At 48.0% G+C, this 57,671-nt stretch carries 58 protein-coding genes (1 of these 58 running past the window's edge); 54 read left to right on the forward strand and 4 right to left on the reverse strand.

Annotated features, from left to right (window positions below; genetic code table 11):
• Positions 1-165 precede the first annotated feature (165 nt).
• Both CBE68_RS08525 and fliS read right to left on the reverse strand, forming a co-directional pair.
• The gene (locus tag CBE68_RS08525) at positions 166-519 is read right to left on the reverse strand and encodes a hypothetical protein (protein WP_087505663.1); all 354 of its coding nucleotides are present in this window, start codon (positions 517-519) and stop codon (positions 166-168) included.
• Positions 509-901: a flagellar export chaperone FliS gene (gene fliS / locus CBE68_RS08530; protein WP_087505664.1), complete on the reverse strand. Its 393-nt coding sequence runs from the start codon at positions 899-901 to the stop codon at positions 509-511. The genes CBE68_RS08525 and fliS overlap by 11 nt, the downstream gene beginning before the upstream one ends.
• Before the next feature lie 314 nt (positions 902-1,215).
• Here fliS and CBE68_RS08535 point away from each other — a divergent pair, with 314 nt between their 5' ends.
• The 43 genes from CBE68_RS08535 (at position 1,216) to CBE68_RS08745 (ending at position 42,536) form a co-directional block, all read left to right on the forward strand.
• Positions 1,216-2,670 (forward strand): sigma-54 dependent transcriptional regulator, encoded by a 1,455-nt coding sequence (locus tag CBE68_RS08535; protein ID WP_371870485.1) that lies wholly within the window; start codon positions 1,216-1,218, stop codon positions 2,668-2,670.
• Between the two features lie 134 nt (positions 2,671-2,804).
• Positions 2,805-3,893, forward strand: coding sequence for a sensor histidine kinase (locus tag CBE68_RS08540; protein WP_087505666.1), 1,089 nt, complete (start codon positions 2,805-2,807; stop codon positions 3,891-3,893).
• Between the two features lies 1 nt (position 3,894).
• A complete protein-coding gene (locus tag CBE68_RS08545; protein ID WP_087505667.1) occupies positions 3,895-5,271 on the forward strand; it encodes a sigma-54-dependent transcriptional regulator in 1,377 nt (458 codons plus the stop codon).
• 125 nt (positions 5,272-5,396) lie between these two features.
• Positions 5,397-5,726, forward strand: a complete 330-nt coding sequence (gene fliE / locus CBE68_RS08550; RefSeq protein WP_087505668.1) for a flagellar hook-basal body complex protein FliE — start codon at positions 5,397-5,399, stop codon at positions 5,724-5,726.
• 17 nt (positions 5,727-5,743) lie between these two features.
• Entirely contained in the window at positions 5,744-7,456 is a 1,713-nt protein-coding gene (fliF, locus tag CBE68_RS08555) for a flagellar basal-body MS-ring/collar protein FliF (RefSeq protein ID WP_087505669.1), read from the forward strand.
• Between the two features lie 69 nt (positions 7,457-7,525).
• On the forward strand, positions 7,526-8,515 hold the full coding sequence (gene fliG, locus CBE68_RS08560; RefSeq protein WP_371870486.1) for a flagellar motor switch protein FliG: 990 nt from the start codon (positions 7,526-7,528) through the stop codon (positions 8,513-8,515).
• 55 nt (positions 8,516-8,570) lie between these two features.
• Positions 8,571-9,473: a flagellar assembly protein FliH gene (locus tag CBE68_RS08565; RefSeq protein WP_158100547.1), complete on the forward strand. Its 903-nt coding sequence runs from the start codon at positions 8,571-8,573 to the stop codon at positions 9,471-9,473.
• Positions 9,451-10,794: a flagellar protein export ATPase FliI gene (gene fliI / locus CBE68_RS08570; RefSeq protein ID WP_087505672.1), complete on the forward strand. Its 1,344-nt coding sequence runs from the start codon at positions 9,451-9,453 to the stop codon at positions 10,792-10,794. Before CBE68_RS08565 ends, fliI begins: the two co-directional genes overlap by 23 nt.
• On the forward strand, positions 10,794-11,240 hold the full coding sequence (fliJ, locus tag CBE68_RS08575) for a flagellar export protein FliJ (RefSeq protein WP_087505673.1): 447 nt from the start codon (positions 10,794-10,796) through the stop codon (positions 11,238-11,240). The genes fliI and fliJ overlap by 1 nt, the downstream gene beginning before the upstream one ends.
• A 140-nt stretch (positions 11,241-11,380) precedes the next feature.
• Positions 11,381-13,696 carry a flagellar hook-length control protein FliK gene (locus CBE68_RS08580; RefSeq protein ID WP_087505674.1) on the forward strand — a complete coding sequence of 772 codons (2,316 nt, stop codon included), beginning with the start codon at positions 11,381-11,383 and terminating at the stop codon, positions 13,694-13,696.
• Positions 13,697-13,754: 58 nt separating this feature from the next.
• A complete protein-coding gene (fliL, locus tag CBE68_RS08585) occupies positions 13,755-14,261 on the forward strand; it encodes a flagellar basal body-associated protein FliL (protein ID WP_087505675.1) in 507 nt (168 codons plus the stop codon).
• Positions 14,262-14,270: 9 nt separating this feature from the next.
• Complete coding sequence (gene fliM, locus CBE68_RS08590; RefSeq protein WP_087505676.1) at positions 14,271-15,341, forward strand: flagellar motor switch protein FliM; 1,071 nt, start codon at positions 14,271-14,273, stop codon at positions 15,339-15,341.
• Complete coding sequence (fliN, locus tag CBE68_RS08595) at positions 15,338-15,760, forward strand: flagellar motor switch protein FliN (RefSeq protein ID WP_087505677.1); 423 nt, start codon at positions 15,338-15,340, stop codon at positions 15,758-15,760. Before fliM ends, fliN begins: the two co-directional genes overlap by 4 nt.
• Before the next feature lie 51 nt (positions 15,761-15,811).
• Complete coding sequence (gene fliO, locus CBE68_RS08600) at positions 15,812-16,150, forward strand: flagellar biosynthetic protein FliO (protein WP_143824517.1); 339 nt, start codon at positions 15,812-15,814, stop codon at positions 16,148-16,150.
• Positions 16,132-16,950: a flagellar type III secretion system pore protein FliP gene (gene fliP, locus CBE68_RS08605; protein ID WP_087505679.1), complete on the forward strand. Its 819-nt coding sequence runs from the start codon at positions 16,132-16,134 to the stop codon at positions 16,948-16,950. The genes fliO and fliP overlap by 19 nt, the downstream gene beginning before the upstream one ends.
• Before the next feature lie 17 nt (positions 16,951-16,967).
• Positions 16,968-17,237 (forward strand): flagellar biosynthesis protein FliQ, encoded by a 270-nt coding sequence (gene fliQ, locus CBE68_RS08610; RefSeq protein WP_087505680.1) that lies wholly within the window; start codon positions 16,968-16,970, stop codon positions 17,235-17,237.
• Positions 17,237-18,016 carry a flagellar biosynthetic protein FliR gene (gene fliR / locus CBE68_RS08615; RefSeq protein ID WP_087505681.1) on the forward strand — a complete coding sequence of 260 codons (780 nt, stop codon included), beginning with the start codon at positions 17,237-17,239 and terminating at the stop codon, positions 18,014-18,016. The genes fliQ and fliR overlap by 1 nt, the downstream gene beginning before the upstream one ends.
• Positions 18,017-18,026: 10 nt before the next feature.
• Positions 18,027-19,208 (forward strand): flagellar biosynthesis protein FlhB, encoded by a 1,182-nt coding sequence (flhB, locus tag CBE68_RS08620; RefSeq protein ID WP_087505682.1) that lies wholly within the window; start codon positions 18,027-18,029, stop codon positions 19,206-19,208.
• Between the two features lie 119 nt (positions 19,209-19,327).
• Positions 19,328-21,427, forward strand: coding sequence for a flagellar biosynthesis protein FlhA (gene flhA / locus CBE68_RS08625; protein WP_087505683.1), 2,100 nt, complete (start codon positions 19,328-19,330; stop codon positions 21,425-21,427).
• Positions 21,428-21,457: 30 nt separating this feature from the next.
• Entirely contained in the window at positions 21,458-22,861 is a 1,404-nt protein-coding gene (gene flhF, locus CBE68_RS08630) for a flagellar biosynthesis protein FlhF (RefSeq protein ID WP_087505684.1), read from the forward strand.
• Positions 22,862-22,870: 9 nt separating this feature from the next.
• Positions 22,871-23,749, forward strand: coding sequence for a MinD/ParA family protein (locus CBE68_RS08635; RefSeq protein ID WP_194407158.1), 879 nt, complete (start codon positions 22,871-22,873; stop codon positions 23,747-23,749).
• Positions 23,742-24,458, forward strand: a complete 717-nt coding sequence (locus CBE68_RS08640; protein ID WP_087505686.1) for an RNA polymerase sigma factor FliA — start codon at positions 23,742-23,744, stop codon at positions 24,456-24,458. The genes CBE68_RS08635 and CBE68_RS08640 overlap by 8 nt, the downstream gene beginning before the upstream one ends.
• Positions 24,459-24,498: 40 nt before the next feature.
• Positions 24,499-24,882, forward strand: a complete 384-nt coding sequence (cheY, locus tag CBE68_RS08645; RefSeq protein ID WP_087505687.1) for a chemotaxis response regulator CheY — start codon at positions 24,499-24,501, stop codon at positions 24,880-24,882.
• Between the two features lie 29 nt (positions 24,883-24,911).
• Positions 24,912-25,700: a protein phosphatase CheZ gene (locus CBE68_RS08650; RefSeq protein WP_087505688.1), complete on the forward strand. Its 789-nt coding sequence runs from the start codon at positions 24,912-24,914 to the stop codon at positions 25,698-25,700.
• A gap of 14 nt (positions 25,701-25,714) precedes the next feature.
• Positions 25,715-27,958, forward strand: a complete 2,244-nt coding sequence (locus CBE68_RS08655; RefSeq protein ID WP_087505689.1) for a chemotaxis protein CheA — start codon at positions 25,715-25,717, stop codon at positions 27,956-27,958.
• A 16-nt stretch (positions 27,959-27,974) separates the two neighbouring features.
• A complete protein-coding gene (locus tag CBE68_RS08660; protein ID WP_087505690.1) occupies positions 27,975-29,159 on the forward strand; it encodes a protein-glutamate methylesterase/protein-glutamine glutaminase in 1,185 nt (394 codons plus the stop codon).
• Positions 29,152-29,895 carry a flagellar motor protein gene (locus tag CBE68_RS08665; protein WP_087505691.1) on the forward strand — a complete coding sequence of 248 codons (744 nt, stop codon included), beginning with the start codon at positions 29,152-29,154 and terminating at the stop codon, positions 29,893-29,895. The genes CBE68_RS08660 and CBE68_RS08665 overlap by 8 nt, the downstream gene beginning before the upstream one ends.
• 2 nt (positions 29,896-29,897) lie before the next feature.
• Positions 29,898-30,854: an OmpA family protein gene (locus CBE68_RS08670; protein ID WP_087505692.1), complete on the forward strand. Its 957-nt coding sequence runs from the start codon at positions 29,898-29,900 to the stop codon at positions 30,852-30,854.
• A complete protein-coding gene (locus tag CBE68_RS08675; RefSeq protein WP_087505693.1) occupies positions 30,851-31,645 on the forward strand; it encodes a ParA family protein in 795 nt (264 codons plus the stop codon). The genes CBE68_RS08670 and CBE68_RS08675 overlap by 4 nt, the downstream gene beginning before the upstream one ends.
• Positions 31,646-32,434 (forward strand): chemotaxis protein CheW, encoded by a 789-nt coding sequence (locus CBE68_RS08680; RefSeq protein WP_087505694.1) that lies wholly within the window; start codon positions 31,646-31,648, stop codon positions 32,432-32,434. It begins immediately after the preceding gene.
• A gap of 4 nt (positions 32,435-32,438) precedes the next feature.
• Positions 32,439-32,930, forward strand: a complete 492-nt coding sequence (locus CBE68_RS08685) for a chemotaxis protein CheW (RefSeq protein WP_087505695.1) — start codon at positions 32,439-32,441, stop codon at positions 32,928-32,930.
• Between the two features lie 6 nt (positions 32,931-32,936).
• Complete coding sequence (locus CBE68_RS08690; RefSeq protein WP_087505696.1) at positions 32,937-33,377, forward strand: DUF2802 domain-containing protein; 441 nt, start codon at positions 32,937-32,939, stop codon at positions 33,375-33,377.
• A 155-nt stretch (positions 33,378-33,532) separates the two neighbouring features.
• Complete coding sequence (ccmA, locus tag CBE68_RS08695) at positions 33,533-34,162, forward strand: cytochrome c biogenesis heme-transporting ATPase CcmA (RefSeq protein ID WP_087505697.1); 630 nt, start codon at positions 33,533-33,535, stop codon at positions 34,160-34,162.
• Positions 34,159-34,824 carry a heme exporter protein CcmB gene (gene ccmB, locus CBE68_RS08700; protein WP_087505698.1) on the forward strand — a complete coding sequence of 222 codons (666 nt, stop codon included), beginning with the start codon at positions 34,159-34,161 and terminating at the stop codon, positions 34,822-34,824. The genes ccmA and ccmB overlap by 4 nt, the downstream gene beginning before the upstream one ends.
• A 3-nt stretch (positions 34,825-34,827) precedes the next feature.
• Entirely contained in the window at positions 34,828-35,568 is a 741-nt protein-coding gene (locus CBE68_RS08705) for a heme ABC transporter permease (protein WP_087505699.1), read from the forward strand.
• Between the two features lie 32 nt (positions 35,569-35,600).
• The gene (gene ccmD / locus CBE68_RS08710; protein WP_229744715.1) at positions 35,601-35,774 is read left to right on the forward strand and encodes a heme exporter protein CcmD; all 174 of its coding nucleotides are present in this window, start codon (positions 35,601-35,603) and stop codon (positions 35,772-35,774) included.
• Complete coding sequence (ccmE, locus tag CBE68_RS08715) at positions 35,771-36,262, forward strand: cytochrome c maturation protein CcmE (RefSeq protein WP_087505701.1); 492 nt, start codon at positions 35,771-35,773, stop codon at positions 36,260-36,262. The genes ccmD and ccmE overlap by 4 nt, the downstream gene beginning before the upstream one ends.
• A complete protein-coding gene (locus CBE68_RS08720) occupies positions 36,262-38,238 on the forward strand; it encodes a heme lyase CcmF/NrfE family subunit (protein WP_087505702.1) in 1,977 nt (658 codons plus the stop codon). Before ccmE ends, CBE68_RS08720 begins: the two co-directional genes overlap by 1 nt.
• Positions 38,235-38,765, forward strand: a complete 531-nt coding sequence (locus CBE68_RS08725) for a DsbE family thiol:disulfide interchange protein (protein WP_087505703.1) — start codon at positions 38,235-38,237, stop codon at positions 38,763-38,765. Before CBE68_RS08720 ends, CBE68_RS08725 begins: the two co-directional genes overlap by 4 nt.
• 2 nt (positions 38,766-38,767) lie before the next feature.
• Positions 38,768-39,247 carry a cytochrome c-type biogenesis protein gene (locus tag CBE68_RS08730; protein ID WP_087505704.1) on the forward strand — a complete coding sequence of 160 codons (480 nt, stop codon included), beginning with the start codon at positions 38,768-38,770 and terminating at the stop codon, positions 39,245-39,247.
• Positions 39,244-40,533, forward strand: a complete 1,290-nt coding sequence (gene ccmI / locus CBE68_RS08735; RefSeq protein ID WP_087505705.1) for a c-type cytochrome biogenesis protein CcmI — start codon at positions 39,244-39,246, stop codon at positions 40,531-40,533. The genes CBE68_RS08730 and ccmI overlap by 4 nt, the downstream gene beginning before the upstream one ends.
• A gap of 24 nt (positions 40,534-40,557) precedes the next feature.
• On the forward strand, positions 40,558-41,361 hold the full coding sequence (locus CBE68_RS08740; RefSeq protein ID WP_087505706.1) for an MlaA family lipoprotein: 804 nt from the start codon (positions 40,558-40,560) through the stop codon (positions 41,359-41,361).
• Between the two features lie 26 nt (positions 41,362-41,387).
• Entirely contained in the window at positions 41,388-42,536 is a 1,149-nt protein-coding gene (locus CBE68_RS08745) for a response regulator (protein WP_087505707.1), read from the forward strand.
• 7 nt (positions 42,537-42,543) lie between these two features.
• Here the strand turns inward: CBE68_RS08745 and CBE68_RS08750 are convergent, their stop codons facing one another.
• On the reverse strand, positions 42,544-42,861 hold the full coding sequence (locus CBE68_RS08750; protein WP_087505708.1) for a DUF6170 family protein: 318 nt from the start codon (positions 42,859-42,861) through the stop codon (positions 42,544-42,546).
• A gap of 97 nt (positions 42,862-42,958) precedes the next feature.
• Positions 42,959-44,380 carry a peptide MFS transporter gene (locus CBE68_RS08755; protein ID WP_087505709.1) on the reverse strand — a complete coding sequence of 474 codons (1,422 nt, stop codon included), beginning with the start codon at positions 44,378-44,380 and terminating at the stop codon, positions 42,959-42,961.
• 497 nt (positions 44,381-44,877) lie between these two features.
• Here CBE68_RS08755 and CBE68_RS08760 point away from each other — a divergent pair, with 497 nt between their 5' ends.
• The 11 genes from CBE68_RS08760 to CBE68_RS08810 all read left to right on the forward strand — a co-directional run.
• The gene (locus CBE68_RS08760) at positions 44,878-45,990 is read left to right on the forward strand and encodes a hypothetical protein (protein WP_087505710.1); all 1,113 of its coding nucleotides are present in this window, start codon (positions 44,878-44,880) and stop codon (positions 45,988-45,990) included.
• A gap of 76 nt (positions 45,991-46,066) precedes the next feature.
• A complete protein-coding gene (locus tag CBE68_RS08765; protein ID WP_143824519.1) occupies positions 46,067-46,483 on the forward strand; it encodes a hypothetical protein in 417 nt (138 codons plus the stop codon).
• A gap of 10 nt (positions 46,484-46,493) precedes the next feature.
• Positions 46,494-48,329 (forward strand): polysaccharide biosynthesis/export family protein, encoded by a 1,836-nt coding sequence (locus tag CBE68_RS08770; protein WP_087505712.1) that lies wholly within the window; start codon positions 46,494-46,496, stop codon positions 48,327-48,329.
• Between the two features lie 3 nt (positions 48,330-48,332).
• Positions 48,333-49,121: an ABC transporter permease gene (locus CBE68_RS08775; protein WP_087505713.1), complete on the forward strand. Its 789-nt coding sequence runs from the start codon at positions 48,333-48,335 to the stop codon at positions 49,119-49,121.
• The gene (locus tag CBE68_RS08780; RefSeq protein ID WP_087505714.1) at positions 49,118-49,774 is read left to right on the forward strand and encodes an ABC transporter ATP-binding protein; all 657 of its coding nucleotides are present in this window, start codon (positions 49,118-49,120) and stop codon (positions 49,772-49,774) included. Before CBE68_RS08775 ends, CBE68_RS08780 begins: the two co-directional genes overlap by 4 nt.
• On the forward strand, positions 49,771-51,234 hold the full coding sequence (locus CBE68_RS08785) for a hypothetical protein (RefSeq protein ID WP_087505715.1): 1,464 nt from the start codon (positions 49,771-49,773) through the stop codon (positions 51,232-51,234). The genes CBE68_RS08780 and CBE68_RS08785 overlap by 4 nt, the downstream gene beginning before the upstream one ends.
• Before the next feature lie 56 nt (positions 51,235-51,290).
• On the forward strand, positions 51,291-52,175 hold the full coding sequence (gene rfbA, locus CBE68_RS08790) for a glucose-1-phosphate thymidylyltransferase RfbA (RefSeq protein ID WP_087505716.1): 885 nt from the start codon (positions 51,291-51,293) through the stop codon (positions 52,173-52,175).
• Between the two features lie 14 nt (positions 52,176-52,189).
• Positions 52,190-52,741: a dTDP-4-dehydrorhamnose 3,5-epimerase gene (gene rfbC, locus CBE68_RS08795; RefSeq protein ID WP_087505717.1), complete on the forward strand. Its 552-nt coding sequence runs from the start codon at positions 52,190-52,192 to the stop codon at positions 52,739-52,741.
• A 103-nt stretch (positions 52,742-52,844) separates the two neighbouring features.
• Positions 52,845-53,726 carry a dTDP-4-dehydrorhamnose reductase gene (gene rfbD / locus CBE68_RS08800; RefSeq protein ID WP_087505718.1) on the forward strand — a complete coding sequence of 294 codons (882 nt, stop codon included), beginning with the start codon at positions 52,845-52,847 and terminating at the stop codon, positions 53,724-53,726.
• Positions 53,727-53,742: 16 nt separating this feature from the next.
• Positions 53,743-54,828, forward strand: a complete 1,086-nt coding sequence (gene rfbB / locus CBE68_RS08805; protein WP_087505800.1) for a dTDP-glucose 4,6-dehydratase — start codon at positions 53,743-53,745, stop codon at positions 54,826-54,828.
• 116 nt (positions 54,829-54,944) lie between these two features.
• A protein-coding gene (locus CBE68_RS08810) for a glycosyltransferase (RefSeq protein WP_158100548.1) crosses the window boundary here: on the forward strand, positions 54,945-57,671 show its 5' portion. 210 nt of this gene lie beyond the right edge of the window; 2,727 of the gene's 2,937 nt are visible here — the first part of the coding sequence; its start codon is at positions 54,945-54,947; its stop codon lies beyond the right edge, outside the window.

Raw genomic sequence — 57,671 nt, forward strand, 5'->3', positions numbered from 1 at the left:
TTCAGTTAAAGTGCTGTGGCAAGGATGGCTCAAATTACAAGCCATCCTTGAAGGGTACGAGCTAGCCAAGTCTCTTGAACTCTAAGATGTGATCAAGAGACAGGCCTGTGGCTGCTTTTTTTATTGTCTTTACTATGCCTGCGACGATTTGTCAGCAAAGTGATTTCAGCGAACTTTTTTGATTTGCTGGTAAGCGTTGACGCCAGCGGACGTTTGTCTCAACGCCAAAATGCCTTGTTTGGCGCTCTCTTTTTGTGATTCTGCTTGGCCAATCGCGCGCTTTGTCATTAACGAAATCTTTCTCAGCAGCGGTTCTATTTGAGCTTGATTTTGCGCTGTTAACTGAGCGCATAACTCACGAGCTATGCCGTCTAGTAACTGCGCTTGAAAGTTAATCTGTTCGGCGTATTTGGCGATGTCCTTGTCATCAACAGCTTCAGTAAGAGCTTCAAACGCGGCGTCCAATCGTTCTGTAATTATATCTAATTGGCTGCTGGCATCAGGTTGGTTAGTTGCCATGATGAAATTCTTGTGGGATGCCGTCCCAACCTTCTTTGATTTCACGAATAATGCCTGATATTTCATCGACATGAGCTTTATCAGATTCGATGTTGGCGATAATCAATTTTTGCGTGCAGTAGTCATATAAAACGTCAAGGTTGCCAGCAATGCTACCCCCTTTATCCAAGTCGAGGCTGGCTTTCAGTACGTCTAACAATCTGATTGCCTTGCTGATGCTCTCGCCGCGCAACTTAACGTCTTCACGATCAATGGCAACCGATGCGGCTGCCAAGTGGCCCAATACATGCTGAAACACCGCTGCGACCTGCGCATGCGGAGACGCTTCTTGTAGCGAAGCGACGGTATTTTTTCGATATTGCTGAATAGAGTGTCGAGCCATTGGGTATCACTTTTAATTTATGGGCTAAATACTAATCTGAGCCAGAATAATCAATCGGCATGCCGATTTTTTGTCAATCTGAATCAATCAAGCAAAGATTATACCGAGATGATTACAACAAAGTTTAGATCAAATCGGTATGTGCTCTAATGCGCCATGTCGCATAACTCACAGCTTGGTAAAGTGATTTGCGAGCGATAGTTGCCATGCTTTTGACTTTGGTTAGAATACGGTTTGCGTACGTCAAAAACTTGAACATAAAGCGTTGGATAAACTGACAACAATAATGAGCAAGGCAGCCAAGGTAATCAACAATAATGCACGGTAACTCTGAAGTACTAGTGATCGATGATCACTTGAAGCGTCGACAACAACTTGAGCTCCTTTTGGAATTCGTCGGTGAACCCTGCAAACTGGTCGATTCAGCCAATGTTGGTGAGGTACTGACGTCTCAGGTCGCGTGGCGCAGTGTATTGGTTGGTCAAGTTGATGCTGGTGGTCAGGCTGGTCTAGTGAAACAACTCGCTAGCGAATACAAAGCACAGCCTTTTCTGTTAATCGGCGAAGGCGATGAAAGCCTTAGTCTGTTGCCGAACGTCATCGGTGCGGTACTTGAACCGTTTAGCCATGGCCAAATGACACAAATGCTGCATCAGTGTCAGGACTATCATCTAAAAGCCCCTGCTGCGACAAAACCAACCAATCAACACCAAGAAATTCTATTTCGTAGCTTGATTGGCCGCAGTTCTAGCATTCAACAAGTTCGTCAACTGATTCAACAGGTTGCTGGCACTGATGCCAACGTCCTGGTGTTGGGAGATTCGGGCACCGGTAAAGAAGTTGTCGCCCGCAACATCCACTATTTATCGGCTAGGCGCAAAGGCCCATTTGTGCCGGTTAACTGTGGCGCTATTCCAGCTGAACTGCTTGAAAGTGAGTTGTTTGGCCATGAGAAGGGAGCCTTCACCGGAGCCATCTCCGCCCGAAAAGGCCGTTTTGAAATGGCCCAAGGTGGTACTTTATTCCTCGATGAAATCGGTGATATGCCGCTAAACATGCAAGTAAAATTGTTGCGGGTTTTGCAGGAGCGATGTTTTGAACGCGTGGGTGGTACTACGTCGATTACTGCTGATGTCCGCGTTGTCGCTGCAACTCACCGTAACTTAGAAGGCATGATTGAGCAGGGTGATTTCCGAGAAGATTTATTCTACCGCTTGAATGTCTTCCCAATTGAAATGCCATCACTGAAAGAGCGCAGTGAAGATGTTCCTTTGCTGATGCAGGAGTTGATCGAGCGGTTAGGCGCCGATCATAAAGCCGGTGTTCGTTTAACTGAGCTAGCTCTTGAATCACTGATGAAGCATGACTGGCCGGGCAATGTTCGTGAGCTCGCCAACTTGGTAGAACGGTTAGTGATCCTGTTTCCAAACGGTATGGTTGACGTTAACGACCTACCTCAGAAATATCGGCACCTCGAAGCACCAAGCTATGAGCACGAGTATGATGAGTCGTTGTTAGAGCAGGAAATGTTGAACGAGGTGTTCCAGACCGAAGTTTACGTGCCGCCCGAAAATACCGTCTCAACGCAGTTGCCGCCAGAGGGTGTTAACCTCAAAGAGATGATGACTGAGCTAGAAATCGACATGATCCGACAGGCTTTGGATACCACCGATTGGGTTGTTTCGAGGGCGGCCGACTTGCTCGGTATGCGTCGTACCACGCTAGTGGAAAAGATGCGTAAATACTCATTGTCTAAAGATACCGCCTAATCCTTCTTCTTATATGAGGTGTCATCATTATGACACCTCAGAAATGTTCATTAACCACTTGATTTTCATATATAAAAAAGTTGGCATGCTGGCTGCATTGGACTGTTAGATTCAATTATCTGACAGAGGCCTGTATGCAGTCATCAAATCCTCTTGGGTTATCTCAGCCTAACTCGACGATGCCGTCGTCGATGGCCAGTTCGCTATTGTCCGGGGAACGGACTGAACTACTGGCTCATTTAGTTGATGAACTGCCGTCTGGAATTGTCGTGCTGGACGATCAAGGGGTAGTGACCGACGCTAATCAAGCCGCTATTGATATGCTCGGCGAGCCGCTGACAGGAATCCGTTGGCGTAACATCAGTGAACGCTCTTTTCGTCCCCGCGAGGATGATGGCCATGAAATATCACTCAAAGATGGCCGTCGTATCAAGTTTGTGACCCGTGCTATCCAAGGTGGCAAAGGTCAGCTCATTGTATTGACCGATTTGACCGAAACGCGGCAATTACAAGAGCGAGTTGCGCATATGCAGCGTTTATCGTCGCTCGGTAAAATGGTGGCTTCACTGGCTCACCAGGTTCGAACGCCGCTTGCTGCGGCAACCCTGTATGCGGCTAACTTGGGTAATGAGTCACTTAATGCCAAGGCTCGGCAGAAATTCCAAGGAAAGTTACTCGATCGGCTCAAAGATCTGGAAAACCAAGTGAACGATATGCTGCTTTTTGCCCGCTCTGGCGAGGGACTGGCGGCAGGCGAATTGTCTTGTCAGCAGTTGCTGACCTCAATTGAAAACTCTGTTGAAGTGATGATGCTGCAGCACAAAGCAAATCTTATTGTGCGCTTACCGGAACCAGATTTGATGCTAACGGGCAATAGCAATGCGCTATCCAGTGCTATTAGCAACTTGGTACATAACGCATTGCAAGCTGACGCCAACCGCATACAAATTAGTGCCAATCAATCTGATGATGGCCGCCTAGCGATTTGTGTTAGCGATGATGGCAGTGGTATCCCTGAGTCATTGATTCAGCAAATTCAACAGCCATTTTTTACCACTCGGAGTCAAGGTACTGGATTGGGTTTGGCCGTTGTCCAAGCTGTTGTCCAAGCCCATCAAGGGCAGTTAACCATTCGCTCTAAACCCAATTTAGGAACCCAGGTTTGCATTGATCTGCCCCTGGCTAGCCATCAACCAAGCGCCAACGCGGTAGGAGAACAGTAAGATGACTGCACACGTATTAGTTGTCGAGGACGATGCCGGCTTACGAGAGGCGCTGGTCGATACCTTAGAAATTGCTGGCTACAACTGCACTGAAACAGAGAGTGGCGAGGAAGCAATGCTGGCGTTGAAAGAGCCTGTGTTCGATATCGTCGTTTCTGATGTTCAAATGCAAGGAATGGATGGCTTGGGCTTATTGCGCTCGATTCGGGCAAAGTACCCTCAGCTACCAGTGTTATTGATGACTGCCTACGCCAATGTTCAGGACGCGGTGACTGCCATCAGAGATGGCGCGACTGACTATTTGTCAAAACCATTTGCCCCGGAAGTTCTGCTCAATCAGGTCAGCCGCTATGCGCCTGTTGCCCAAGCGGAACCATTACGGCCAGTGGTTGCGGATGCTAATTCGAAAGCATTACTTGATTTGGCTGCGCGGGTTGCTCAATCCGATGCCAGTGTCATGGTGCTGGGGCCATCTGGTGCTGGTAAAGAAGTACTAGCACGCTATATCCACGACTGCTCTCCCCGTAATGAAGAGCCTTTCGTTGCCATCAACTGCGCAGCGATTCCAGAAAATATGCTTGAAGCCACCTTGTTTGGTTACGAGAAAGGTGCGTTTACTGGTGCCATACAAGCGTGTCCGGGCAAGTTTGAACAAGCGCAGGGAGGAACCTTGCTGCTAGATGAGATCACCGAAATGGAGTTGTCACTGCAAGCGAAGTTGTTACGGGTGTTGCAGGAGCGAGAAGTAGAGCGCTTAGGGAGTCGCAAGACGATAGATTTGGATGTCCGCGTTTTGGCAACCAGTAACCGAGATTTGCAACAAGCCGTTGCTGAAGGGAAGTTCCGCGAAGATTTGTTCTATCGCTTAAATGTCTTCCCATTGACTTGGTTGCCACTGGCCCAACGCGCCGCCGATATTGTTCCGCTTGCTAAACATCTAATCAAAAAGCACTGTAAACGCTCAGGTCAAGCAATTCCGGCATTGACCAAAGCAGCATGCAACAAACTCAGCAGCTACCATTGGCCAGGAAATGTCAGAGAGCTTGATAATGTTATCCAACGAGCGTTGATTCTCCATCATGGTGATATTCAAGAGCACGACTTATTGCTTGAGTTGCAATCGCCAATGGTATCGAACGTTACCGCAGTGCAACCAGCGGTTCCGATGGAGCAAGCGCATGCATTAGCTGATGCGGCAGTCGCTGCTGATGATTTAGGTAGCGAATTGCGTCATCAAGAGCATCACATCATCCTGAAAACGCTAGCTGAATGTGGCGGAAAACGATCGGCTGTCGCTGAAAAGCTAGGAATTAGTGCTCGCACCTTGCGTTATAAAATTGCTCGGATGCGCGATCAAGGTATTGAAATACCAGCGTAATTTATTTCGTTTAACTGAAAAAAAGCAGCCTGTTGGCTGCTTTTTTTCGTGGTTGGCAAAGTCCTTGCAAAAACACCTTTAGACTGAACTAACTGCCAAGAAATTGGCAACCAGAGGATTTCGTCATGAAGGTGATGGCCAACGACGTTTTTCAACAGATGCAAGGTATGAAGCTCGAGGCGAATAGTAATATCGTTGAGCGCACAGCCATTGCTCCGTCAAATAATTCTTCTGTCGATTTTGGCAACTTGCTTCGCCAGGCCATCGACAACGTCAATGAACTTCAAGCTGACTCCAAAGCCAAGGCCACAGCCTTTGAAATGGGGGATCGTTCAGTTTCGCTTGGTGACGTGATGATTGCGTCGCAAAAATCGGGCGTTGCCTTCGATGCAACTGTTCAGGTGCGCAATAAGTTGATGGAAGCGTACAAAGAAATTATGAGCATGCCGGTGTAAGTTAAGGAGATCATCTCGTGGCAGAAGCAGTGACCGACAACACCGACATCGTCGCCAGCAACAATGCTGATAATAGTGCGATTGACTCGGAGCCAAGTAAAAACAAAGTGCTAGAAGGTTTGGGCAATATCGACTTGATGCGTCAAGTTGTCATCATATTGTCACTGGCGATCAGCTTAGCACTGTTAATTTTCGTCATGATGTGGGCTTATGAGCCGGACATGCGCCCGTTGGGTAAAATGGATACCGAAGAGCTGGTTGAAACGCTCAATTTTCTTGACCAAAACAAGCTTGATTACAAGATTGACGGCAACACCGTGATGGTCAAAATGTCGGAATATCAGAACATTCGCTTATTGATGACCCGCGCAGGCTTAATCAACGACTCTGAAGCTGGCGACAACATATTGATGCAAGATATGGGTTTTGGCGTATCTCAACGCTTGGAAGGCGAGCGTTTGAAGTACAGCCGAGAGCAGCAGCTGGCAAAAGCTATTGAAGCGCTAAATCCTGTCAAAAAAGCCCGGGTATTACTGGCTATTCCGAAGCAAAACGTCTTTGCTCGCCAAACCAAACAACCATCTGCCACTGTGGTGGTTAGCCTTGCCAGCGGTCGTGCGCTGTTGCAAGAAGAAGTGGATTCCATCGTTGATATCGTTGCATCGGCCGTCCATGGCATGGCGCCGGGCCGAGTCACGGTGACGGATCAAACTGGCCGATTGTTGAATTCAGGCTCTCAAGATCCACTGAGCATGGCACAGCGTCGTGAATATGAGTTGGAGCGCAAGCGCGAACAAGAGTATCTCGAGAAAATCGACACCATTATGATCCCCACCGTTGGCATTGAGCGCTACACCGCACAGGTTGACGTTGATATGGACTTTACTGCGGTCGAGCAAACTCATCGCAGCTACAATCCCGATTTACCTGCGATTCGCTCTGAAATGACCGTAGAGAATGTCAATTCTGGTGATTTGGCTGTCGGCATTCCTGGGGCGCTGACTAACCAGCCACCGCTGGATGCCAATATCCCTGAGGAAGCCGCTGGTGGAGAAGGTCAAAGCACGCCAACCAGTTCGCATCGTGAGGCAACTCGCAACTATGAATTGGATACCACCATTAGCCATACGCGCCAGCAAATCGGTGTCATCCGCCGGCTCAGTGTGTCAGTAGCGGTGGACTACAGTGATTCAGTTGACGCCGAAGGTAACCCAACAACGACACCACGGACCCAGCAAGAACTCGACAACATTCGCCGGTTGCTACAAGGCGGGTTGGGTTTCTCCCTCCAACGTGGCGATACCCTGGAGGTGGTGACGGTACCATTTGTTCGCCCAGATTTAGGGTTAATGGAAGAAAAAGCGTTCTACGATACCGAATGGTTCCGTTACTCGATCAAATGGTTCATGTTGGCATTGGTATGTATTGCTCTCATCCTTGGCGTCATGCGGCCGATGTTGAAACGCCTGACCAGCAGCGATGAAGTTCAAGATGACGCGTTGTTACTTGATGGTCCTGTAGCTGGCAAGCTCGATGACACCATGCTGGCAGCGCAAGAAGCATTGCTTGAGGCGGATAACGACGAGCTGATTAGCACGCTCACCAGTGGTAGACTGGAACTGCCTGACTTACACCGCGATGAAGATGTGCTGAAAGCGGTGCGGGCGCTGGTTGCCAATGAGCCTGAACTGGCAGTTCAAGTGGTGAAAAGCTGGCTCGAAGATTCGTAAGGTGAGGACAGAGTAATGGCTGCAAAAGAACAAGAAAACAATACTGCTGAGCCGCCTGAGCTGGAGGGGATGACGGGGTTTGATAAAACCGCCATCTTGCTGCTCAGCCTGACCGAAGAAGACGCCGCGTCAATTCTTCGCCAATTGGAGCCCAAGCAAGTCCAGAAAGTGGGTATGGCAATGGCCGGTATGACCGACTTTACCCAAGAACGGATCACCGCGGTTCATAAACTATTTCTCGACGATATTCAGAAGTATTCATCGATTGGTGTCGATAGTGCTGACTTTATTCGTAATGCACTAACCAAAGCACTCGGTGAAGACAAAGCTGGCAACTTAATCGACCAGATTATCGCGGGTGGCGGCTCCAAGGGCTTGGATTCCCTGAAGTGGATGGATGCTCGCCAGGTAGCCAGCATTATTCAAAACGAACACCCACAGATCCAAACGATTGTGATGTCTTATCTTGAGCCTGAACAATCGGCTGAGATCATGTCGCAGTTCCCAGACAAGGTTCGGCTCGATTTAATGATGCGAATCGCCAATCTTGAAGAAGTACAACCAGCAGCATTGCAGGAGTTGAATGAGATTATGGAGAAACAATTCGCGGGTCAATCAGGTGCGCAAGCAGCCAAGATGGGCGGCTTGAAAGCTGCCGCTAACATTATGAATTACCTCGATACCACTATCGAAGGTCAGCTGATGGATATGCTGCGCGAGAGTGACGAGGAAATGGCGCAGCAAATTCAAGACTTGATGTTCGTCTTCGAGAACTTGATTGATGTTGACGACCGCGGTATCCAGGCGCTGCTTCGCGAAATCCAGCAAGAAGTGTTGCAGAAAGCCCTCAAAGGCTCCGATGATCAGCTCAAACAGAAATTCTTCACTAATATGTCCAAGCGGGCAGCCGAGCTGTTGGCAGATGATCTCGAAGCCATGGGCCCAATTCGGGTTGCCGATGTTGAAGCAGCACAAAAAGAAATTCTTTCCATTGCCCGACGCTTGGCTGACTCCGGAGAGTTGATGCTCAGTGCTGGTGGTGGTGACGAGTTCGTTTAATTAGCATAGCGACCAGTTTACATCCATGGCCATTGACCCGACGAATGAGACGACAGTGACAGAGCCTGACGAACAACAAAGCATCACCCCCAGCCAAGAAAGTGAAGCTGAGCTTTTGGCTCGCTGGGATCTGCCGGATGTTACCGTAGAAGAAGAAGTCGTCAGCAATGCCATGAACGTTAGCTTTTCGCGGACTAAAGCTGACCAACAAAATGAGCAGCTGGTCGAAGAAGCGCCAGTACTGACAGCCGAAGCGTTAGAAGAAATCCGTGCTGCGGCCCGAGAAGAGGGATTCGCCGAAGGGAAACAAGAAGGCTTTATCAAGGGCCATCAGCAAGGAACTGAATCTGGTCATGCCGAAGGTCTGAGCCAAGGTCTCGAAGAAGGCAGGCAGCAAGGATTAGCGCAGGGCCAAGCAGAAATAGAAGAACGCCTGCAGCACTTTGATGCCCTGATGCGGGGCCTTTATCAACCACAGCAACAACTTGATCTGCAAGTAGAGCGAGAGCTTGTGCAGCTGGTCACGGCAGTGGCGCAAGCGGTCACTCGCCATGAGCTGAACACCAATCCTCAACTGATCCTCAACACCCTCAAACAAGGCGCAGAACTGTTGCCATTCCAGCAACAGCGAGTGAGGGTGCAGCTCCACCCTGCTGACATGGAAGTGGTTCAAAATAGTTATTCCGACGAACAAATTCAACAACGCGGTTGGCTGTTGGAGCCTGAAGCTGGATTAAATCGCGGTGATGTTCGAATGATGACCGATCAATCAGATGTGTCTATCGACATGGAACAGCGGCTGGCAAAGGTCAGCGATGTATTCCTCGCTCAGTTGCAGCAGTTAGAGCAACCGCAACAGTCAATGCCAAGCAATAGCGAGGCCGACGCTCAAGTGGCAACAACTGATTTGAATCAACCGCCAGAGAATTCTGAAAATGGCTCTGAATCAACGTCTTAGTGCTTACCATCAGGGCGTTCAACCACAGCCTCCAATCATGTCGGGGCGACTGACTCGCGTTGTTGGATTGACGTTTGAAGCAGTTGGTTGTCGAGCTGCGGTAGGGGATGCCTGTGCCGTTGAAGTCGCTGGCGGCAGTATCACTGCTGAAGTCATTGGTTTTGATGGCGGTACCTTGTATCTGATGCCTTCTGATGATGCTCAGGGCGTGGTTCCTGGTGCTCGGGTCACTCCGCTCGGCCAAGTCGATGGCATTCCGTTGAGTATGTCGTTGCTCGGTCGGGTGATTGATGGCGCCGGTAAGCCGCTGGACGGCCTGGGGGCGATTTACAGCCAGCATCATGCTTCGGGCAAAGCAAAAGCGTTCAACCCGTTGTTACGCAAGCCTGTGGCGCAGCCGCTTGATGTTGGTGTTCGTGCCATTAATGCCATGAATACCGTTGGTCAGGGCCAGCGGATGGGACTATTTGCTGGCTCCGGCGTCGGCAAAAGTGTGCTGATGGGAATGATGACCCGAGGTACCGCTGCCGATGTTGTCGTGGTCGGGCTGGTTGGTGAGCGGGGCCGCGAGGTCAAAGAATTCATTGATGAGATCCTAGGGCCCGAAGGTCGTCAACGGGCGGTGGTAGTCGCGGCTCCTGCCGACACCTCTTCACTAATGCGACTCAAAGGCTGTGAAACGGCGTTAACCATTGCGGAATATTTCCGCGACCAAGGGCTCAACGTATTGCTTTTGGTTGATTCATTGACCCGTTATGCCCAAGCACAACGGGAAATTGCCTTAGCGGTTGGTGAGCCCCCGGCAACCAAAGGTTATCCGCCCTCGGTGTTTGCTAAGTTACCCCAATTGGTTGAACGTGCAGGTAATGGTGGTGAAGGGCAAGGCTCGATCACCGCGTTTTTTACCGTGCTAACCGAAGGTGATGACTTACAAGATCCGATTGCCGATGCTGCTCGAGCGATCCTTGACGGCCATATTGTGTTGTCTCGTCACCTCGCTGATGCTGGTCACTACCCGGCCATTGATATCGAAGCATCCATCAGCCGAGTGATGCAGCAAGTCACGAGCAATGAGCATTTAATATGTGCTCGCATGGTTCGCCAAGTTTACTCCGCATACCAAAGCAATCGTGACTTAATCAATATTGGCGCTTATAACAAAGGCTCCGATCCCAAAGTCGATGCCGCCATTGAATATCTGCCCATTATTGAACGCTTCTTGCAGCAGGAAATGGTTGAAGTCACCCCCTACGATGCCAGCTTGCAGAAACTTGCTGAGCTGGCGGCGACGATGACACAACGGCTTGGCGGCGTGGGCTAATGGCGAATATCAAACAATTAGAAATGATCGTCAAGCTTCGCGAAGAGGCTGAAACCAAAGCGGCGCAACTGATGGAGCAAGCCCATCAGGCGTTTGCCGATCAAGAACAACAACTCAACACCTTGCGTCGTTACCGTAACGATTACTTGCAGAAACTCACCCAACAGGGGGGCGAAGGGTTATCGGGACAAAGCTTCACCCAATATCAGCAGTTTGTCATGCGCTTAGATGAGGCCCTGGGTCGTGCAGAACAATCGACCAACATCGCCCGGCAGGTCTATCAGCAACGTCGTCAGGGCTGGCTCGATGCTCGCGCTGAGAAACGCGCTATCGAGGTCTTGATCGAACGTGAGCAAGCACAACAAGTTGCCTTGCAAAACCGCCGAGAGCAACACCAACTAGATGAATTTGCCAGCCGCAGTTTTATTCGTCGCAGTAGTCATTAACCTCCAGCAAGTCTAAGTCCCCTTCCGCTTATTATTCATCAATTGGTACGAGTTTTGCTGCTGGTATCGGTGGCAACGTTTTATAGCCGTTAATACGGCAACAATTAGCGCTGCTGATGGGTTATCTTTGAGGAATACTTATGTTGTATGTTGCGCCATCGAATGCTTCTTCTGACAATTCTGTATGGTCTTCGGTCGATTCGGAGTTGACCGGCGGAGAAGGGCTTTTTGCCAGTCTTTTTAGTCAGTTAGGAATTGATGGGGAGGGGCCGGAAGAGCAACTAAATGCGTTGGCCAAAGTGCTTTCGAGTGACGCTCAAAACCAAACATATTCAGTTGAGCAATTGAAAACTGATATTGCCGATTTGTTTCATCAACAAGGCAAAGTCTTGCCACCTATCTCTGCTGAGCATTCAGAGTCGAAGCAGTTGTTAGGATTGCTGTCGCAATTTTTCCAAGACAGCGATGGTAAAAATGTTGACCTTACTTCTGGAAATGAACTGGCCAATCAGCAAGCCAGTATCGGCGGTATCATCTTTGATGAGTTAGCCAACCCTGAAAGCCAATCTGCACAGCAACACTTGAGCCTAGAGCAGTTGCTGTTGCAACAACAACCAGAACAATCAACTAACGCTGAAAACCTTAATAGTGGCGGTTCTGAAGAGCTACTGGATGAAGGTGCTGCTTCGCCTATCGCTACTAACTTATTGCAGCTGTGGCGTCATCAGTGTGGCGTTGATGGTGGCAATGGCAATGCCCAGTTGAAGGACGCTGAATCCCCCGATGAAACTGATGGCGAGTTCAGTCATGATGATAAAGGCGATACGGGATCCACAGCCTTCGATATGGGGTGGCGCCAATCCTTAATCCGCAGCCAAGGCGAACCGGCAGTCGATAGTGCTAACAACGGTGAAGCGAATGCTTCGAAAATTGACCAGCAATTATTAAGCGGTGACTCAGAAGAGCAACAGGCGCTCGAGCCGGAATCCAGCAAAATTGCGCAAAAGAACAGTCAATCACTTCAAGCTGGCAACAATAATACCAGCGCTAGTATTGCTGCAGGAGCGCCCGTCACCGACCACGAGCTAGGACAAAAAGCCAGTCAAGTTGGTGGATTAGCCGAACAACAGACGCTGCAATCATCCGCAGCAAAATCTCTGGCGACTCAGTCGGTCGCCGCCGGTGGTTCTGAACAATTCATCCAAGTATCGGAGCTCACGGCATCGGAACTTGCGGCCAAATCTTCGCTGAAAGTTGAGTCTTCACAAATCGCACCAGAGGCTCAAAAAGTTGCTGCTGATGTCCATGCACAAACCTTGGCGACAACCAATTCGGCACAGCCTAAACGCACATTCGAATCGCAATCAGTTTTAGCTGCAGAAAGTCGAGTTTTGTTTGAGGCTGGGCATGGCAAAATCGCAGCACCTGTTGATGGCACTGAACAAGAGTTAACAGAGCTTGAGTTAACGGAGAACGAGATTGAAGCCACAATGGCCAAACGCACAACAGCTGACGGATTTGAAGTCAAGGGCCTGCCAACCCAACAATCAGCCGCGGTTAATATTGCGATGGTCGATGGCAATGGTCAGCATAAGTCGGCAGAACAACAACTGATGGCGGCGGCCTTAACATCGCCGCGAGACGACAATCAAAAAACATCATCATCTGCTGTCGTTACCCAAGTGGCTCAGCAGCAAGTGAGCCAACTTCAGAGCAATGACCGTAAGCAAGGGCAGGCCAAAGCCGCCCACCAAGTCGAATTGAGCAGTCAAGTCAACAGTAACTCTGGTGATGTGTCAGATGAAATCAAACTGGAAACTAAGACAGATGAGCCGCAGTTGTCGCGTCTCGCAACCAGCTCCACCAATACAAGCATTCAGGGCAACTTACCTCATAGCTTTGACGGTTTTACGCCAACGCAATTCAATCAATCGCTATCTTCACAGCTATCGGCCAATCAATCAGTGTCAGCTAGCCAAGAGCCATTAAGTCACGCCCAGCAGTTGGCTCAAGTTCAAGAAAAAATGCAATTGTTGCAGGACAAGTTAGCCCCCGTGTTGGGGCAACGCTTGATGATGATGATGGATAAGCAGATGCAGCAAGCAGAGATCCAACTCGATCCACCTGAGTTGGGCAGCCTGATGGTGCGAGTGCAGGTCCAGAACGACCAAGCGCAGGTGAGTTTTGTCGCCCAATCGGCACAAGCTCGAGATGCAATTGAACAGGCCATACCAAGGCTACGAGAAATGATGCAGCAACAACAGCTGGAGCTGACTCAAGCCAACGTTTCTCATCAGCGCCAACACGGAGGCCAGGGAGGTCAGAGTGGCCAAGAACAGCAATCTGGGCAGCGCCAGCAACAAGATGCAAACGGTGTTGATGGTCAGATAGTAGCCGAAAACAAAGAAACTCAGCATGTAATTCTCAAAGCAGGCATGGTGGACTTCTACGCCTGATGAACGCTGTGTTAATCTAGCGCCAAATTGGCACCGATAAAAACAATCAGGATTGGATATGGCTGAAGAAGTTGAATTGGAAGTAAAGCCCGGGAAGAGCAAGTTACTGATCATTGTCGCACTTGTGGTTGTTGTATTGGTTGGCGGTGGCTTGGCGGCCTGGTTTTTGCTAGGTAGTTCTTCAAGTGACGTAGATCCGGCAGCGGCCGAAGACGTCGCACCAAAAGCAACACCAGCACAAATTGGTGATGCGCTTTATGTCGCTATGCCGCGAGCGCTTGATTTTATGATTCAAGGAGCTCATCGGCCAAGAACGGTTCAGATCAAGGTGCAATTGTTAGTGCGTGGTCAAGATGCCGAGCAATTAGCTCGTAAGCACGTTCCCTTGGTTGAAGCGACGTTACACAAAACGTTTAGCGCCACAACTGAAGAAGAGTTGGTGTCGTTGGCAGGTAAAGAGAGACTTCGCGAGCAGGCTCTAAGTGATGTTCGTGAGACCTTTCTTCGAGTGGAAGGGCAAAATGTGGTTGAACAGGTGTTGTTTACCGGTTTTGTCATTGAGTAGGGCAAACATGTGACCGATCTATTATCCCAAGACGAAATTGATGCGCTATTACACGGCGCCGATGAAGTCGAAGAAGAAGAGATAGAAGAAGGTGGCGCCGAAGGCGTCATGGAATACGACTTTTCGTCTCAAGATCGGATTGTCCGGGGTCGTATGCCGACCCTCGAAATTGTCAACGAGCGTTTCGCTCGCCACATGCGCATTAGTTTGTTCAACCTGATGCGGCGTTCTGCTGAAGTGTCGATCAACGGCGTTCAGATGATTAAGTTTGGTGAGTACGTCCATACCCTGTTCGTGCCAACTTCTCTCAACATGGTTCGCTTCCGGCCACTCAAAGGCACCGCACTGGTGACTATGGAAGCCAGACTGGTGTTCGTTCTGGTGGACAACTTCTTTGGTGGTGATGGTCGCTATCACGCCAAGATTGAAGGTCGGGAGTTTACCCCAACTGAACGTCGAATCATTCAAATGCTGCTCAAGCTGGTCTTTGTCGACTATAAGGAAGCGTGGGCGCCGGTGATGGACTGTGAGTTCGAATACCTCGATAGTGAGGTGAACCCAGCCATGGCAAATATCGTTAGTCCCACCGAAGTCGTGGTGGTGTCATCATTCCATATTGATTTGGATGGTGGCGGCGGCGATTTCCACATCGCCATGCCGTACTCGATGTTAGAGCCGATTCGTGAACTACTTGATGCGGGTGTCCAAAGTGACAAGGAAGATACGGATTTGCGCTGGGCCATGGCACTACGCGATGAAATTATGGATGTTCCGGTCGACGTCAAAGCCAAATTATTGGATACCGAAGTGTCGTTGCGCGACATTATGAATTATAAACCCGGCGATATTATCCCGGTTGAAATGCCCGAAGCGGCAACTGTATTTGTTGAGGACTTACCGTCCTTCCGAGCAACAGTTGGGCGTAGTAATGACCAAATGGCTCTGAAAATAAAAGAGAAAATCAAACGGCCGACTGGGGTTAAGAGTGAACTCGCATTGGTTACCCGTGGTGGTGTTCGCATTGATGGTCAGGCTGATATTGAACGTCTGGAACAAACCCTGGACGAGGAGGACATATGAGCGATGAGAATGACAAGGTCGATGATCAACAGGTCGCCGACGAATGGGCTGAAGCCCTAGCACAGCAAACCTCCGATGGTTTTGGTAATGAAGCCCTTGAAGCACAACCAGCGGAGTTGCAGGAGTTTGATCAAGAGTCTGAAATAACACCGGAGGAAAAACGCCGGTTAGAAAGTATTTTGGACATACCGGTTACCATTTCGATGGAAGTGGGGCGCAGCAAAATCAATATCCGCAACTTGCTGCAACTAAACCAAGGCTCGGTGGTGGAATTGGATCGAGTGGCTGGTGAACCGCTCGACGTTTTGGTCAATGGTACGCTGATTGCTCATGGTGAAGTTGTTGTGGTAAACGACAAATTCGGTATTCGTTTGACTGATGTTATCAGTCAGACCGAACGTATTAAGAAATTGCGCTAAGCGCGACCGCACCTTTTGAGGTGCGGTTTTTTGTTTTTGAGATCTGCTGACGTGACTGCATCAAATTCGATGGAACAAATGCTGGCAATGTTTGTATCATTGCTGGTGGTGCTAGCTGTTGCGATTGGCTTGGCATGGTTATGGAAACGACTGATGCCAAGTAGCTTATTGGGGCCATCCGGTATGGACGTGGTAGCAAGTCGCCATGTTGGTACCAAAGAGCGTTTGCTGCTGGTTAAAGTAGGTGAGCGCTATTTGCTGCTTGGTGTCACCGCTCATGCAATCAATACCTTAGCTGAATTTAGTGCTGAACAGTTACCCGATGCATTGCAACAGATTCAACAACCATCTACTCCACCAAATTGGCTATCATGGCGAAGCAAACAATAACTCAACTCATCGCTTTGGCACTGACGACATTGATTATGTTGACATCGGTCGCCTTTGCACAAGAACCCGTTTCGGCTCAAGTTGTTGATAGCGCAGCAAATGCTGCATCAACGTCCACCCCTCCAGGGCTTACGGCATTTAACGTGACGACCAATCCAGATGGCTCTCAGAGTTACTCTGTGACCTTGCAAATTCTGGCAATTATGACGGCGCTGAGCTTTATTCCAGCGATACTCATGTTGATGACGTCATTTACTCGTGTTGTCGTGGTGCTATCCATTTTGCGTCAAGCCACGGGTTTGCAACAAACGCCTTCTAACCAGATTATTATCGGTCTGGCTCTGTTCATGACGCTGTTCATTATGCGACCCGTCTTCGAACAAGTTTATTCACAGGCGGTTGAACCATACATGAACGAGCAGCTAAAGTTTCAAGATGCCGTTGCTGTCGGACGCATACCGATGGAAGAATTCATGCTGGCACAAACGCGTTCGACCGATTTAGAAGCTTTCATGGAAATTGCCGGTGTCGATGCGGTGCAACCGGGAGAGCGGGTGCCACTCACAGTGCTAGTGCCTGCTTTTGTCACTAGCGAATTGAAAACGGCTTTTCAAATTGGCTTTATGTTGTTTATTCCGTTTTTGATTATCGACTTAGTGGTTGCCAGTGTTTTGATGGCAATGGGTATGATGATGCTGTCACCCATGATTGTGTCGTTGCCGTTCAAGCTGATGTTGTTTGTTCTAGTGGATGGCTGGAATTTGGTGATGGGCACACTCGCGACTAGCTTTGGTATGTAGCGCAAAGGAGAAACACGATGACACCTGAGGTATTTGTCGACATTTTTCGCGAAGCGCTAAAACTGATTGTATTTATGGTGTCGGTGATCGTTTTACCTAGTTTGTTTATTGGCTTGATAGTCGCGGTATTTCAGGCTGCCACCTCAATCAACGAACAAACCTTGAGCTTTCTGCCACGCTTGATTGTTACCCTCGTTGCACTGATGATGAGTGCTCATTGGCTCACTGCGTCAATCATGGATTTCACCTATCGATTGGCTGATATGATTCCTCAGGTCATTGGTTGATGGATTGGCCGCTGGATGTTGTTTTATCCTTTTTAGCCAGTTTGCTTTGGCCGCTAGCTCGAATTAGCGCCATGTTTGCGTCGATGACGCTGCTCTCCTCGCAGAATATCTCTATGCGCATCCGTATGGCATTAGCTGTTGCTTTGGCTGTGGCTATTCAACCCATGTTGCCGCCGATGCCTGACATCGAATTGTTTTCCATCGCCGGTTTTTTGGTCACGGCACAGGAAATGATCATTGGTTTTGCGGTTGGTTTGGCATCGCAATTACTGATTGCCAGCTTTGTATTAGCAGGTCAAATCGTTGGTATGCAAACCAGCCTGGGTTTTGCCAACATCGTTGACCCCATGAATGGTCAGCAAGTACCGGCGGTTGGCCAGTTCTTCTTGTTACTCGCTAGTTTAGTGTTCTTGGCATTCGATGGTCACATTGCATTGCTATTGGCGATATCAAAGAGCTTTCACTCGCTGCCAGTTGGGCTACACAGCCTTGCCGAAGTCAATTTCTTTGAAATGGTGGCTTGGGCAGGGTGGATGTACACTGCCGCGCTAAGTATGGCGCTATCGTCGGTGGTGGCGCTGTTGTTAATCAACTTTTCATTTGGAGTAATGACCAGAGCAGCTCCACAGCTGAATATCTTTTCGATTGGCTTTCCTATCACCATGCTGTCCGGCTTGTTGATTCTGTGGTTAACCATCGGCAACTTCGCTACTCATTTTGAACGACAATGGCATCGTCACCTCGACTTGGTGTGCGATTTGCTGTTGCTGAATTGTTGACGGAGGCGCTATGGCTGAAGACAGCGATCAGGAAAAAACAGAAGAGGCGACGCCCCGAAAAAAGGAGAAGGCAAGAGAAAAAGGTCAAGTGCCTCGCTCCAAAGAACTGGCCACCGCAGCGGTACTGATTTCGAGTGCTGTTGGATTCCTATGGATCGGCAAATCAATGGCGCTCGCCATGCAAGCCGTGTTTGTTGAGTTGTTTACCATTGAACGCGCCAAGATCTATGATATTCACGCATTTCTAAACGGTTTAGCTGGCGTTCTGCAAGGCATTTTAGGGCCAATGGCCGCTTTTATGGCGTTAGTGTTTGTTTGTGCATTTATCGGCTCGGTGGCTCTTGGTGGCGTTACTATTAGTGCCGAAGCGGCTGCGCCGAAGTTAAACCGTATGTCGCCACTGCAAGGCTTTAAACGCATGTTTGGCCCTCAAGCCTTGGTCGAGCTGATCAAAGCATTTGCAAAATTTGCCGTTGTGGCGACAGTGGCAATTATGCTGCTTGTCTGGCTATTCCCAAATATCTTGCAGGTCTCAGAAAAAGCATCGCCTCATGACATCATCTCTGCAGTGACGATGTTTCTGTGGATGTTTGTTGGTTTATGTTGCTCCATTTTAATCATTGTTTTAATCGATATTCCGTTTCAAATTTATAACCATAACAAGCAGTTAAAGATGTCGATGCAGGAAATCAAGGACGAGTACAAAGACACTGAAGGTAATCCTGAAATCAAACGACGGATCCGCAAGTTACAGATGGAAATGACCCAGCAGCGGATGATGGGGGAAGTCCCCAAGGCCGACGTGGTGGTGACCAACCCGGATCATTTTGCGGTAGCCTTGCGTTATGACACCAAAGGCTCCAAGGCTCCGGTGGTGATAGCCAAAGGCGTCGACTTTATTGCCGAGCAAATCCGTCAAATCGCCCGTGAGCATGACATTCCCATCATGCGCCAGCCGACCTTAGCTCGAGCGATTTACTATACCACTGAGCTCGACAGAGAAATTCCGGGCGATCTGTTTGCCGCGGTCGCTCAAATTTTGGCATACGTCTATCAGCTCAAGCTATTCCAAAGTGGCAAAGGTGCTCGGCCTAAACCTGTGTCCATCGACCAGCACATTCCAAGCGCTCTGGTGCTCGATCAGGATGGCCGCCCAATTCACCCTCAAGACAGCGATAACACCTCACAGTAGCGACTAGTGGCTCCCTAACAATCGTCAATCACTCGAACTCGTTTGATAGAGCGTTGTTGGCTCATTCTTTGCAATCGACCATGGAAATGACAAATCTCTGGCGCGACGAGTTTTTCTGAATGAACCTGACTGCAGCACTCGATAATGTAAAATTAGGCCGTTTAAACCCAGCAGGAATGGGCGTTCCTGTCATGGTGCTGGCAACGTTGGCGATGGTGACATTGCCCATGCCGCCATTGTTGTTGGATATTCTGTTTGCCTTCAATATTTCGTTGTCCATGGTGGTGTTGCTGGTTACCGTTTATACCCGCCGGCCACTTGAGTTTTCTGCATTTCCAACCGTGTTGCTGGTAGCAACCTTATTGCGCTTGGCGTTGAACGTCGCTTCAACTCGGGTGGTGCTGCTTGAAGGTCATGAGGGCGGCGATGCCGCCGGTCAAGTGATTGAGGCATTTGGTAATGTCGTTATCGGCGGCAACTACGCCGTTGGTTTGGTGGTGTTTCTAATCCTTGTCATCATCAACTTCGTGGTGGTTACAAAAGGCGCCGGTCGTATCTCAGAAGTAAGCGCTCGCTTTACCTTGGACGCCATGCCAGGTAAACAAATGGCCATCGACGCTGATTTGAACGCTGGTTTGATTAGCCAAGAACAAGCCAAGGCCCGGCGCGAAGAGATTGCTCAGGAAGCTGATTTTTACGGCTCGATGGATGGTGCCAGTAAGTTCGTCAAAGGTGACGCAATTGCCGGCATCTTGATTCTGTTTATCAACATCATTGGTGGTTTTGTGATTGGCATGGTGCAGCACGATCTGCTGTTTGGTGAAGCCGTACAGATCTACACCTTGCTGACCATTGGTGACGGTTTGGTGGCACAAATTCCATCACTGTTGCTGTCGATTGCCGCCGCTATCATGGTGACGCGCCAAAACACCGACCAGGACATGGGCGAACAGGTCGTCTTGCAGATGTTCGAAAGCCCAAAAGCATTAGCAATTTGTGCTGGCATTTTGTTTGTGATGGGCATTGTTCCCGGTATGCCGCACTTTGCTTTTTTGTCCTTAGCATTAGTTGCTGCGGGTGGCGCTTGGTTTGGCACTCGTAAACGCGCACAAAAAGCGCAAGCGCAAGTCGAAGAAGCCAAGCAAGAAGAACAAACCCAAGTGCAGACTCAGCAGCAAAAAGATTTGTCATGGGACGATGTTCAACATGTTGACGTAATCGGCTTGGAAGTCGGCTACCGCTTGATCCCCATGGTCGACAAAGGGCAGGGCGGCGAGTTACTTAACCGCATCAAAGGCGTACGGAAGAAATTATCGCAAGAGTTTGGTTTCCTCATTCCCGCAGTCCATATTCGCGATAATCTTGATTTGCCTGCCAGCAATTATCGCATTTCTTTGATGGGAGTATCTGTCGGTGAAGCGGAAGTGGTGCCAGGGAAAGATTTGGCCATCAACCCAGGGCAAGTTTTTGGCGAAATGAGTGGCGTCAAAACCAAGGATCCTGCGTTTGGTCTTGATGCGGTTTGGATTGATCCGAATATGCGAGAGCAAGCACAAGCACTTGGTTACACCGTTGTTGATTGCTCAACCGTAATCGCTACTCACTTAAGTCAGTTGTTAACCAACCAAGCCGCAACCTTGCTGGGTCACGAAGAAGTACAAAACCTACTGGATATGATTGGTCGCAAGTATCCAAAACTTGTTGAAGCCTTAGTACCCGATCTCCTACCGCTGAGTACGCTCACCCGGGTGATGCAGAACCTGCTCAACGAAGCAGTACCAATTCGAGATATGCGCAGTATTTTGCAAACGATTCGAGAGTATGCGCCTCGGAGTCAAGATACTGACGTTCTTACAGCTGCTGTTCGGGTTGCATTGAAACGATTAATAGTTCAAGAAATCAATGGGTTAGATGGTGAGGTTCCAGTTGTGGCGCTACTGCCAGAGTTGGAACAGATGTTGCACCAATCACTGCAAGCCGCCGGAAATGAAGGCGCCGCCATTGAGCCAGGTCTAGCAGAACGGATGCAACGTTCCCTGCAAGATGTTGCTCAACAGCAAGAGTTAGCAGGTCAACCTGCCATATTGCTGACTTCGGGAGTACTGCGAAACACCCTGGCGCGCTTTATCAAGAATACGATTCCGAGTATGCGAGTGTTGGCCTATCAGGAAATACCTGACGACAAACAAATCAAGATTGTCAGTTCGATTGGCCAGTAACCGAACGTTTGAGGAGATTGACTCGTGAAAATGAAACGCTTTTTTGCCAAAGACATGCGCACCGCGCTAACCGAAGTAAAAGAAGTCATGGGTGCTGATGCAGTGATCATGTCCAGCAAAAAGGTAACTGGGGGTATTGAACTGGTAGCCGGCATTGATGCTGACGTGCCAGCTCCGACACCAGCACCGCAACGAGCGATGGAACAACAGAGCCAAGCCAACGGTCGCCAACTTGCCGATGACCAAGTCAACCTATCAAGCTTCAAAGAAAAACTTGCTAACCTCAGTGCTGGCATGGCAAACCCAACACCACAGCGAGACGTTGATACCCAGGAACGCCCGGCTGATAGCTTACAAAGTCTGCTCAAACGGCAACAGCAAAACAGCGTTAGCTCTCCCGCCAAAGCAAAGCGCCCAGTCAACCCTGCGTTTGCTGAAGTGGATTCTCGAGAGTCAATGATCGCGACGGCTAAACCTGCGGCTACCAACCATAACAATAACGCCCAGATTCAATCGCTGAAAGAAGAAATGCTGGCGATGCGTCAATTGTTGGAGCATCAGTTATCTGGCTTGATGAAACAAGAGATGGATCGCACTGAGCCAGTTAGAGCAATGTTGGTTAAACAATTAACCAAGATGGGTATTGCTGATGACTTAGCGGATCAGTTCGCTTGTTACATTGGTGAAGAGACTACCGGGCGAGAAGCTTGGACTCAACTCCAGCAGTTACTGACAGAACAATTGGTGGTGACCGAAGACGAGATTTTACGTCAAGGTGGGGTGGTTGCTTTGGTTGGTCCAACAGGTGTCGGAAAAACCACAACCGTCGCAAAATTGGCGGCTCGATTTGCTGCTCAATATGGTGCTGAACAAGTGGCATTAATTTCCACCGATAGCTACCGAATTGGTGCGCTAGATCAACTTGCAACTTATGGCCGGATCTTAGGCTGTCCGGTACGTAGTGCGAAAAACTCTGATGAGCTCGCAGACCAGTTATATCAACTGCGTCACCGCAAATTGATATTAATTGATACGGCTGGGATGGGGCAGCGTGATATGCGTCTCAATGAGCAGTTAAATACTCTCATTACTAATAGCCGTGTTAAAATAAAGAGTTATCTGGTGTTGCCTGCAACGGCCCAACGTGATGTGATGCAAGAAGCAATTGAGCAATTCCGTCAAATCCCGCTGCGTGGTTGCATTTTCACCAAACTCGATGAATGTCTCAGCCTTGGTGAGTGTATTAGCGTAGCCATTCAAAATGCTATGCCAATCGGGTATCTTAGCGACGGTCAGCGAGTTCCTGAGGACCTTCGTGTTGCCGATGCAAGTTACTTAGTGAAGCAAGCATTCACACTGGCAGCGGGACGGAAACGAAAAACCTCAGCAAATTCGTTGGCAGAAAACAGTCGGAAACGGCATATGAGGCTATAAATAGGTAGTATGGAACTGGACCAAGCAACAGGGTTGAGAAATATGAATCGCCGAAAGATGGTGAAAGTCATTGCTGTTACGGGCGGCAAAGGTGGCGTCGGCAAAACTAACGTTTCAATCAATCTGGCTGTGTCACTCGCGGCTCAAGGTCAGCGCGTCGTTGTGCTCGATGCCGATTTGGGGCTAGCGAATGTTGATGTGTTACTCGGCCTCCGAGTTCACAAGAATATATCCCACGTTTTATCTGGTGAGTGTGATCTTGAAGAAATCATGCTCCGAGGTCCCCAAGGAATTTCTATCGTACCCGCTTCGTCGGGTATGCGCAGTATGGTCGAGTTGACGCCAACCGAACATGCTGGTCTGGTGCGCGCTTTTAGTGAGTTGCAAGATGATTACGATGTTCTGATTGTCGACACGGCGGCTGGTATTTCCGATATGGTGTTGAGCTTCTCGCGAGCTTCCCAAGATGTGGTTGTGGTGGTTTGTGATGAACCGACCTCGATTACTGACGCCTATGCGCTGATTAAAATTTTGAATCGCGAGCACGGTCTGTTCAAATTCAAAATTGTTGCCAATATGGTCCGTAGTCTCCGCGAAGGGCAAGAATTGTTTGCCAAGCTAACCAAAGTCACCGATCGATTTTTAGATGTTGCCTTGGAGCTGGTTGCTATCGTGCCGTTTGACGAAAACGTCCGTCGAGCCGTGCGCAAGCAAAAAGTTGTGGTGGAGGAATTCCCTAAATCAGCAGCTTCTATCGCATATAAAACGCTTGCCTCGAAAGTGACTACTTGGCCAATTCCGTCTCAGCCACAAGGCCATTTGACCTTCTTTGTTGAGCAGCTGTTGAACGATGCCGTGAGAGAGCAGGAAGACTCACTCAGTGAATAAAGCTGCCCTGTATCAGGAGCAACAACGCGACGACTTGGTGCGGCAACACGCCGATTTAGTGAAGCGAATCGCACATCACTTAAAAGGTAGGCTTCCGGCAAGCGTTCAAGTTGACGATTTAATTCAAGCAGGCATGATTGGCTTGCTAGAAGCGCTGAAAAATTACGACCAAAGCAAAGGAGCTGCATTCGAAACTTACGCCGGGATACGTATTCGTGGCGCAATGCTGGACGAATTACGGCGCGGGGATTGGTCTCCGCGTTCGGTTCACCAGCAAAATCGACGAGTTGCTGATGCCATAAAAGCAGTGGAGCAAGAAACTGGTCGCGATGCCCATGACGCGGAAGTAGCGGAAAGACTCGAAATGAGCTTGACCGACTATCACCAATTGCTCGCTAGTTTGAATAGTGGCCGAATTATTGGGATAGAGGATTTAGGGGTTTCAGAAGATGCTCTTAGTCCTGAGGTTCATCAAAATGAATCCACTCCGTTTCAAGATCTCAGCGAAGAACAATTTCAACGATCTTTGGTAGAGGCAATCAAAACCTTGCCAGAGAGAGAAGCTTTAGTGTTGTCGTTGTATTACGATGACGAATTGAATTTGAGGGAAATCGGTGATGTGTTAAGCGTCAGTGAGTCGCGGGTTTGCCAAATCCACTCACAAGCCATGCATCGCTTGAAAGCCAGGCTACAGTCTTGGCAAGATTAACCGATACTATCTATAAAATGCGCCTGTAGGAGGGCTAGCTTTGAATACAGACATGAAGATCCTGATTGTGGACGACTTTTCTACAATGAGGCGAATCATTAAAAACCTTCTGCGCGACCTTGGTTTTACCAACACCCAAGAAGCTGACGATGGCAGCACGGCCCTGCCAATGCTGAAAAACGGTGATTTTGATTTCGTCGTCACTGACTGGAATATGCCAGGTATGCAAGGTATCGACTTGCTTAGGAACATTCGTGCTGACGATCAACTCAAGCATTTGCCGGTTTTGATGGTAACTGCTGAGGCCAAGCGTGAGCAGATTGTGGCAGCAGCACAAGCCGGCGTGAACGGTTATATTGTCAAGCCGTTTACTGCAGCCACTCTAAAAGAGAAGCTTGATAAAATTTTTGAGCGCATTGCCTGATAAATCGATGCCGCGGAGTCGGACCCATAATGACTACAACGATAGAGCCGAAGATTTCGCTTGAACAAGCACGTGAACTAGTCGCTTTTCTCGAGCAAGGAGATAACGAGCAAGCCAATCAAATTGTCGATCAAGCAGTTGACCGCAGTTTTCAGGAAGTTGGCTCGTTACTTCAGCTTGATAGCGACCTGTTTGAACAAATTGGTAAGATGACTCGGCAGCTGCACACTGCCTTGAATGAGTTCCAATTGGACGATCGGATTACTGAGTTGGCCCATACCGACATGCCCGACGCCCAATCTCGGCTCAATTACGTCATTGAAATGACCGAAAAAGCAGCCAACAAAACGATGGATGCTGTGGAATTTAGCTTGCCTGTCGCCGACAAACTCAACGAATCTTTTTCAAACTTGATGCCCCGTTGGCAAAGCATCATCGATGGCCGAATTGCCATTGATGACTTCAAAGGGTTATGTCAAGACACTCACACCTTTTTGACTGAAGCTCACCATGACACTCAACAGCTTAATGGTAAGCTCACTGATGTGTTGATGGCGCAGGACTTTCAGGACTTGACCGGGCAAGTCATTCGGCGGGTGATCAACTTGGTGCGCGAAGTAGAAGATAATTTGATTAGCCTTCTTAAAGTGTTCGGTGACCAGCAAGGCGGCACTATCGCCCCGCCAGAGGCTAAGAAAACAACCACCGCGGCTCCAGCCATTGAAGCTGAAGGCCCTGTAATTGACGCGCAAGAGCGTGCGGATGTGGTTAGCGGGCAAGACGAAGTTGATGATCTGCTGTCGAGCCTTGGATTCTAGTGGGAGTTTGATGTATGTCATTCGATTTAGATGAAGATATCCTACAGGACTTTTTGGTCGAAGCTGCTGAGATCTTAGAACAGCTGCAAGAGCAACTCGTCGATCTTGAAAACAACCCGGAAGACAGTGACTTACTTAATGCCATCTTCCGTGGCTTCCACACGGTTAAAGGCGGCGCAGGGTTCCTGTCACTCACCGAGCTGGTTGATGCTTGTCATGGTGCTGAGAACGTTTTTGATATTCTCCGTAACGGCCAACGGCAAGTGACCTCGGAGCTGATGGATGTCATTCTGCAAGCCCTTGATACTATCAATGAAATGTTCGCTCAAGTGCAGGCCAGAGAGCCCCTGAGCGCTGCTGACCCGGCATTACTTGAAGCGCTGCATAAATTGAGTGAACCTGAAGGTGAAACGGCGCCAGAGGTACCTGAAGTTGTTGTTGAAGCCGCCCCGGTTGTAGAACCTGAGTTAGTGGTAGAACAACCTGCTCCGATTAACGAACCCGTGGCAAGCGATAGCGCACCAGCGGAAATTGGCCCGGTCGATGACATCACCGACGATGAGTTTGAAGCGCTGTTGGATAATCTCCATGGCGCCGGCGGCTCACCAACATCAACACCGACACCGCAAGCTGCGGTGCCGCCAGCGTCAGCAGCTACAGCTGAGCCAGAGGCTGCCAGTGGCGATGACATCTCTGATGATGAGTTTGAAGCCTTACTAGATGAGTTACATGGCAAAGGTAGCTTTGGCGCCGTTGCCTCAGCGCCTGCAGCCGATAGTGCGGCCGCTCAACCGGCAGAATCTGGTAGTGACGACACTATTTCGGACGACGAATTTGAAGCGCTGCTCGATGAATTGCACGGCAAGGGTGGCTCGCCAACCACCCATGATGCGCCTGCAGCAGCGCCGGTAACGCCGCCTCCGCCACCTCCGGCGGCCAAGCCAGAGCCTGCTGCGGCCAAACCACAACCTAAACCAGAAGCTAAGCCAGCAACACCTGCTCCAGCTGCACCAGCAGTTGCTCCTGTTGCGCCAGCGGCAAAAGAGCCGCCAAAAGAAAAAGCACCGATCAAGCCACCACAGAGCGAGACTACCGTTAGGGTTGACACCTCTCGCCTTGACCAAATTATGAACATGGTCGGTGAATTGGTTTTGGTTCGTAACCGCTTGCTAAGTCTTAGCTTGACACACAGCGACGAGGAAATGGGCAAAGCCATTGCTAACCTCGATGTGGTGACTGCTGATCTGCAAGGAGCAGTGATGCAGACGCGGATGCAACCGATCAAGAAAGTCTTTGGCCGCTTCCCTCGAGTTGTTCGCGATTTGGCGCGTAGTTTGAAAAAAGACATCAAGCTTGAGCTAGAAGGCGAAGATACCGACCTAGACAAGAACTTGGTTGAAGCGTTAGCCGATCCATTGGTGCACTTGGTTCGAAACTCGGTTGATCACGGTATTGAGATGCCTGATATCCGTGAAGCAGCAGGTAAGCCACGCACCGGCCAGGTTAAACTATCGGCCAGCCAAGAAGGCGATCATATTTTGCTAACCATCGAGGACGATGGTGCCGGTATGGATGCCGATAAGCTCAAAGAGATCGCTATCTCTCGCGGAGTCTTGGATGTCGACTCAGCTGCTCGCTTGAGTGATGAAGATGCCTACAACCTTATCTTTGCGCCAGGCTTCTCAACCAAAACCGAAATTTCCGATATCTCTGGACGTGGTGTCGGCATGGACGTGGTTAAAACCAAGATCACTCAGCTGAATGGTTCTGTTCATATTAGCTCTGAGCGCGGTGTTGGTACTCGGCTAGAAATCAAAGTACCACTGACGCTTGCCATCATGCCGACGTTGATGGTTGTGGTCGGTTCGCAAACCTTTGCCCTGCCATTGGCTTCAGTTAACGAAATCTTCCATTTGGACTTGAGCAAAACCAACGTTGTCGATGGTCAAGTCACTGTCGTTGTTCGAGAGCGGGCAATCCCGTTATTCTACTTGGAACAATGGCTAGTTCGTGGCGCTCAGGTCGATACCCGTAATCGCGAAAGTAAAGGCCATGTAGTCATTGTTCAGGTTGGTATGCAGCAGATTGGTTTTGTGGTCGATGCGCTGATTGGACAAGAAGAAGTGGTAATTAAGCCGCTGGGTACTATGTTACAGGGAACACCCGGCATGGCAGGTGCAACAATCACCAGTGATGGTGGTATTGCTCTAATTTTAGATGTGCCTAGCCTATTAAAGTTCTACGCTCGCAAAGCGTAAGCGCAGAGAGAACCGAATGCAGTTGAAAGTATTGGTCGTCGATGACTCCAGCTTTTTCCGCCGTCGTGTCAGTGAGATCATTGATGCTGATCCCGGCTTGAAAGTCATTGACGCCGCAGTCAACGGGAAGGAAGCCGTTGAGAAAGTTAGAACGTTGAAGCCTGATGTCGTCACTATGGACATCGAAATGCCGGTGATGAACGGTATTGATGCAGTGAAGTCAATCATGGCGGCCAATCCCGTCCCCATTCTGATGTTTTCTTCGCTTACTCACGAGGGAGCAAAAGCAACATTGGAAGCGCTTGAGGCTGGGGCTTTGGACTTTCTACCCAAGAAGTTTGAAGACATTGCGCGTGATCGCAAAGAAGCGTCAAACTTACTGGTCCAGCGGATCAAAGAAATTGCTCGTCGGCGTTTTGGCCTGCGACCTCAGGCACGGCCTGCGAGTCCCGCTCCGAGGCCTGCAACAGCACCATCGCCGGCTTTGAGTAAAACGCAGCAAGCCGTTCGCAGCGCCACTAGCGCCTTGGAAAAAGCCAACGCGGAACGCCGCCAAAGAGCTGCCGCAAGTCAGCCCGAGGTTGCTAGAACTCGGCCTGCGGCGAGGAATCGTGCCAGCGGCAAGTCTTACAAATTATTAGCCATTGGTACATCGACCGGTGGACCAGTGGCGTTGCAGACTGTTTTGACTCAGCTGCCCGCTAATTACCCGCTGCCAATATTACTCATTCAGCACATGCCTGCCGCATTTACAGGCGCTTTTGCTCAGCGCTTGAATAGCTTGTGCAAAATTAACGTTAAAGAAGCAGAAAATGGTGACGCTATAAAACCAGGGTGTGCTTATTTAGCGCCGGGTGGTAAACAAATGATGGTCGAAGGCAGTGCCGGTAACGGTCGCATTAAGATCATCGATGGTGGCGAACGAATGAATTACAAACCATGCGTCGATGTGACGTTTGGAGCCGCAGCTAAAATTTATGGCGGCGATGTGTTAGCCGTTGTACTAACCGGAATGGGAGCCGATGGCCGCGATGGAGCGCGGATGTTAAAAACCCACGGCGCTAAAGTTTGGGCACAGGATGAGGCAAGCTGCGTGGTATACGGCATGCCGCAAGCCGTCGCCAGTGCGGGAATAGCAGAAGATAGTATTGCACTAGGCGACATCGCGGAACGAATCGTCATAGAAACGGCAAATGGATAAATCAACACTTCTGGGTTTGATTATTGGTTTTGGCGCGATTTTATTGGGCCAAGCTTGGGAAGGCGGTAGTCTGCTCGCGCTATTGAGCATTCCTGCTTTCGTGATCGTTGTTGGCGGTACTGTCGGTGCCGTCTTATTGCAAACGCCTTTGGTGGTTGTCAGCCGCTCCATTGCGCAACTGTCTTGGCTGTTCAAGCCCCCTAAGCTTGAACTTGAAGAAAGTATTCAGAAAATCCTCTCTTGGTCTCATGCTAGCCGTCATGAAGGGTTGCTTGGCCTGGAAAATCAAATTCTTGATGAACCCGATCCGTTCGTGCAGAAAGGCTTAACTTTGCTGGTCGATGGTGCTGAAGCGTCAAAAATTCGTGAAATGCTTGATATCGAAATGGTCATGCAACGCGAAGTTCAGCTTGATGCAGCTAAGACCTATGAAGCGATGGGCGGCTATTCGCCCACCATCGGTATTATCGGTGCAGTTTTAGGCTTGATTCAGGCGATGAACTACTTGAGCGAGCCTGATCAATTGGGTGTCGGGATTGCAACTGCATTCGTTGCTACCATCTATGGTGTCGGTTTTGCCAACCTATTGTATTTGCCGATAGCAAACAAAATGCGCTATCACATATACAGTATCGTCAATTATCAGGAGTTGATGGTTGAAGGCTTGGTTGCTGTTGCTCACGGAGAGAATCCAAGGAATATCGAGCTGCGCTTGCGTGCTTTTCTGGAGCAATAATCGTGTACCAGTACAAGCGTAGAAACCGTCAGCGCGATGACCAACACTTAGATCGTTGGCTCATTTCGTATGCCGATTACATGACGTTGATGTTTGCGCTCTTTGTCGTGCTATATGCCATGGCATTGGCACGTGAAGGTTCGCTCGAACAATTAACTCGCCGATTGGGCGATCTATTTCACGCTCAACACACTGTTGTCGCAGAACCCAACCCAAGTGACGGGATTATGCAACAGGCTAGCGACGACATGCTGTATGGTCATGGCTTAAAACCAGAAGGCGGCCCCGATTTAGTTGATGGCCGCAGCGAATTGGTCAATTTTAATAAACGACATCAAGGTAGTGCCCTGTCCAATCTCGAGCAAGAATTCAATGAGGCTTTGCTAGAGCTAATTAATTCTGGCTTTGCCGATATCCAGCGAGATGAAGATTGGTTGGTGTTGACCCTCAGTAGTAGCTTACTTTTTGCTAGTGGCAGCGCCGCTCCTTCGGCTAATCTGCGCGCCATTATACCGTCTGTGGCCAAGGTGTTAGCTTCTTCCGACAACTATATCCGTGTCCGTGGCTATACCGACTCATCACCAATTAACAATGAAATATTTAGCTCTAACTGGGAATTGTCATCAGCACGAGCAGCTGAAGTGTTGGAGCAAATGATTTTGCAGGGCGTTCGTCCTGATTTGTTGGCCGTTGAGGCATTTGGCGCTAATTTTCCGCTAAGTCCGAATGATACTGCTCAAGGTCGCGCGGAGAATCGCCGGGTCGATATTGCAGTGTCCAAATGGGGTAAGCCGGAAGGCACTGACGAGCCTTTAAGTGACGGCCAAGCGACAGATGACAACGAGTCATCGGAACCACTGCCGGATTATGATGAAGTACAGGTAATTGAACTGCCTAGCGGCGGTATTCGGATTACCACCAGACGCGAATCATCGGAGCAGGGCGAGCCGCAGCCATGATGGTCTGGACGGTAGCAAATCAAAAAGGTGGCGTTGGCAAAACAACCACCGCGGTGTCATTGGCCGGATTGATGGCTGATCGTGGCTACAATGTGCTGTTGGTCGATATGGATCCCCATTGTTCGCTGGGTTATTACCTCGGACTGGATGTGGAGGAGCTTGACCGAACAGCTTACGACGTTTTTGTTCACGGTCGTGCCGCTACAACGGAACAAGTACGAGAAAGTATTCATCCTTCGGGAATCGATGGCATAGATATAATGCCGGCTAACATGGCGATGGCGACATTGGATCGTAAGTTTGGACACACCGAAGGTATGGGGCTCATTCTGCGTCACGCGCTTCATCGGGTGAAAACTGATTATGATGTGGTGTTGGTGGATTGCCCGCCGGTGCTTGGGGTGTTGATGGTCAATGCCTTAGCGACCAGTGACCGAGTGTTGGTGCCAGTGCAAACTGAATTTCTTGCCCTTAAAGGGTTGGAGCGAATGATTATGTCGCTTGAGTTAATGCGGTCATCTCCGAGCCAAACCATCAATTACATGATCGTGCCAACGATGTTCGATAAGCGTACTAAAGCGGCAAGCCAAGCAATGGCCAGTTTGATCGAGCAATATGGCGATAAAGTTTGGAGTGATGTGATACCGGTTGATACCCGCTTCCGAGATGCGTCTTTGCAGCACTTGCCACCGTCAATGTTCTCCGCCCATTCACGCGGTGTGATAGCCTATCGAGCACTGCTCGATGACCTGATAGAACAGCAGGTCGCTGCTCGTAATGGAAGTCTTTAGATGAAATCGAGTGATAAAGCATTACAAGAGTTTTTCACTGCGTTGTTAGAAGAAAAGCAGTCTGTCGAGCCCCAGATCGACTCGGCACCGCTGCAAAAGTTGTTGGACGGCGTTGCCTCACCGAAAGCTGATCTTAATCAACAGCAGCAAACAACAACTGTTTCTGCGCCATCGCAGGCACCAGTAAGCCCTAGTGTTGAGGTGGCCTCAACCACCGCCGATAAAGTCGCGCAACCGCTGACGGTAGAAGTTGAAGAAACAGCTATTGAACAAGTGGCGGAACTAGCGCCTTCCAACGCCTTGACTGATATGCCTGCTGAACCGACTGGCGAGTTTCAGGCGTTGTATTTCGAAGTCGCTGGAATGACTCTGGCAGTGCCACTGGAACAACTCGGTGGTATCCACAACTTGGATGAAGAACAAGTCAGTTCATTATTCGGAAAACCTGGATGGTTTATGGGTTTGATGCCCCACCGAGAACGAAAGTTAAACGTTGTTGATACCGCTTTGTGGGTGATGCCCGAAAAATATGATGAGAAACTGGCAGAACAACTCAATTATCAATATCTTGTTATGTTAAAGGATAGTAATTGGGGCCTCGCCTGCGAGAAACTAATCACCACTAGCCAGTTGATGCCAACTGAGGTCAATTGGCGATCCACCATGGGCAAGCGGCCTTGGCTACGCGGCATGGTAAAAGAACAAATGTGCGCTCTGCTAAATGTTGATGCGCTAGTAGAGCTACTAGATACTGGTTTGAATAGCCAGCAAGCAAATAATCCGGAGTAACAACATGGCTGACGATAGAACTACTGCCACAAATACCGAAACTGATGATCAGGTCCTGCAGTGGGTTACTTTCCGACTCGACAACGAAACCTACGGTATCAATGTGATGCAGGTGCAAGAGGTGTTGCGTTATACCGAGATTGCTCCTGTTCCTGGAGCCCCAGACTATGTCATGGGGATTATCAATTTGCGTGGCAACGTGGTGACTGTGATTGACACCCGCTCTCGCTTTGGTTTGCAGTCAGCAGACGTCACTGAAAATTCTCGCATCGTTATCATCGAAGCAGAGAAGCAGGTAATTGGTATCTTGGTTGATAGCGTTGCCGAAGTGGTTTATCTGCGTAGCTCAGAAATTGATAGTGCACCAAACGTAGGAACCGAAGATAGTGCTAAGTTCATTCAGGGCGTATCGAACCGTGATGACGAGCTACTTATTCTGGTTGACCTCAATAAGTTGTTGAATGATGAAGAGTGGGATGAACTCTCAACCCTCTAATTACCTATGCTGAACGAAACCTTCCTACCATGGCTGGCGATTGTGCTGGCCATTTTGTCGTTTGTTGGCATTTTCATGATGCTGTCGCTAGTGCGCAAACATCAGCAGCAACAAACTCAGCTACAACTTCAGCTCAAACAGTTGCAGGAGCAAATCCAGCAACCTTCAGAGCCGGATACTCTGGGGCTGGAAAATGACATTCAGGAAGTTCGTTCTGGTGCTATTGTTCTCGGTCGCCGAGTCCAAGCCATTGAGGCGCAGATCGTTGAGTTGGCTGAACAGCAACCGAACCCTGATGATCTCGAGCCTGAACGCCGACTCTATAGCCGAGCGGTGCGGATGGTGGAGCTCGGTGCCGATCTTGATGAAATTATGCGTGAGTGCGAGTTACCCAGAGCGGAAGCCGAGCTTTTGTTCAGCCTGCACCAACAAAAATCGGCAAGATAGCGATTTGAAATAGCTAAAAACCTTTATCCTGATGATTTTTATGGTTTCTTGATTCAACATCAACGGCTCACTCTGGTCACTTGTTGGGTGATTTTTTTAGCCCAGCGATGTTATTATCCTAGACAGCTAAAATTATTGGATCAGAAATATAACAAATGCTTGAAGCGCGCCGATTGAGCTTGGCCCGCCAATCCAGACAACTATTTAGTGACGTTAGCTTTTCCTTAGAGCCGGGACATGCGCTGTTACTGCAAGGACGAAACGGTGCCGGTAAAACCAGCATGCTGCGAATCCTTGCCGGGCTTGCTCGCCCAGATGAAGGTAACGTTTGTTGGCATGGTAAGGTCATCTCACAGTCTCCCGACTACCTCGAATCTTTGTTATATCTTGGTCACCATGCGGCGGTTAATACCGAACTGAGCCCGACCGAAAATCTTCGCTACCTGTGCGCACTTCATAACGACGATAGCGCTTCTATTGACGACATTCTCAGTGCCGTTGGTTTAGCAGGTTATGAAGATATCCCTGCGGGCCAGTTATCTGCTGGCCAACAACGACGCATTGCCCTCAGCCGGTTGTGGCTATCGAGCGCGCCTCTTTGGATTCTCGATGAGCCGCTAACTGCACTCGATGTCAGAGCGGTTGCAGGTCTTGAACGACGTTTTAAGCAGCACTTAGAAGATGGTGGGATGTTAATAGTAACCACTCACCAACCCGCTATTTTACCGGAACATGCAACGCAACGATTGGAGTTGTCAGGGCTCGATCTGGAGGCCGAGACATGAGTCCTTTGCTGGAGACAATGCGTCGCGAAACGCTACTAGTGATGCGGAAAAAGTCCGATGTATTGAATCCATTGGTATTTTATTTATTGGTCATCAGCTTATTTCCTCTTGGCGTTGGGCCAGCACCGGAAACATTGGCCCGTATTGCGCCCGGGGTTATTTGGGTTGCGATTTTGTTGAGTGTGATGCTCTCGCTTGAACGACTATTTCGCGATGACTATCGCGATGGTTCCCTCGAACAAATGTTGCTGTCGCCGCACGCTGGTGCTGGCTTGGTGCTGGCAAAAGTACTCAGTCATTGGCTGATGATTTGTGTACCTATGTTGGTTCTCTCGCCGTTGGCGGCATTGTTGATGGGGGTTAGCCTCAAAGCGTTAGTTGCGATGATGTTGAGTTTATTGGCGGCAACGCCGGCATTGAGCATGATTGGCGCCGTTGGCGCGGCGCTGACGGTTGGCGTCGGTCGCAGTGGCGTGTTGCTGAGTTTGTTGATCCTTCCTCTGTTTATTCCTGTATTGATCTTTGCGACGGCTGCAATTGATGCCGCGGCAATGTCACTACCTTATTTCGGGCAATTGGCGTTGCTTGCTGCATTCTCTGTTGCGGCAATAACACTGGCGCCGTTTGCCGTCATCGCAGCGTTAAGAATAGGTGTGCAATAGCTTATGTTTAAGTGGCTTCATCCCTACGCAAAATCGGAAAACTTGTACCGTTTGAGTGGTAAATTTTTGTTCTGGTTTGGTTGGCTTGGATTTGTTGGTGCCATTATCGGTACTGTTTGGGGGCTTGGGTTTACCCCGGCTGATTATCAGCAGGGCGATAGCTTCCGCATTATCTACCTTCATGTGCCAACGGCAATGCTGTCAATGAGTGGCTACTTGGGAATGGCAATTGCGGCATTTATTGGCACTGTGTGGCAGCAACGACATGCTGATATGACCGTCATAGCGATTGCCCCTGTCGGTGCCGTTTATACCTTTTTGGCCTTGTTTACCGGTGCGGTATGGGGCAAACCGACTTGGGGCACCTACTGGGTATGGGATGCGCGCCTGACCTCGGAATTGATTCTGCTGTTTTTATACTTAGGTGTCATTGCTCTGTACTACGCCTATGAAGACCGGCGCAGCGGCGCTCGGGCAGCGGCAATATTGGCGATGGTCGGGGTTATTAATGTTCCGATCATTCATTATTCGGTTGTTTGGTGGAACTCATTGCACCAAGGCGCGACGATTACAGTATTTGAGAAACCTAAGATGGATACCAGCATGTTATGGCCGCTGTTGATTAATATCGTATCTTTCGGCCTCATCTTAGGGGCCTTTACCTTGATGCGATTGCGCAATGACTTGCTGATGAAAGAAGGACACCGTCCTTGGGTGAAACAAGTTCTTGAGGGGAAACACTAATGGCCTTCGATAGTTTTGCTGAGTTCTTACAGATGGGCAAACATGGTTTTTATGTCTGGTTGTCTTATGGCGTTGGACTGGGCGCATTGTTGCTTTTATGGTGGCACTGTTGGTCCACTCGTCGCAAAATAGTAGCCGGTATCAAAGAATTTGAAGCCCGCCGCCAGCGCCGGAAAACCTCTAAAACTACGGAGCGTGTACTATGAATCCTCGTCGTAAAAAGCGTTTAGCGACAACTCTAGCTGTGTTGGTTGGGTTGGGAGTTGCCGTTGGCTTTGTACTGTTCTCGATGACGCAGAATATTGATTTGTTCTACACCCCATCAGAAATCATTAATGGTAAGAATGAAACTGGCGTAAAGCCGCAAATCGGCCAGCGCCTCCGCATTGGCGGGATGGTTTTGCCAGGCAGTGTTAGGCGTGATCAGAACTCATTGAAAGTTAGTTTTGACCTGTTTGATCAAGGCCCGCTGGTAACGATCGAATACGACGGTATTTTGCCGGATTTATTCCGTGAAGGTCAGGGGATCGTTGCCAATGGCGTGTTGACCGGACCAACCACCATTAAAGCTCACGAGGTGTTGGCCAAGCACGATGAAGAATACATGCCACCCGATGTTGCCGAAGCAGTCGGTAAGGTACATCCCAATGGTGTCGGTAACAAAGCCGCCGAACAAACTGGAGGCGCTTACTGATGATTGCTGAATGGGGTCATATAGCCCAAATTTTGGCGCTAATTGTTGGCGTATTGTTGGCCATCATTCCGATGGTTGGTAGCTATCGTGGTTGGCTGAATTGGATGCAGATGGCACGACCATTAGCACAGTTACAGTTTCTGTTGGTTGCGATTGCTTTTGCTGCGCTTTGCTATGCCTTTGTGCAGGACGATTTTACCCTCAGTTATGTCGCCCAAAACTCCAATTCTAAATTGCCTTGGTATTACAAAGTATCCGCCGTTTGGGGAGCTCACGAAGGCTCACTGCTACTATGGATTTTGATGCTCTGTGGCTGGCAAGCAGCGGTATCAATTTTTAGTCGCGCTTTACCTTTGGTGGCAATTGCCCGAGTGCTTGCCGTCATGGGCATGATTTCGGTCGGTTTTCTGGCGTTTATTCAGTTTACATCGAATCCATTTGAGACCCTGCTGCCGTTCTATCCGGTCGATGGCCGAGACCTCAACCCTTTGCTTCAAGACATCGGCCTGATCATGCATCCGCCAATGCTCTACATGGGCTATGTTGGTTTCGCTGTGGCCTTTGCGTTTGCTATCGCAGCATTGTTGTCCGGCCAGCTTGATGCCGCGTGGGCGCGTTGGTCACGTCCTTGGACTTTAGCTGCTTGGATTAGTTTGACTATTGGTATTGCTCTGGGCAGTTGGTGGGCTTACTACGAACTCGGCTGGGGCGGTTGGTGGTTCTGGGATCCAGTTGAAAATGCCTCATTTATGCCGTGGCTTGCCGGCACCGCATTGATTCACTCTCTGGCGGTTTGTGAGAAACGCGGCGTGTTTAAGTTGTGGACTGTGTTACTGGCGCTGTCAGCGTTCTCACTCAGTTTGCTAGGAACCTTCCTTGTCCGCTCCGGGGTGTTGGTCTCGGTCCATGCGTTTGCCAGTGATCCAAGTCGCGGTTTGTTTATTCTTGCCTTCTTGTTCTTGGTTGTTGGTGGCTCTCTGGCACTATTTGCTTGGAAAGGAGCCGCGATTAAGAGCCGTGGACAATACGACTTGATGAGTCGAGAGACCCTGTTGTTGGGCAATAATTTATTGTTAGTAACAGCAACTCTGGTGGTGCTGGTTGGTACTATTTGGCCGTTGATTCACAAAGAAATTGGCTGGGGCACCATCTCTGTTGGACCGCCGTTCTTTAATCTCATTTTCTCCATTTTGATCGTACCTTTTGTGTTTTTGTTGGGGGTTGGGCCGCTGGCTCGTTGGCGTCGCCAGCCAATCGGGCAGCTCCGTCAAAAACTCCTATTTGCCATTGGATTAAGTGTCAGCGCTGGGATCTTACTCAACGCCGTATTTGGTGATGTTGAGCATTTCCATGCCGCACTTGGAGTGGTGATGGGGTTGTGGGTGGTGATATGTACCATTCAAGAGATTTTGGCTAACCAACGTGGCAATGACTCGTTAATCAAAGCGCTCGGCAAAATGTCTCGCAGTCACTGGGGAATGGTGTTTGGCCATTTAGGCTTTGCCATTAGCGTCATTGGTATTGCCCTTACCAGCACCTACACCACTGAAACTGATGTTCGTATGCAACCGGGTGACAGTCAGCCGTTGGCAGGTTACACGGTGCGCTTTGATCAAGTCGGCCAGTTACAAGGACCCAATTATCGAGGCACTGGCGGTGAGTTTTCGGTGTGGGATGGCGATCGAAAAGTCGCTCAGCTTCATGCCGAGAAACGTCAGTATTTAGCTTCTGGCTCGGTGATGACTGAAGCGGCGATTGATGCCGGCCTGTTCAGAGATTTGTTCGTTGCCCTTGGCGAGCCGCTCGGTGGGGACGCTTGGGCGGTACGATTGCATTACAAACCATTTGTTCGTTGGATTTGGTTAGGTGCCTTGGTGATGTCCTTTGGTGGAGCATTGTCGATCTGTGATCGTCGCTATCGACTTGCTCGTCGCCGTCAACCAAGCCAAATAACGGCGCAGGAAGTTGCAGGATGAATAAACGTATATTTCTATTGCTACCGCTGTTGGCCTTTATTGCCGTCGGGGTGTTTTTCTATTCCGCGTTGTTCTCCGATCCGAGGGAACTTGAGTCTGCACTAGTGGGTAAGCCGGTGCCTGAATTTCAGTTGCCGGATCTTCTTAATCCGCAACAGCAAACTGATGTCGACAGCTTTGGTGAAGGCCCTTACTTACTCAACGTTTGGGCAACTTGGTGCCCGACGTGCCGAGCGGAGCACGAGTTTCTCAACACGCTTGCCGCTCAGGGGGTGAAAATTGTTGGTCTTAACTATAAAGACGAACCAGCCAAAGCCCGCCGTTGGTTGGCGCAATTGGGCGATCCCTATGTGCTAAACGTTCTGGATTACGAAGGTACCTTTGCCATCGACTTGGGAGTTTACGGGGCCCCCGAAACTTTTATCGTCGATCGTCAAGGCATCATCCAGTATCGTCATGTCGGCGATGTTAATGCTCGAGTTTGGCAGGAAAAACTCGCTGACTTGTATCGCCAGGCAGGAGAATAGTGATGATCAAGTTCTATCGATTCTGCGTCGCCTTGATTGCCGTTTGCTGGACTGTATCGGTTCAGGCTGCGATTGATGCCTATCCGTTTGAGGATGCTGCCAAAGAAGCTCAATTTCGTGAGCTTATCAATGAGATACGTTGCCCTAAGTGTCAAAACCAAACCATCTCCGATTCTGATGCTGGATTGGCCAAAGACTTAAAAGACAAAACCTATGAAATGGTTCAACAAGGCGCCAGTAAAGAGCAAGTTATTGACTATATGGTGCAGCGCTATGGTGACTTTGTTCATTACCAACCGCCGATCAAACAATCCACTTGGGTGCTTTGGTTTGGTCCGTTTGTGTTCTTATTGATTGCGGTCATTGGTGTCGCAGTAATGATTGCCAGAAAGCGTTCACCTAAGGCTGCTGTCGGCCAATTAACCGATACCGAGAAAGCTCGCTTGGCTGAATTAATGAAAAAGGATGACTCAAACTCATGACGTTGTTTTGGATAGGCGCGTTACTCATTCTAGCCATAATGGCTGTGCCCTTTGTATTGGTCGCTGGCAGACGTGCAAAGGCTGTTGGCTTGACTCAGTTGGAGCTCAATCGCCACGTGTTTGAACAACGTCAGCTGGAGATTAAGCAGCAGTTTGAACGCGGAGAAATGACCGAACAAGAGTTCCAACAGCTGAATTTGGAACTGCAAACCAACTTGCTTGACGACACCGAAGAAATGACCGCTGAGCGAAGCGGCAATGGTGCAGTTTGGCCCATGTGGGGATTGTTTGGTGTTGGTGTTGTTGCTGCGGTCATCATGTACGTGTTCATGGGCAATCAAGACAAGGTGGAGCAGTGGCAGCAAAGTATGGTGCAAATGCCTGAGCTAGCTCAGCGCTTGATGCAGCCAGGGGATAATCCGCTCAGTAATGAGGAATTGGAACTGTTTGCGCTGGCGTTGCGAACGCAACTCAATGACAAAGGCGATGACGCTATGGGCTGGCTGTTGTTTGGTCGCATTCAAATGTCTTTTGGCCGTCTAAATGAAGCGACCGAAGCATTTGTTAATGCTCTTCATCTAGAGCCCAGCAATAAAGCGGCAAATTTAAGTTATGCCAAGGCACTAGCAATGTCAGCTGAGCCTGCCAAGCTTGAATACGCCAAAAGCATTTACCAGCGCCTATTGATTGAATCACCGACAGATCTCGATGTGTTGAGTGAGCAAGCATTCACTTTGTTTGAAGCTGGTGACCGCGCTGCAGCATTTGCCAGTTGGGAGCGAATGTTAGAAATTATTCCGGCCGATAGTCCCCGTCATCAACAGATCACTCAGACGTTGGCAATGCTTAAATCGCAACAGCATGGCGTCAACCCTCATGCTCAACCAGCATCAGCGCCGGAGGCGCAACAACAGCAAACGCCGGCCAGCGATGCAGATGAAGTATCTGGCCTAAAAATCGATGTTACTGTATCTGCAGGCCAAGATATCGAGTTCCCTGCGGATAGTTTCCTTGTCGTTTATGCGCGTGCTGTACAAGGGCCGCCAATGCCAATGGCAGTCAAGCGCATGCCGATGCCGAGCTTGCCGCTGACACTGCAATTAACCTCAGCGGATGCCATGATGGACAACTACTCGCTTGGAGCGGTTGAACCATTTGAAGTGGTTGCCCGAGTCGTAAAAGGTGCCAACGTAGCCACCGCCGACGCACTTTTTGAGGCCGTTGGTAGTGAATTGCGTAAACAAGATTTACCGACTCAGGTAAACTTGACCCTTCAAGGGCAGTAACAGAACAGTCAAAGGAAACAAAGTATGACGACGCTACGATGGGGTAGTGTGCTGGTCGCGTTATTGGCAACATTTAGTGCCAATGCGGGCTATGAAAATGCGCAGGTACAAGAGCGCGAAGAGATCCGCCGAGAAGCTTACTATGCCAATCGGATTTACGATCCGCGTGATCCGTTGGAAGACATGAACCGGGCGTTTTATCACCTCAACTTCAACATTATTGATCCTTACGTTTTTCGGCCTTTGACCGTCGCTTATGTTGAATATGTGCCCGAGCTTGCTCGCGAGGGCATCAATAACTTTGTTCTCAATTTTGAGGAGCCATCGTCGGCCGTCAACAATCTGCTGCAGGGCAAGGGTGGTGATTCAGCCAATAATGTTGGTCGCTTTGCGGTGAATTCAACGATTGGCATTCTTGGCGTTATCGATGTTGCAAAATACATGGGAATGGAGCGCAAACTCGACGAATTCGGTGAAGTGCTTGGTTACTATGGCGTCAGTGACGGTGCCTATTTAATGTTGCCGGTTATGGGACCCTCATCGGTTCGCGAGGAAGTCGGCGACTATGTTGATAATTCCTATTGGCCTTTGTCGAAGATTGGTTTTTGGCCTAAGCTGTTGATGAATACCTTTAAGGGCTTGTATGCAAGAGCGCAGCTACTAGAGCAAGAAAGTTTTCTGGAAACGAGCCTAGACCCTTATGCGGTGGTAAAAGAAGGCTATTTCCAACGTGTGCGCTACCAAGTGTATGACGGCCAGTTGCCGGACGTTGAGCCTGAAGATGATGCATTTTTGGAAGATTACCTCGACGAAATCGATTCGATGTAATTTTGCCTTAACACTCGGAGCAAGGTTTGAGCGACAGTCCCATCAACCTAGGTCGAATATTAGTAGTCGATTCAGACCCTGCATATCGACTCCAGTGTTTTGAGATTTTTTCCGCATACGGTTATCAAGTCGAGCTTGCTGAGTCAGTTGCCGAAGGGCTCGATTGTTTTTACTCCGGTCGGCCTATTGCCGTTTTTTGCGAGCTTGACCTTAGCGACAGCAAAGGTGTCGAGCTGCTCAAGTCAATTCGCAAGTCGGATAAGAAAACACCATTCGTGGTATTAGCGCAAGAAGCGAACATGGCCGGTGCCCTGTCGGCACTCCGTCATGGCGCCCAAGACTTTATTACCAAGCCGTTACCCGACCCCTCGATTCTGCTTCACACCTTACAGGGGTTGTTGATCCACGACGAACAACACCAGCAAGATGAGCTTGAAATTGCCATCAGTGAATTGCGCTATAACCGCGAAGAGCTGCGTCGCGACCAAGCAATGGCCAGCTTGTTCCAAGCTAGTTTATTACCTCAGCAACAGTTTGATATTGGCCGTTTCCGTATCTCTTGGCGGATGCCACTTAAACCCACTCCCAATCGTTATTTTCTTGATGTGTTTTCGCTCTCAGAGCGACATACATCATTTTACATTGCTGACTTTGGTGATGATCCCGTCGAAGCCGCATTTGCCAGTGGCGCGTTGAAAGTTGTCTTTAACGAGGCTCTTCGAGAGTTCAATCATGACTCCGCCAATATGCTGCAACACCCTGAACAAGTGATGTCATGGGCTCGGTATTATTTGAGTTCGTTGAACTTAAAAGAGACGCCGTCATTGGTCTATGGCTTGCTGGATGCAAAACATGGTCGCATGAAATGGGCTAGCGCAGCATTCGACAAGGGGCCATACGTTTGGTTCGATGCCGCCACTCAAGCACTGGCTGACCCGGGCCCTTCGCTTCACAACTCGATTGCTCACGAGCCGGTTTATAACTGCAATGAGTTTTCCGTCGATGAACAGCGACCTTTAGTGTTTAGCCATCTTCCGGAACAACAGCTATTGGCAATCGCTCAGCAGCCGAGTTCTGTCAAGCTGCCAGTCCAAGTCAGCGATGTGTTAGCGCAGCCACTGGCCAACAAAGTAGCTGGCGATGTGTTTAGCCTCGTCGTCGGCCGCCATTCTTAACTGTTTCTCAGTTGTCGTCCTCATCTGCTTTACTGTTCTCATAGGCTTTAATTGCTTCTGGCCAGTGTTTCGCTGCGAACAAAATATGTATTGGCCGAGCTAACAAGCTGAAAGCCAACAAAACCAAGATAACACCAGCTAACGCCAAAAACGGGCCGAGTTGTGCCAACAGAAAAAAGGGTGGCACAAACAATAGTAGTTTGATGATGTTGAGACTCGCCTTCTCAGGAGGGGTAAGGCGCTTCAAGGCGATATTGAGGATCGCAACGCGCTCTAACGGGCGATAGCGTTGTAACTCGGTAACTTGATTAAGCGATAGCGGCATAACATCCCCTTTTATCTATTCCTAATGATCTTACGCGGATGGCGTAAAAGAGGGCTGCACTTGCAGCCCTTTTTGCGGTTAGATGATAGCGACAGTCTTATTGATGTTGACCCGCTGTTTCTAACTCTTCTTCAAGCTTATCGTGGCTGGTACCTTCAGCGCCGTGCATCCAATAAACTAACTTATTGGCAAACAAGAACAAGATAATGCCTGAAATGGTTGCAGTGATAGCAATACCGGCGAAAATTGATAGCGCGTTATCTACCATGTTGGCTTCATCACCGTGACCAATAAATGAGCCAACGAAGCCAGCAACATAGTTTGCCAAACCGGTAAAGAAGAACCAGGTTCCCATCAACAGTGATGCCAAGCGCAGCGGAGCCAACTTAGTGACCATCGACAAGCCAATCGGTGATAAGCAAAGTTCGCCCATTGTATGGAAGAAATAAGCACCTACTAGCCACATCATGCTGGTTTTCACATTGATGTCGCCGCCTTGCTGCATTGTTGCGCCAATCATGAACACAAAACCGATTGCGAGCAAAACCAAACCCATACCAAATTTGACCGGAGACGTTGGCTCTTTGTCACCCATACGAGTCCAAATCATAGCGATGATTGGGGCACATATGACGATGAAGAATGGGTTAAGTGATTGGAACCAAGTGGTTGGTACTTCAAATGACCCCAAGTGACGATCTGTAAAGCGATCGGCATAGATGTTCATCAAACCGCCAGCCTGTTCAAAGCCAGCCCAGAAGATAATGGTGAAAACACCAAGAATGAAAATGACCTTAATACGATCAAATTCTTCTTTAGTCAGCGGCGCTTTGCGCTCTTCAGTTTGCTGTTGCTTAGAGAGCGTGGCAGCAGGAACGGTACCAATGTCTCCGAGGAGCTTGCGGGCGAAGGTCAGTTGAATAATCAATGACAGCACCATACCAGCACCGGCGCAAGCAAAACCAGCTTGCCAGCTACCGCCAGCCGCAGCTACGACACTACCAACGACGATGCCTGACAGGAACGCACCAACGTTAATACCCATGTAGAAGATGGTAAATGCACCGTCGCGGCGGTGATCGCCTTCTTCATACAGGTCGCCAACCATGGTTGAAATGTTTGGCTTAAACAGGCCGTTACCAGCAACGAGTAAGGCCAAACCAATGTAAAACACGGTGACTTCTGCGCCCGGAACCCAAGCATGCGGCGCAGCCAAAGTGAACTGACCGGCTGCCATTAGCGCACCACCAATCAAAATGGCTTTACGCTGCCCTAAGAAGTTGTCGGCCAACCAGCCACCAATTAGTGGTGTCAGGTAAACAAACATAGTAAATGTGCCGTAAAGGCTGAGCGCGTCTTTTTCAGACCAGCCTAAACCATGCGCTTTATCGACAAGATATAAAACAAGAATGGCCCGCATGGCATAGTAGCTAAATCGCTCCCACAACTCGGTGCCAAACAACAAGAACAAGCCGGCAGGATGGCCGAACATGGTCTTATTGGTAGGTAGTTGACTCATGTTAATAGATTCCCAGTTTTCGGTAGTAGTAAAACAGTTTTTGTAGTTATATGACGTGCGTAAGGCACATTATCGCGAGCATGGTTATACAGAAAGCCAGTCTCGATTTCAATTGATGGGCTGAACGGATAACAGAAATAGCGACTTGTTAGAAGGTGGGATGTTGAATAAGATCGCATTAATTTCTGTTTCAGTGACATCAAGAAAAACTCGCTTTTAACGCTTAATTTTGGATTTTAGTTTGACATATTGGCGTTGAGAGACGATGATTTGGGACGGAAATCACAGAAATGACCCCACTGTAAACCAGTGAATTACGAGGGGCGTGTTTGTGAATGAGCATGGAATGCATCAGAAGATAAAGGATATCGCTACCACTGAGTTGTTGCGAACAATCCAGTACTAAGATCTGATTTCAATGTACTGAAGGTGGTTGGATGTAATCAAAATGCTGTTTGAGTAGTTGGCATCTTGTTGAGGCATCAAAGGGTTTAGGAATGCAAGTAGATTGGGTTTTGTTGCTGCAAGTACTTTTACTTACAGCTTTTACCACGTTCGTTATCATAGAGTTCGTCACGCCACTTGCTGTTAAGCTTGGTTTGGTCGACCGCCCAAATAATACCCGTAAGCACCACGTTGGCGATGTGCCATTGGCAGGCGGTATCGCTGTATTTATCAGTACTGCTGTTGGCTGCATTTTCTGGCTGGGCGCTTCCGTTGACATAATGAAGTTCTACCTCCTCGCCTCTTCCTTCGTAGTCTTCGTTGGTATCTTGGATGACAAATACGAACTCAGTGTGAGAGCGCGTTTAGTCGGACAAACAATTGTTTCATTTCTTATCGTGGTTGGCGCTCAAACCCATTTGTCTTCTCTCGGCGACTTGTTTGGTTTTGGCGATATCACGCTAAACCCATCTGCCGCATTCTTGTTAACGGTGTTTGCTGTTTTGGCCGTTATTAACGCTTTTAATATGCTTGATGGAATGGACGGGTTGCTCGGTTGCGTGAGCATAGTCCCTTTGATGTCAGCAGGCTTGTTAATGATGAACAGTGCCATGCCGTATCAATGCCTCGTGTCGCTAATCATTGCTAGTGCTATTGTGCCGTTTCTGGTTTACAACATAGGCGTCCCTGGCAGTAAAAACTTAACCAAGATTTTCCTCGGTGATGCAGGTAGTATGTTTCTTGGTTTGAGTGTCGTGTTCCTGATGATCAGTGGCTCTCAAGGTGAACAGGTAGCCTTTAATCCTGTTACCGCGCTCTGGCTAACGGCCATTCCTCTGATGGATCTAGCAACGGTGACTGCGCGTCGAATATACAAACGCAGCCCAATTTTTAATGCTGATAAAGAGCACTTACACCATGTGTTAATGCGAGCTGGGTTTACTCGTAAGCAAATCCTGTTGTTGGTTATGAGTTCATCGTTACTATTTGCAGTCATAGGGGTTTTGGGCCAAAAAGCGGGTATGCCTGAGCCTCTAATGTTTGGTGCATTTTTAGCGTGCTTCGGTTGTTATGCAGTACTCATCCACGGCCGCATCCGTCAACACAAATTTCTCACTTTTTTGGCTGGCCTCTTAAATCGACGTCGCCAAACTGAGTTCAGTTAAGCTATCCCTTGTTTCCTCTTATATTGACGCGTTATAGTCGTCACCCAATTAAAGTGGCGTCAGTCCAGCTGTTACTATGCTCGACGACGAGCTTTTAGACAACGGATTGATACGAAAGATATTCCTCATGAACAAGCTTGTTTCTATCGGCTGTATAGCTATAGGTTTTGCCTTAAGCGGCTGTGCCAGCCCTCCGCCAGAAGTTTCGGCTTCAGTACCGTTACTCTCCTCTGATGCAACTTTTGATGCTGATTACTTAAGTCCCCAAGTCTCATCGCAAATGGATGTTGCGACTCCTGGTGATGTGGTCGTGCGGCAAATCGGAGACCTGACTGTACTTAGCGGCTATCAGTCAGCACTTGGCTTAGAGTGTAAAAAGTTACTGGTTAACGCCCCTCAATTTAAGCCCTATAAAACAGCAGCTTGTAAAAATGCTCAAGGCTGGTTTCTCACACCAAGTCTGATGCCCGTTGAAGCCACCGATACTCAATAGGAAGCCGACTATGCGCCCGTATCGCTCTCAAGCGTTGTTAGCAACCCTGCTGCTTATCGTGGTAGGCCCATTGCAAGCCCAAACGTTAACCCCCGACCAGATTGCCACTTTGCAACAACAGCAACGAGAACAAGGCAATTCATCTCAAACTGGGTTGCAAGGTCCGCAAGCTAACTTCACTAATGGCCTGCTTAACCAAGACCTCAATCAACAGGTGACAACCAACCAAACGCTTCAGCAAGGCCAGTACCAAAATTCTGCAAGGCAAGGTGTCATGTTGCCCGGTGAGCAACGTATTGAAATGCTGCTGCCGCCATCGGAACTCGGCGTTCCCGCGCCATACGGTGCTAACCTGTTTGCTGGTGGTTACGAAAGTGAACGCATCGATGGTTTAAACGATGATTACCTAATTGCTGCCGGTGACAAAATCAATATTTGGATGTGGGGAGCGGTCAACTTTTCACAAATTGTCACGGTCGATAATCAAGGCAATATCTTTATCCCTAATATTGGCCCAATAATGGTTGCCAACACCAGAGCCAGCCAAGTCAACGCTTTAGTCACTCAGCAAATAAAACGAATTTATCAAAAGAACGTTCAGGTCTATGTCAATTTGCTGACGGCAACCCCAGTCAGTGTTTATCTTGCTGGTCCTGTCGTGCGCCCTGGTCAATATGCCGGTATGGCCTCGGATAGCATTCTTTACTTCCTTAAACGCGCCGGTGGTATTGATGCCGATCGCGGTAGTTACCGACACATTAAAGTTTTACGCAACGGCAAAGCGGTGGTTCGCTTTGATTTATACGACTTTATGCGCAACGGCCAATTGCCTGGCTTCACCTTTAAAGACAAAGACGTGATTTTGGTTGAAGCACAAGGGGCAACGGTCACGGTGGTGGAAGGCGCTCGTAATCCGTTCCGTTTTGAATTTGCCAATGAATTTGCTTCAGGCCAAGAGCTAGCCACTTACGCCAGACCTTTGGCAAAGATTTCTCATGTTGGGGTGATTGGCACTCGCAACGATGGCCCTTTTTCGGTGTATATCCCATATCAGGAGTTTGCTCAATTCCAATTAAGCGACGGCGATCGGCTGATGTTTAATGATGATTGGGACCCTGAAATCTACGATGTGCAGGTCTCTGGTAGTCACCTAGGCCCGTCGTATTACACCGTGCGCAAACAAACTCGCCTCTATGACTTGTTAAGCCACATCGAAATTGATCCTGTTCTGACCGACTTCAAGAACATTTATGTACTTCGCCAGAGCGTTGCCCAAAAACAAAAAGAGATGATTGATCAATCGCTCGACCGGTTAGAGCGAAGTGTCTATACCGCGCCGGTTCAGTCAACAGGTGAGGGCTCAATTCGCGCCCAAGAAGCGGCATTAGTTACCGATTTTGTGAGGCGCGCCAAGCAGATCCAACCGCTTGGTAAAGTAATTGTCTCTGAACACGGCAAAATCGCTAATATTTTGCTGGAGCAGGGCGACGAAATTGTTATTCCGCAGAAATCCGATTTAGTCCATATCGGCGGTGAAGTCCTCATGCCGCAATCGGTGGTGTTCAACGATCAGGCGAGCATTGAAGATTATGTTGCTTGGGCTGGCGGTTATACTGAGCGGGCCAATTATGAGCGCATTTTAATCGTTCACGCCAATGGTCTATCAAGTTTTGTTGGCGATGGCAGCAATCATTGGATGGCGGGTAGTAGCCCACGGGTGGAATTAAAACCGGGCGACCAAATTTTGGTGTTACCAAAAATCGATGCCAAGACCTTACAGGCAGTCAAAGATATCACCCAAATTGTTTATCAAATCGCCATCGCTGCTAACGTGGTGTTGGATTAAACTGTGGCTGAAATAAAGCGTAGAACAACGTTGCAAATATGGGGCGATGTCATATTCGCCCTATTTATTCGTGAATTGCGAAGTAAATTCAACGATAAATTTGGTATAACCTGGGCACTAGTTGAACCTCTCTCGTTTATCCTACTATTGTCATATGGTCGAACTTTAATTACCGGCGGTGACGAAGTTCATACCATGCCCGCTTTCAGTTTTATGATGTATGGCATGTTATTGGTACAACTCTTCCTTAACGTGTTGGCAGCATCTGCTGCAGCGATTAAGCGAAACAAGCCCCTTTATGCTTTTCGACAGGTACAACCAATAAGTGCAGTAATCTCTGCCACTTTGCAAGAAGCCCTTATCAAACTATTTGTTTATGCGGCGATTATTCTCTTCATGTTCTTTGTGGTAATCGAGATCAGGATGGACAATGCACTAGTGTTGGGTTTAGTGATTTTTCTGCTGGTTCTTTTTACGGCTAGCTTAGGCTTGTTATTTGGGCTCGCAGAGCTGTATGTTGAGGAAGTTCAAAAAGTACGGCAGATTATCACTAGGCCAATATTTTTCATCTCCGGTGTGTTTTTTAGCCTTCAGGATATGCCACAGGAGTATTGGCCATATCTGAACTGGAACCCGGTTCTTCATGCTATCGAGCTATCTCGGCAAGCGGCGTATCAGTCTTTTGGAGCAAAAGGAGTCGACCTTTCCTTTCTCGTTTTCTCTACGCTAATAATGTTGTTTCTTGCTCTTAGCTGTTACCGAGTGTTCTGGAAGGGGGCTATCAGCCGATGATTAGCCTGCAAGGCGTAACAAAATACTACCCTTCAAAGCTAGGTAACCAATACATCTTCAAAGATCTATGGTTTGATATTCCTGAAGGGCAAAATATTGGCTTGTTGGGCTCCAACGGAGCCGGTAAGTCAACGTTGTTTAGAATGTTGGCAGGAAGTGAATACCCCAATCGAGGGCAAATCCAAACGAATCTTAACTTGTCTTGGCCAGTAGCTTTAGCTACAGGCATTCATCCCCAGATGTCTGGACGAGAAAACACCAGGTTCATTGGTCGGGTTAATGGTGTTATCGACTTGGATAGTTATGAACAAAAAGTACGAGACTTTTCTGAATTAGGTAAACGTTATGATTTGCCAGTGAGAAGTTATTCAAGTGGCATGAGGGCTCGTCTAGCTTTTGCTTGCTGTATATCCATAAACTTCGACATTTATTTGATTGACGAAGCATTATCTGTTGGTGATCCCAAGTTTAAAAAGAAAGCACGAGAATCCATGATCGAAAAGAGTAAAAAAGCCAACTTGATTATGGTTAGCCACGACATCGATGAAATTCGATTTTTCTGCGATAGTGCGATCGTAATTGATAAAGGAAATTTAGATTTCTATAACGATCTAGAAGAGGCGATCTCAGTTTATCAAGGTGAACACCGATGAGCGACTTAGGCTTAGTTAATGAACGCTTTCGAGAGCTTAAAAGCTCTCTATCTTCTGAGCAATGGGGGGATGCAGAGTATCTGTTGGTAATGTCAAAGAGTTTGAGAACAGAAGATATCGCAATGTCTTTTCGTTTGATACAACGCGTAAAAAACTTAGCGCCTAGTCACCCTGAAGTAACAAGTCTGCTCCCAGAAATTCGAAGGGAATTTAAACAGAATTACCCCGATGCGATGAAAGTATCTAGTCGTACACTTGCCCGAAGAAATGTAAGCATGAAACTAAAAGACTTGATAAAAAAAACGCCCGCAAAAAGTCAATCTTTATGGTCAAAGATTCCAAAGCGTTATCAAACACCAGTTTATTTATGGGTTGTATTGCCGTTGCTTTGCTTTGCGTTTTACCAGTTGATATGGGCATCAGATCGCTTTGAAAGCCAGTCTCAAGTCATCGTAAAGCAGCCCGACTCCTCATCATTGATGGACCCGGCAATGGCATTACTCACGGGGATGGGGGTGCCAGCCTCGGGAACCGATGTTTACTTAGTAGAACGCTATATCTATTCACGTGACATGCTGAATTATTTGGAAGCTCAACTTAACGTTAAGGATCACTACCAAAGCAAGTCAATCGATCTTTTTAGCCGGCTGCATTCTTGGCATAGTCGGGAGGACTTTGCGGATTATTATCGGCAGCACATCAGCGTAGAAGTCGATTCACTTTCCTCAGTTATTACCATCAGGGTTCAAGCTTATTCTGCTGATTATGCTCAAGCTCTTAACAATGAGTTAGTTCGCAGAGCAGAGTGGTATATCAATAGCGTTGGCCACTATATGGCGAAAGAGCAGATGGCGTTTATGCAGCAAGAGCATGAAGTTGTGGAAAACAAACTCCGAGAAGCTCAAAACCGCCTATTGAGTTTTCAAGAGCAATACAATCTGCTCGATCCTGCCGCAGAGGGGATGGCATTGCAGGAAATTACTTATAGCATTGAAGCGCAACTATCAGTAAAACAAGCGGAGCTCAAAGCTCTGAAAACAGTTATGTCCGATAGCGCGCCTGAAGTTATTTCGGCATCATCGGAAATCGAAGCCCTATCTGAGCAGCTAAAACTAGAACGTAATAGGTTATCTCCCAATAAAAAAATCGATATGACAAGAGCTGCAGGCGACGATATACCGCAGTTGTCTGTTGGAGAAATATTGGCGATGTATAGTGACCACAAAGTTGCAATGGAACTGGCTCTTCAAGCATATACTTCATCATTGGTCTCTCTTGAGAAGGCCCGAATCGAAGCTTACCGTCAACTTCAATATTTGGTTACGGTAGAAACAGCAACTCAGCCAGAAGACGCTAAGTACCCGATGGCATCATACAACATTCTGCTATTCGCGCTTGTTTTACTGATGCTATTTGGCATCGGGAATATTATTAGAGCAACAATTCGAGAGCTTGCTTGAATACAAAAAATGAGATTTTGACGTGATTACCAACCGTAAAAAATGGAGAGAGTGTTTTGCCGCGTAAAGGAATAGTTTTAGCTGGGGGCTCTGGAACTCGCCTACACCCTTTGACTCGAGTCATTAGCAAGCAGTTGATGCCTGTTTATGACAAGCCCATGATTTATTATCCAATCTCAACTCTTATGTTAGCTGGGATCCGAGATATTTTGCTTATTTCGACGCCAGAAGAATTGCCCAGATTTCAGGAGTTACTGGGAGATGGAAGCCAATGGGGACTTAATCTTCAATATGTCGCGCAACCTTCTCCTGATGGTTTGGCTCAAGCCTTTATTTTAGGGCAGGACTTCATTGGCAGCGATCCCAGCTGTTTAGTGCTAGGTGATAACATTTTTTATGGTCATGGCCTCACAGAAAGCCTCAAGCGAGCAAATGGTGCAAGTCATGGAGCAACTGTGTTTGGTTATCATGTTCATGATCCAGAGCGATATGGTGTTGTCGAGTTTGACAAAGAGGGGCATGCTATTTCGATTGAAGAAAAGCCGCCCCGGCCCAAGTCAAACTATGCGGTTACTGGCCTTTATTTCTATGACAACCAAGTAATAGACATAGCGAAATCGATTAAGCCATCTCCACGTGGTGAGCTTGAGATCACAGACGTTAACATGATCTATTTAGAGCAGAAGCAATTGAATGTCGAAGTTATGGGAAGGGGGTCTGCTTGGCTAGATACAGGAACCCATGACTCATTATTGGAAGCTGCTAATTTTATTTCCGCTATCGAAAAGCGGCAAGGCCTAAAGGTATGTTGCCCAGAAGAAATAGCTTATCGTTTCGGTTATATTGATGCGCAGCAAATTGAGCAATTGGCGCAGCCATTGATGAAAAATGGCTATGGAAAATACCTTATGGCCATGCTTAAAGACGATGTTTTTATCTAAGGGGCAATATTCACATGAACTATGTAAAAACAGCCATTCCTGATGTTTTGCTGCTTGAGCCTACCGTATTTGGTGACGAACGAGGCTTTTTCATGGAAACATTTCGAGCTGATGAATTTGCCAAACAAACCGGCGCGAGGGCTTTTATCCAAGATAATCACTCTAGATCGTCACGTGGCATTTTAAGAGGCTTGCATTACCAAACTCAGCAAACTCAAGGAAAACTGGTTCGAGTAGTGCAAGGCGAAGTATTTGATGTGGCAGTGGACATGCGCCAAAATTCGCCAACTTTTGGTAAGTGGGTTGGTTATTTGCTATCCGCTGAAAACAAGCGTCAGTTATGGGTACCAGAAGGCTTCGCACACGGCTTTTATGTAACAAGTGAAACTGCAGAGTTTGTTTATAAATGCACTGACTATTATGCACCAGAGTATGATGTGTCTGTTAAATGGGATGATCCAGAAATTGGCATTGAATGGCCTCTTTTCGAAGAGCAAGCGCCTCAATTGTCTGAGAAGGATTTGAATGGCAAAAGCTTCCAAGAAGCACCTAAATTTTTACTTTAGGATTAGTCGTTATAACAAATCGTTCGCCCAGAACTTGTCTAAGGTGGACGGGAAATAAAGGCTGTTCGTCCTAAGCTCGTCAAAGGATGATCAGAAGGAAATTATGAAAGTACTAGTGACAGGAAAAGGCGGTCAGTTAGCTTGGGAGTTGGCTCAAACTAAACCTGAATTTGTAGAACTTGTCGAGTTAGGTATTGAAGATCTAGATATAACTGACAGCGAAGCTGTCGGTACCCTAATCGCAGAGATCAAGCCAAATGCTATTATCAACGCCGCAGCATATACTGCTGTTGACAAGGCCGAAACAGACTCAGAACTAGCATACGCCGTCAATCAAAAAGGTGCTGCCAACTTAGCTAAAGTAGCAAAGGAACTGAGTGCTAAATTACTTCACGTTTCTACCGATTTTGTCTTCGCAGGCGACAAAGTTACGCCTTATCAAGTGGGGGACGAGCCTTCTCCATTGGGCGTTTATGGTGCGTCTAAATTGGCTGGAGACCAAGATGTAGCGAACATTATCGGTACTCAAGGCTTAATTGTACGAACAGCTTGGGTTTACTCGGCAAATGGCAATAACTTTGTCAAAACCATGCTGAGGCTGATGGCTGAGAAAGAGCAATTGGGAGTTATTTACGATCAGGTAGGTACGCCAACTTGGGCGAAGGGCCTCGCAAAATGGCTCTGGAAAACGCTGGAGCAAGATTGGCAATTCGAACAGTGCCCAATTTTTCATTGGACGGATGCAGGGGTAGCATCGTGGTACGACTTCGCAGATGCTATTCAAGAGCTAGGTATAGAGAAAGGTTTTTTAAAAAAATCTATACCGATTTCTCCCATTCCGACCTCTGCATATCCTACTCCCGCAAAGCGCCCATCATTTAGTGTGCTAGATAAAACCGAGTCAGAGCAATTTACTAACATATCCACAATTCACTGGCGCAAACAGTTAAGTAGCATGCTCGATGAGCTCAAAGGACAACTTTAAGGTTATTAAAAACAAAATGAATCAACGCAACTTATTGGTCACCGGTGGCGCCGGCTTTATTGGCGTGAACTTTGTACATTATTGGTTGGGTCAGCACCCAAACGATAAAGTTATTGTATTGGATGCACTCACTTATGCAGGCAATAAAGCCAGTTTAGATCCTGTTATTGAAAACCCTAATTTGACGTTTGTTCATGGGGATATTTGTAATACTGAATTAGTGGAATCTCTGCTCAAAGACCACTCTGTTAACACCTTGGTTCACTTTGCGGCCGAATCTCATGTAGATCGCTCCATCACAGGGCCTGATGCTTTTATTGAGACGAATATCTTGGGCACTTATAGCCTGCTCAAAGCTGCAAAGAAAGTTTGGATCGATCTGCCAAAAGAACAGGGCAAAGAGCCTTTGGCGCATCGCTTTCATCACGTATCAACTGATGAAGTGTACGGAACACTTGAGCCAAATGATCCGCCATTTAAAGAAAACAACCCATACGAACCAAATTCACCTTACTCAGCAAGTAAAGCAGCTTCCGACCATTTGGTACGTGCTTACCACCATACTTATGGTCTTCAAGTAACAACGTCAAACTGCTCAAATAACTACGGACCTTACCACTTCCCAGAGAAGTTAATCCCGCTAATCATCACAAATATTTTGCAAGATAAGCCATTGCCTATCTACGGTGATGGCCAGCAAATAAGAGACTGGCTATATGTCGAAGACCATGCTAGGGGAATCGAATTGGTTCTAGACCAAGGACGGGTAGGAGAGAACTACAATATTGGTGGCCATAACGAATGGGCAAACATTGATATTGTTAAGTTAGTCTGCAAGCTAATGAATGAAGCGTTTGAAGCTGATAGCAACTTAGCAAATAAATATATAAGTGCTAAAAGTGCGATTGCTGGAAATGCGGAGCAACTTATCACATTTGTGACAGATCGAGCAGGTCATGATCGCCGCTATGCAATTGATGCAACGAAAACAAATAATGAGTTGGGCTATAAGCCTGCGGAGTCTTTTGAAACAGGGATAAGAAAGACTATAAGCTGGTACTTGTCTAATTCCACCTGGTGGCAAGGCCTCCTAAATAATTAATACAATATAGAAACGAATAATAAGGTTAAATAATGAAGTCATATAATGGAATTGCTTGTCTTACCATAGTCTCGAAAAATTATATTTCGTGCGCTCGTGTCTTGTGTGATTCGTTTTTGGATAAGCACCCAGGTGCAGAGTTTTATGTTGTATTGGTAGATAAGAATGAGGGCTACATAAATCCCGAAGAAGAGCGATTTAACCTTTTGGAAATGACTGATGTTGGCTTGCCTCGTCCTGATATTTTTCCATATCAATACAATATATTAGAATTAAATACTGCAGTAAAACCATTCGCCCTGAAGTACCTGCTTGAAACGCATGGGTTCGATAAAATTACATATATTGACCCTGATATTATGGTTTTCAGCCCGCTTGATGACGTTTGGGATAACCTTGAAGATAACTCTGTTGTCCTCACGCCCCACATGCGAGAACCTTTTGATGACGGGCGCCACCCAAGTGAGCTCGGTATTATTCAAAGCGGCACATATAACCTTGGATTCATTGGTTTAAAAAATGGGACCGATGCAATTAAGCTGCTAAATTGGTGGAGCGAAAGGTTATACCTCGATTGCGTTGTAGATATTCCGCGCGGTCTATTTACTGATCAAAAGTGGATTGACCTAGTCCCAGCTTATTTCGATAAAACATATATTTTACGAAACCCTGCGTATAATATTGCATACTGGAATTTGCATGAGCGTGAATTAACACTTGAAAACGGCTCTTATATGGTGGATGGGAATGCCTTGGCATTTTTCCACTTCTCTGGTTACGATCCACGTAAACCAAAAGTCTTATCAAAACACCAAGATCGCCACGACCTGCTAAATTATCCCGATTTAACGCATGTATTTGATCTTTACGGCAGTAAGCTATTAGAAGCTAATTTGATTGAAACCAAGGAATGGCCGTACGCATACAAAAACTTGCCGAATGGCGTCGAGGTTACAGACGCGATGACCATGACTGTTCGCGAGTGTCTACGGAAGCATATCTTGTTCCCATCACCTATCAACGAAGCTGATAAGTTCTGTGACTTCTTAATGACTCCGAATCGTAAAATATTTGGGGAAAATGTAGCGCCGTTTATATCAGCACTTCTAAGAAAGCGGCCAGATGTGGCCCAAGCTTTTCCTGATGCTCATACTAATCGATTGTCTCCAAGCCTATGGGACTGGTTAGAAAACAACACTCATGAGGCCTGGAAGTTTACTGGCCTATTTAGTCCAGAGCGTAAAAACTTAGCGTGTAGCGATAGTATTATTGAAAACATCGTAGATACGTACTTTAGCCGGAGTGATTTAGTCGAGGCGATACCTAGCGTCTTCAAGAATACAAAGCGGCTCAATGAGTTTTGTGATTGGTTGGTTGAACATGGCATATCTGAATATGACTGGCTCTCTCTTGAAGGTGCTCAGGCGTTTTCCGAATCCACATCTGGTGCATATAAAGCAATAGCATTATATTTCTCAAGACCTGATTTACAGGGCGCCTTTCCTGCTGTTTATACAGAGCATGGCATTAATGCTTATGTTGCATGGCTGCATTCAAATGTGGCGAATATAGTTAATCTCAGCGATCATGAAATTGACTTTTTCGCAGTGTGGGTCAAACTAAACTCTGACAAGGTAATGAAAGCCTGCCTTATATACTCGCAGGTTCTACGTACTGCCATTGGGGGGCTACCCTCAGTATTTAATGCAAACTCGATAACAGAGACCCTCAAAACACAAGGGCTCGACATCAGCGTCAATGATGTTCTTGAGTGGCTAACTCAAGAGTTTGAGCAAGACCCCATTGAACATTTGATTTCTTATTATTATTCAAATCCTAGGTTGATCCGTAAGAATTACTTGGAGACGTTGAATTCTGGTTCACTCCAACAATTATTCGATGTGATTGATAAAGACGGACTCTTCGAACTGCTCGATGCTAAATGGGTTCGCAGCCTTAAGAAAGCCATTGAAAGCTATCAACCTGATAACAGTGTTAACGTTGTTGGTTATTTTGATGCAGCAACAGGTATGGGGCAGGCTGCCCATAGCGTCAAACTAACTATGCAGCAAAAGCATCAGGTAAATACATTTACCCTGCCTCTTTTATTCACTGATAGAACGGATATCGATTTTGATGAGTGTGGAAAATTCTTTGGTAAGGCAAAGCTATCAGCCGCTACTAGCATTGTTGTAGCGAACGCCGACTCAGTCGAACAAGCCAACGCTATTTTCCCAACTGATTATGTGTTTGGTAAAAAAATTGGTTACTGGTTGTGGGAAACTGAGAAGCTGCCTGGAGCTTGGGCCCATAGTGATCGCTTTTATGACGAAGTATGGACTGCGTCCGACTATTGCAAAAAAGCCATACAGAGCACCATTACCAAACCAGTCAAAACTGTACCTTTATGTTTGAATTTTGACGAGTTCAAAGAGATTCAAGGTGTACGTTCCGAATTCGATTTACCTGAAGATGCATTCCTAGTCGGCTATTTCTTTGACCAAAAGAGTGTGTTTGAGCGGAAAAACCCTAAAGCCGTCATCGACGCATTTAATCAAGGCCTCGGTAATGAGAATAATGCCTTTTTGATTATGAAGGTAAACAGCCCGCTACCGGGCTTATTTGAATACGAGAAGCTCAAAGAGTACGCAAAAGACTCCAATGTTATTTGGGTTGAAAAAACATTGAGTCGTAAAGGTACATTGGAGCTAATGAGCTGCCTTGATACCTATATCTCACTTCATCGTAGTGAGGGCTTTGGTTTGACGATGGCAGAAGCTATGGCATTGGGTATTCCCACTATTGCTACCAACTATTCAAGCAATACGGAATTTATGGATGAC

Source organism: Neiella marina (assembly GCF_002165625.1).
Classification (GTDB): domain Bacteria; phylum Pseudomonadota; class Gammaproteobacteria; order Enterobacterales; family Neiellaceae; genus Neiella; species Neiella marina.

What these genes read in the sequence shown, in the direction of transcription:
- CBE68_RS08525 (WP_087505663.1), bottom strand. Translation starts at nt 519, where the DNA reads ATGGCAACTAACCAACCTGATGCCAGCAGCCAATTAGATATAATTACA.
- fliS (WP_087505664.1), bottom strand. Translation starts at nt 901, where the DNA reads ATGGCTCGACACTCTATTCAGCAATATCGAAAAAATACCGTCGCTTCG.
- CBE68_RS08540 (WP_087505666.1), top strand. Translation starts at nt 2,805, where the DNA reads ATGCAGTCATCAAATCCTCTTGGGTTATCTCAGCCTAACTCGACGATG.
- CBE68_RS08545 (WP_087505667.1), top strand. Translation starts at nt 3,895, where the DNA reads ATGACTGCACACGTATTAGTTGTCGAGGACGATGCCGGCTTACGAGAG.
- fliE (WP_087505668.1), top strand. Translation starts at nt 5,397, where the DNA reads ATGAAGGTGATGGCCAACGACGTTTTTCAACAGATGCAAGGTATGAAG.
- fliG (WP_371870486.1), top strand. Translation starts at nt 7,526, where the DNA reads ATGACGGGGTTTGATAAAACCGCCATCTTGCTGCTCAGCCTGACCGAA.
- fliI (WP_087505672.1), top strand. Translation starts at nt 9,451, where the DNA reads ATGGCTCTGAATCAACGTCTTAGTGCTTACCATCAGGGCGTTCAACCA.
- fliJ (WP_087505673.1), top strand. Translation starts at nt 10,794, where the DNA reads ATGGCGAATATCAAACAATTAGAAATGATCGTCAAGCTTCGCGAAGAG.
- CBE68_RS08580 (WP_087505674.1), top strand. Translation starts at nt 11,381, where the DNA reads ATGTTGTATGTTGCGCCATCGAATGCTTCTTCTGACAATTCTGTATGG.
- fliL (WP_087505675.1), top strand. Translation starts at nt 13,755, where the DNA reads ATGGCTGAAGAAGTTGAATTGGAAGTAAAGCCCGGGAAGAGCAAGTTA.
- fliN (WP_087505677.1), top strand. Translation starts at nt 15,338, where the DNA reads ATGAGCGATGAGAATGACAAGGTCGATGATCAACAGGTCGCCGACGAA.
- fliP (WP_087505679.1), top strand. Translation starts at nt 16,132, where the DNA reads ATGGCGAAGCAAACAATAACTCAACTCATCGCTTTGGCACTGACGACA.
- fliQ (WP_087505680.1), top strand. Translation starts at nt 16,968, where the DNA reads ATGACACCTGAGGTATTTGTCGACATTTTTCGCGAAGCGCTAAAACTG.
- fliR (WP_087505681.1), top strand. Translation starts at nt 17,237, where the DNA reads ATGGATTGGCCGCTGGATGTTGTTTTATCCTTTTTAGCCAGTTTGCTT.
- flhB (WP_087505682.1), top strand. Translation starts at nt 18,027, where the DNA reads ATGGCTGAAGACAGCGATCAGGAAAAAACAGAAGAGGCGACGCCCCGA.
- flhA (WP_087505683.1), top strand. Translation starts at nt 19,328, where the DNA reads ATGAACCTGACTGCAGCACTCGATAATGTAAAATTAGGCCGTTTAAAC.
- flhF (WP_087505684.1), top strand. Translation starts at nt 21,458, where the DNA reads ATGAAACGCTTTTTTGCCAAAGACATGCGCACCGCGCTAACCGAAGTA.
- CBE68_RS08635 (WP_194407158.1), top strand. Translation starts at nt 22,871, where the DNA reads ATGGAACTGGACCAAGCAACAGGGTTGAGAAATATGAATCGCCGAAAG.
- CBE68_RS08650 (WP_087505688.1), top strand. Translation starts at nt 24,912, where the DNA reads ATGACTACAACGATAGAGCCGAAGATTTCGCTTGAACAAGCACGTGAA.
- CBE68_RS08655 (WP_087505689.1), top strand. Translation starts at nt 25,715, where the DNA reads ATGTCATTCGATTTAGATGAAGATATCCTACAGGACTTTTTGGTCGAA.
- CBE68_RS08660 (WP_087505690.1), top strand. Translation starts at nt 27,975, where the DNA reads ATGCAGTTGAAAGTATTGGTCGTCGATGACTCCAGCTTTTTCCGCCGT.
- CBE68_RS08665 (WP_087505691.1), top strand. Translation starts at nt 29,152, where the DNA reads ATGGATAAATCAACACTTCTGGGTTTGATTATTGGTTTTGGCGCGATT.
- CBE68_RS08675 (WP_087505693.1), top strand. Translation starts at nt 30,851, where the DNA reads ATGATGGTCTGGACGGTAGCAAATCAAAAAGGTGGCGTTGGCAAAACA.
- CBE68_RS08680 (WP_087505694.1), top strand. Translation starts at nt 31,646, where the DNA reads ATGAAATCGAGTGATAAAGCATTACAAGAGTTTTTCACTGCGTTGTTA.
- CBE68_RS08685 (WP_087505695.1), top strand. Translation starts at nt 32,439, where the DNA reads ATGGCTGACGATAGAACTACTGCCACAAATACCGAAACTGATGATCAG.
- CBE68_RS08690 (WP_087505696.1), top strand. Translation starts at nt 32,937, where the DNA reads ATGCTGAACGAAACCTTCCTACCATGGCTGGCGATTGTGCTGGCCATT.
- ccmA (WP_087505697.1), top strand. Translation starts at nt 33,533, where the DNA reads ATGCTTGAAGCGCGCCGATTGAGCTTGGCCCGCCAATCCAGACAACTA.
- ccmB (WP_087505698.1), top strand. Translation starts at nt 34,159, where the DNA reads ATGAGTCCTTTGCTGGAGACAATGCGTCGCGAAACGCTACTAGTGATG.
- CBE68_RS08705 (WP_087505699.1), top strand. Translation starts at nt 34,828, where the DNA reads ATGTTTAAGTGGCTTCATCCCTACGCAAAATCGGAAAACTTGTACCGT.
- ccmD (WP_229744715.1), top strand. Translation starts at nt 35,601, where the DNA reads ATGGGCAAACATGGTTTTTATGTCTGGTTGTCTTATGGCGTTGGACTG.
- ccmE (WP_087505701.1), top strand. Translation starts at nt 35,771, where the DNA reads ATGAATCCTCGTCGTAAAAAGCGTTTAGCGACAACTCTAGCTGTGTTG.
- CBE68_RS08720 (WP_087505702.1), top strand. Translation starts at nt 36,262, where the DNA reads ATGATTGCTGAATGGGGTCATATAGCCCAAATTTTGGCGCTAATTGTT.
- CBE68_RS08725 (WP_087505703.1), top strand. Translation starts at nt 38,235, where the DNA reads ATGAATAAACGTATATTTCTATTGCTACCGCTGTTGGCCTTTATTGCC.
- CBE68_RS08730 (WP_087505704.1), top strand. Translation starts at nt 38,768, where the DNA reads ATGATCAAGTTCTATCGATTCTGCGTCGCCTTGATTGCCGTTTGCTGG.
- ccmI (WP_087505705.1), top strand. Translation starts at nt 39,244, where the DNA reads ATGACGTTGTTTTGGATAGGCGCGTTACTCATTCTAGCCATAATGGCT.
- CBE68_RS08740 (WP_087505706.1), top strand. Translation starts at nt 40,558, where the DNA reads ATGACGACGCTACGATGGGGTAGTGTGCTGGTCGCGTTATTGGCAACA.
- CBE68_RS08750 (WP_087505708.1), bottom strand. Translation starts at nt 42,861, where the DNA reads ATGCCGCTATCGCTTAATCAAGTTACCGAGTTACAACGCTATCGCCCG.
- CBE68_RS08755 (WP_087505709.1), bottom strand. Translation starts at nt 44,380, where the DNA reads ATGAGTCAACTACCTACCAATAAGACCATGTTCGGCCATCCTGCCGGC.
- CBE68_RS08760 (WP_087505710.1), top strand. Translation starts at nt 44,878, where the DNA reads ATGCAAGTAGATTGGGTTTTGTTGCTGCAAGTACTTTTACTTACAGCT.
- CBE68_RS08765 (WP_143824519.1), top strand. Translation starts at nt 46,067, where the DNA reads ATGCTCGACGACGAGCTTTTAGACAACGGATTGATACGAAAGATATTC.
- CBE68_RS08770 (WP_087505712.1), top strand. Translation starts at nt 46,494, where the DNA reads ATGCGCCCGTATCGCTCTCAAGCGTTGTTAGCAACCCTGCTGCTTATC.
- CBE68_RS08780 (WP_087505714.1), top strand. Translation starts at nt 49,118, where the DNA reads ATGATTAGCCTGCAAGGCGTAACAAAATACTACCCTTCAAAGCTAGGT.
- CBE68_RS08785 (WP_087505715.1), top strand. Translation starts at nt 49,771, where the DNA reads ATGAGCGACTTAGGCTTAGTTAATGAACGCTTTCGAGAGCTTAAAAGC.
- rfbC (WP_087505717.1), top strand. Translation starts at nt 52,190, where the DNA reads ATGAACTATGTAAAAACAGCCATTCCTGATGTTTTGCTGCTTGAGCCT.
- rfbD (WP_087505718.1), top strand. Translation starts at nt 52,845, where the DNA reads ATGAAAGTACTAGTGACAGGAAAAGGCGGTCAGTTAGCTTGGGAGTTG.
- rfbB (WP_087505800.1), top strand. Translation starts at nt 53,743, where the DNA reads ATGAATCAACGCAACTTATTGGTCACCGGTGGCGCCGGCTTTATTGGC.